Origin of the sequence: Pseudomonas sp. UBA6323 (assembly GCF_002439135.1) — a bacterium.
Classification (GTDB): Bacteria; Pseudomonadota; Gammaproteobacteria; order Pseudomonadales; family Pseudomonadaceae; genus Aquipseudomonas.
On sequence record NZ_DJSX01000011.1, the window covers coordinates 58045 to 114942 of the forward strand.

The 56898-nt window shown below is 63.6% G+C and carries 51 protein-coding genes and 1 tRNA gene (2 of these 52 cut by a window edge); 25 read left to right on the forward strand and 27 right to left on the reverse strand.

Features of this window, described 5'->3' with window-relative positions; translation table 11 throughout:
* The 4 genes from B3P22_RS03420 to B3P22_RS03435 form a co-directional block, all read right to left on the reverse strand.
* On the reverse strand, positions 1 to 56 hold the start of the coding sequence (locus tag B3P22_RS03420; protein ID WP_296269873.1) for a serine/threonine protein kinase. Its footprint begins 919 nt before the window's first position; only the first 56 of its 975 coding nucleotides appear in the window; it begins with the start codon at positions 54 to 56; its stop codon lies off the left edge, out of view.
* 186 nt (positions 57 to 242) lie between these two features.
* Positions 243 to 1007, reverse strand: coding sequence for a TOBE domain-containing protein (locus B3P22_RS03425; RefSeq protein WP_296269874.1), 765 nt, complete (start codon positions 1005 to 1007; stop codon positions 243 to 245).
* Between the two features lie 58 nt (positions 1008 to 1065).
* A complete protein-coding gene (locus B3P22_RS03430; RefSeq protein WP_296269875.1) occupies positions 1066 to 1806 on the reverse strand; it encodes a ComF family protein in 741 nt (246 codons plus the stop codon).
* A 43-nt stretch (positions 1807 to 1849) separates the two neighbouring features.
* On the reverse strand, positions 1850 to 2143 hold the full coding sequence (locus B3P22_RS03435; protein WP_296269876.1) for a hypothetical protein: 294 nt from the start codon (positions 2141 to 2143) through the stop codon (positions 1850 to 1852).
* A gap of 197 nt (positions 2144 to 2340) precedes the next feature.
* On the opposite strand from B3P22_RS03435, the gene bioB reads away from it, so the two are divergent.
* The 11 genes from bioB (at position 2341) to ppk2 (ending at position 14838) form a co-directional block, all read left to right on the forward strand.
* On the forward strand, positions 2341 to 3399 hold the full coding sequence (gene bioB / locus B3P22_RS03440; RefSeq protein ID WP_296269877.1) for a biotin synthase BioB: 1059 nt from the start codon (positions 2341 to 2343) through the stop codon (positions 3397 to 3399).
* 88 nt (positions 3400 to 3487) lie between these two features.
* The gene (gene bioF, locus B3P22_RS03445; protein ID WP_296269878.1) at positions 3488 to 4657 is read left to right on the forward strand and encodes an 8-amino-7-oxononanoate synthase; all 1170 of its coding nucleotides are present in this window, start codon (positions 3488 to 3490) and stop codon (positions 4655 to 4657) included.
* Complete coding sequence (locus B3P22_RS03450; protein WP_296269880.1) at positions 4650 to 5372, forward strand: alpha/beta fold hydrolase; 723 nt, start codon at positions 4650 to 4652, stop codon at positions 5370 to 5372. The genes bioF and B3P22_RS03450 overlap by 8 nt, the downstream gene beginning before the upstream one ends.
* Complete coding sequence (gene bioC, locus B3P22_RS03455; RefSeq protein ID WP_296269881.1) at positions 5365 to 6204, forward strand: malonyl-ACP O-methyltransferase BioC; 840 nt, start codon at positions 5365 to 5367, stop codon at positions 6202 to 6204. Before B3P22_RS03450 ends, bioC begins: the two co-directional genes overlap by 8 nt.
* Before the next feature lie 71 nt (positions 6205 to 6275).
* A complete protein-coding gene (gene bioD / locus B3P22_RS03460) occupies positions 6276 to 6962 on the forward strand; it encodes a dethiobiotin synthase (RefSeq protein ID WP_296269883.1) in 687 nt (228 codons plus the stop codon).
* 99 nt (positions 6963 to 7061) lie between these two features.
* Positions 7062 to 7361: a hypothetical protein gene (locus B3P22_RS03465; RefSeq protein WP_296269884.1), complete on the forward strand. Its 300-nt coding sequence runs from the start codon at positions 7062 to 7064 to the stop codon at positions 7359 to 7361.
* A gap of 52 nt (positions 7362 to 7413) precedes the next feature.
* Entirely contained in the window at positions 7414 to 8148 is a 735-nt protein-coding gene (locus B3P22_RS03470; RefSeq protein WP_296269885.1) for a putative metalloprotease CJM1_0395 family protein, read from the forward strand.
* Between the two features lie 169 nt (positions 8149 to 8317).
* Entirely contained in the window at positions 8318 to 10123 is a 1806-nt protein-coding gene (locus tag B3P22_RS03475) for a phenylacyl-CoA dehydrogenase (RefSeq protein WP_296269886.1), read from the forward strand.
* A gap of 113 nt (positions 10124 to 10236) precedes the next feature.
* Positions 10237 to 11556 (forward strand): GGDEF domain-containing protein, encoded by a 1320-nt coding sequence (locus tag B3P22_RS03480; protein WP_419096407.1) that lies wholly within the window; start codon positions 10237 to 10239, stop codon positions 11554 to 11556.
* 172 nt (positions 11557 to 11728) lie between these two features.
* Positions 11729 to 13507, forward strand: a complete 1779-nt coding sequence (locus B3P22_RS03485) for an acyl-CoA dehydrogenase C-terminal domain-containing protein (RefSeq protein ID WP_296269888.1) — start codon at positions 11729 to 11731, stop codon at positions 13505 to 13507.
* Positions 13508 to 13908: 401 nt separating this feature from the next.
* Positions 13909 to 14838 (forward strand): polyphosphate kinase 2, encoded by a 930-nt coding sequence (gene ppk2, locus B3P22_RS03490; protein ID WP_296269890.1) that lies wholly within the window; start codon positions 13909 to 13911, stop codon positions 14836 to 14838.
* Positions 14839 to 14914: 76 nt separating this feature from the next.
* Here the strand turns inward: ppk2 and B3P22_RS03495 are convergent, their stop codons facing one another.
* From B3P22_RS03495 to B3P22_RS03510, 4 genes are all read right to left on the reverse strand, one after another.
* Positions 14915 to 15859: a PstS family phosphate ABC transporter substrate-binding protein gene (locus B3P22_RS03495; RefSeq protein ID WP_296269892.1), complete on the reverse strand. Its 945-nt coding sequence runs from the start codon at positions 15857 to 15859 to the stop codon at positions 14915 to 14917.
* 4 nt (positions 15860 to 15863) lie between these two features.
* Positions 15864 to 16091: a hypothetical protein gene (locus B3P22_RS03500; RefSeq protein ID WP_296269893.1), complete on the reverse strand. Its 228-nt coding sequence runs from the start codon at positions 16089 to 16091 to the stop codon at positions 15864 to 15866.
* A gap of 19 nt (positions 16092 to 16110) precedes the next feature.
* Positions 16111 to 17271 (reverse strand): Na/Pi symporter, encoded by a 1161-nt coding sequence (locus B3P22_RS03505; RefSeq protein ID WP_296269895.1) that lies wholly within the window; start codon positions 17269 to 17271, stop codon positions 16111 to 16113.
* Positions 17272 to 17340: 69 nt separating this feature from the next.
* On the reverse strand, positions 17341 to 17943 hold the full coding sequence (locus tag B3P22_RS03510) for a HutD family protein (protein ID WP_296269897.1): 603 nt from the start codon (positions 17941 to 17943) through the stop codon (positions 17341 to 17343).
* 226 nt (positions 17944 to 18169) lie between these two features.
* On the opposite strand from B3P22_RS03510, the gene hutI reads away from it, so the two are divergent.
* From hutI to hutC, 6 genes are all read left to right on the forward strand, one after another.
* Positions 18170 to 19387 (forward strand): imidazolonepropionase, encoded by a 1218-nt coding sequence (gene hutI / locus B3P22_RS03515; protein ID WP_296269899.1) that lies wholly within the window; start codon positions 18170 to 18172, stop codon positions 19385 to 19387.
* A complete protein-coding gene (gene hutG / locus B3P22_RS03520; protein WP_296269900.1) occupies positions 19377 to 20312 on the forward strand; it encodes a formimidoylglutamase in 936 nt (311 codons plus the stop codon). Before hutI ends, hutG begins: the two co-directional genes overlap by 11 nt.
* A gap of 87 nt (positions 20313 to 20399) precedes the next feature.
* Positions 20400 to 21725: a YjiH family protein gene (locus B3P22_RS03525; protein WP_296269902.1), complete on the forward strand. Its 1326-nt coding sequence runs from the start codon at positions 20400 to 20402 to the stop codon at positions 21723 to 21725.
* A 38-nt stretch (positions 21726 to 21763) separates the two neighbouring features.
* A complete protein-coding gene (gene hutU, locus B3P22_RS03530) occupies positions 21764 to 23425 on the forward strand; it encodes a urocanate hydratase (protein WP_296269903.1) in 1662 nt (553 codons plus the stop codon).
* A gap of 117 nt (positions 23426 to 23542) precedes the next feature.
* Positions 23543 to 25078, forward strand: a complete 1536-nt coding sequence (gene hutH / locus B3P22_RS03535; protein ID WP_296269904.1) for a histidine ammonia-lyase — start codon at positions 23543 to 23545, stop codon at positions 25076 to 25078.
* Positions 25079 to 25357: 279 nt separating this feature from the next.
* Positions 25358 to 26071, forward strand: coding sequence for a histidine utilization repressor (hutC, locus tag B3P22_RS03540; protein WP_296269906.1), 714 nt, complete (start codon positions 25358 to 25360; stop codon positions 26069 to 26071).
* Between the two features lie 84 nt (positions 26072 to 26155).
* On the opposite strand, the gene B3P22_RS03545 is transcribed toward hutC, so the two are convergent.
* The 8 genes from B3P22_RS03545 to B3P22_RS03580 form a co-directional block, all read right to left on the reverse strand.
* Positions 26156 to 26815: an endonuclease gene (locus tag B3P22_RS03545; protein ID WP_296269908.1), complete on the reverse strand. Its 660-nt coding sequence runs from the start codon at positions 26813 to 26815 to the stop codon at positions 26156 to 26158.
* A gap of 386 nt (positions 26816 to 27201) precedes the next feature.
* The gene (locus B3P22_RS03550; RefSeq protein WP_296269910.1) at positions 27202 to 28080 is read right to left on the reverse strand and encodes an alpha/beta fold hydrolase; all 879 of its coding nucleotides are present in this window, start codon (positions 28078 to 28080) and stop codon (positions 27202 to 27204) included.
* Entirely contained in the window at positions 28077 to 28658 is a 582-nt protein-coding gene (locus tag B3P22_RS03555) for a TetR/AcrR family transcriptional regulator (protein WP_296269911.1), read from the reverse strand. The genes B3P22_RS03550 and B3P22_RS03555 overlap by 4 nt, the downstream gene beginning before the upstream one ends.
* A 241-nt stretch (positions 28659 to 28899) precedes the next feature.
* Positions 28900 to 29457: an NADPH-dependent FMN reductase gene (locus tag B3P22_RS03560; RefSeq protein ID WP_296269913.1), complete on the reverse strand. Its 558-nt coding sequence runs from the start codon at positions 29455 to 29457 to the stop codon at positions 28900 to 28902.
* 73 nt (positions 29458 to 29530) lie between these two features.
* Positions 29531 to 31846: an FdhF/YdeP family oxidoreductase gene (locus B3P22_RS03565; RefSeq protein ID WP_296269914.1), complete on the reverse strand. Its 2316-nt coding sequence runs from the start codon at positions 31844 to 31846 to the stop codon at positions 29531 to 29533.
* 141 nt (positions 31847 to 31987) lie between these two features.
* Positions 31988 to 33547: an acyl CoA:acetate/3-ketoacid CoA transferase gene (locus B3P22_RS03570; protein WP_296269916.1), complete on the reverse strand. Its 1560-nt coding sequence runs from the start codon at positions 33545 to 33547 to the stop codon at positions 31988 to 31990.
* 97 nt (positions 33548 to 33644) lie between these two features.
* Entirely contained in the window at positions 33645 to 35030 is a 1386-nt protein-coding gene (locus tag B3P22_RS03575; RefSeq protein ID WP_296269918.1) for a GntP family permease, read from the reverse strand.
* A 527-nt stretch (positions 35031 to 35557) separates the two neighbouring features.
* Positions 35558 to 37018 carry a sigma-54 interaction domain-containing protein gene (locus tag B3P22_RS03580; RefSeq protein WP_296269919.1) on the reverse strand — a complete coding sequence of 487 codons (1461 nt, stop codon included), beginning with the start codon at positions 37016 to 37018 and terminating at the stop codon, positions 35558 to 35560.
* Between the two features lie 297 nt (positions 37019 to 37315).
* Between B3P22_RS03580 and B3P22_RS03585 the strand changes: the two genes are divergently transcribed.
* The 5 genes from B3P22_RS03585 to B3P22_RS03605 all read left to right on the forward strand — a co-directional run bounded on the left by B3P22_RS03585 (position 37316) and on the right by B3P22_RS03605 (position 41692).
* Positions 37316 to 38317, forward strand: a complete 1002-nt coding sequence (locus B3P22_RS03585) for a DctP family TRAP transporter solute-binding subunit (RefSeq protein WP_296269921.1) — start codon at positions 37316 to 37318, stop codon at positions 38315 to 38317.
* Positions 38318 to 38475: 158 nt separating this feature from the next.
* Positions 38476 to 38952 (forward strand): TRAP transporter small permease, encoded by a 477-nt coding sequence (locus tag B3P22_RS03590; RefSeq protein ID WP_296269923.1) that lies wholly within the window; start codon positions 38476 to 38478, stop codon positions 38950 to 38952.
* Complete coding sequence (locus B3P22_RS03595) at positions 38942 to 40237, forward strand: TRAP transporter large permease (RefSeq protein ID WP_197856893.1); 1296 nt, start codon at positions 38942 to 38944, stop codon at positions 40235 to 40237. The genes B3P22_RS03590 and B3P22_RS03595 overlap by 11 nt, the downstream gene beginning before the upstream one ends.
* Before the next feature lie 81 nt (positions 40238 to 40318).
* Complete coding sequence (locus tag B3P22_RS03600) at positions 40319 to 41419, forward strand: GGDEF domain-containing protein (protein ID WP_296269957.1); 1101 nt, start codon at positions 40319 to 40321, stop codon at positions 41417 to 41419.
* 114 nt (positions 41420 to 41533) lie between these two features.
* Complete coding sequence (locus B3P22_RS03605) at positions 41534 to 41692, forward strand: YqaE/Pmp3 family membrane protein (RefSeq protein ID WP_003084988.1); 159 nt, start codon at positions 41534 to 41536, stop codon at positions 41690 to 41692.
* A gap of 598 nt (positions 41693 to 42290) precedes the next feature.
* Here the strand turns inward: B3P22_RS03605 and egtD are convergent.
* Entirely contained in the window at positions 42291 to 43253 is a 963-nt protein-coding gene (gene egtD / locus B3P22_RS03610; RefSeq protein ID WP_296269926.1) for an L-histidine N(alpha)-methyltransferase, read from the reverse strand.
* Positions 43254 to 43255: 2 nt separating this feature from the next.
* Positions 43256 to 44539 (reverse strand): ergothioneine biosynthesis protein EgtB, encoded by a 1284-nt coding sequence (gene egtB / locus B3P22_RS03615; RefSeq protein ID WP_296269927.1) that lies wholly within the window; start codon positions 44537 to 44539, stop codon positions 43256 to 43258.
* A 291-nt stretch (positions 44540 to 44830) separates the two neighbouring features.
* Between egtB and B3P22_RS03620 the strand changes: the two genes are divergently transcribed.
* Both B3P22_RS03620 and B3P22_RS03625 read left to right on the forward strand, forming a co-directional pair.
* Entirely contained in the window at positions 44831 to 45082 is a 252-nt protein-coding gene (locus tag B3P22_RS03620; RefSeq protein WP_296269928.1) for a helix-turn-helix domain-containing protein, read from the forward strand.
* A complete protein-coding gene (locus B3P22_RS03625) occupies positions 45082 to 46278 on the forward strand; it encodes a type II toxin-antitoxin system HipA family toxin (RefSeq protein ID WP_296269929.1) in 1197 nt (398 codons plus the stop codon). Before B3P22_RS03620 ends, B3P22_RS03625 begins: the two co-directional genes overlap by 1 nt.
* A gap of 215 nt (positions 46279 to 46493) precedes the next feature.
* On the opposite strand, the gene B3P22_RS03630 is transcribed toward B3P22_RS03625, so the two are convergent.
* The 8 genes from B3P22_RS03630 to rpsU all read right to left on the reverse strand — a co-directional run bounded on the left by B3P22_RS03630 (position 46494) and on the right by rpsU (position 55553).
* Positions 46494 to 47135 (reverse strand): GIY-YIG nuclease family protein, encoded by a 642-nt coding sequence (locus B3P22_RS03630; protein ID WP_278325558.1) that lies wholly within the window; start codon positions 47133 to 47135, stop codon positions 46494 to 46496.
* A 143-nt stretch (positions 47136 to 47278) separates the two neighbouring features.
* The gene (locus B3P22_RS03635) at positions 47279 to 48814 is read right to left on the reverse strand and encodes a hypothetical protein (protein ID WP_296269930.1); all 1536 of its coding nucleotides are present in this window, start codon (positions 48812 to 48814) and stop codon (positions 47279 to 47281) included.
* Positions 48772 to 49542 carry a nuclease-related domain-containing protein gene (locus tag B3P22_RS03640; RefSeq protein ID WP_296269931.1) on the reverse strand — a complete coding sequence of 257 codons (771 nt, stop codon included), beginning with the start codon at positions 49540 to 49542 and terminating at the stop codon, positions 48772 to 48774. The genes B3P22_RS03635 and B3P22_RS03640 overlap by 43 nt, the downstream gene beginning before the upstream one ends.
* Positions 49543 to 49713: 171 nt before the next feature.
* On the reverse strand, positions 49714 to 50835 hold the full coding sequence (locus B3P22_RS03645) for a Fic family protein (protein ID WP_296269932.1): 1122 nt from the start codon (positions 50833 to 50835) through the stop codon (positions 49714 to 49716).
* A gap of 218 nt (positions 50836 to 51053) precedes the next feature.
* A tRNA-Ile gene (locus tag B3P22_RS03650) sits at positions 51054 to 51130 on the reverse strand.
* Positions 51131 to 51273: 143 nt separating this feature from the next.
* Positions 51274 to 53121: an RNA polymerase sigma factor RpoD gene (gene rpoD / locus B3P22_RS03655; RefSeq protein ID WP_197856904.1), complete on the reverse strand. Its 1848-nt coding sequence runs from the start codon at positions 53119 to 53121 to the stop codon at positions 51274 to 51276.
* A gap of 67 nt (positions 53122 to 53188) precedes the next feature.
* The gene (gene dnaG / locus B3P22_RS03660) at positions 53189 to 55192 is read right to left on the reverse strand and encodes a DNA primase (protein ID WP_296269933.1); all 2004 of its coding nucleotides are present in this window, start codon (positions 55190 to 55192) and stop codon (positions 53189 to 53191) included.
* A 145-nt stretch (positions 55193 to 55337) separates the two neighbouring features.
* On the reverse strand, positions 55338 to 55553 hold the full coding sequence (gene rpsU, locus B3P22_RS03665) for a 30S ribosomal protein S21 (protein ID WP_003290642.1): 216 nt from the start codon (positions 55551 to 55553) through the stop codon (positions 55338 to 55340).
* A 203-nt stretch (positions 55554 to 55756) separates the two neighbouring features.
* Here rpsU and tsaD point away from each other — a divergent pair, with 203 nt between their 5' ends.
* Entirely contained in the window at positions 55757 to 56782 is a 1026-nt protein-coding gene (gene tsaD, locus B3P22_RS03670) for a tRNA (adenosine(37)-N6)-threonylcarbamoyltransferase complex transferase subunit TsaD (protein WP_296269934.1), read from the forward strand.
* Between the two features lie 66 nt (positions 56783 to 56848).
* Here the strand turns inward: tsaD and plsY are convergent, their stop codons facing one another.
* Positions 56849 to 56898 carry the end of a glycerol-3-phosphate 1-O-acyltransferase PlsY gene (gene plsY, locus B3P22_RS03675; protein ID WP_296269935.1) on the reverse strand. The gene runs 520 nt beyond the window's last position, so only the last 50 of its 570 coding nucleotides appear in the window; its start codon lies beyond the right edge, outside the window — the gene reads right to left on this strand; it ends in the stop codon at positions 56849 to 56851.

Sequence of the window (56898 nt, forward strand, 5' to 3'; positions counted from 1 at the left end):
CTCTCCACGGCATCGAGCACCAGATCCGGGGTGAGGGTGGAAAAGGGATGGCTCATGTGCGGCTCCGCAAAGGTGGATGCACAGTGTACCTGGCGGATGGTCTTGCCGTAGGGCGGGTGCAACCCGCCGCCAACATCGCTGGCGGTTGCACTCGCTCTACCTCCTTGTAGCCCGGATGAAATCCGGGGCAAGCCTTTGCGAAATTTCCTGGAGGGCTACGGTTCTGGCGGCTCGCACCCGCCCTACAGTTGCGTACCCAGCAAAACCTGGCTGGCAGCGAATTGTGCGCGCACCGGGTCGCCGGCGGCGACGCCCAGCCTGGCCAGTTGTTCCGGCTCGACCGAGGCGCAGAGCGTCTGGCCGTTGGCCAGGCTCACGCGCACTTCGCTCGGGCCATCGCTGCCCGGCAGAATGCGCTCGATATGGCCTTCGAGCGCATTGCGATTGGGATCTACCGGCTGGCTCAGCGGTTGTAGCTCCAGCCAGCCGGCCTTGATCAGGGCGACCACGCTGCTGCCTTCGCTCAGTTGCAGGTTTTCCGTGCTGTCATGGGTGATCAGCGCCTGCAGGTAGCTGCCACCGGGCAGCTCGATATCGATCAGGTCGTTATGTCCGTGCGCATGAATCGCCTGCACGCGGCCGGTCAACTGATTACGTGCGCTGGTGCGCAGCATCAGGCGGCCAAGCAGCTCCAGGTCGGCATCATCACCGGCTGCCTGCAGCAATTGCGCCTGCAGCGCCTGCAGACGTCGCTGCAGGGCCAGCAGACGTTCGCCAGCAGGCGTCAGGCGCGCGCCGCCGCCGCCCTTGCCGCCAACGCTGCGGCTGACAAGAGGCTGTTCGGACAAATTGTTCAACTCGTCGATGGCATCCCAGGCAGCCTTGTAGCTCAGCCCCGCAGCCTTGGCTGCGCGAGTGATGGAGCCTTGTTCGGCGATCTGTTCGAGCAGCGCCAGGCGTTTCGGTCGGCGGCTGAGCAGTTGGGCGAGGGGATCGAGCTGAGACATGGTTGGGTGTGGCCAGAGAGATGCCGGCACGGTGCGCGACTGTGCCGGGCGCGTCAAGTCAGCCATCGCCCGGCCGCGGCGTGCGAGCCAGGCAATAGACGTCGACGCGCAGGGCGCCGGCGCGGCGCAGCAGGTGGGCGAGCATGCCTGCGGTGGCGCCGGTGGTGAGCACGTCGTCGACCAGCGCCAGATGAGTACCGGCAACCTGCGCATGAGGGCCGATGCTGAATGCCTGACGCAGATTGCGCTTGCGCGTCGCAGCGTCCAGACCCTGCTGGGAGGGCGTATCGATACGGCGCTGCAGCCAGTCATTGTGTACCGGCAGCTTCAGGCAGGCGCCAAGCCAGTCAGCAAGCATCTGCGCCTGGTTGAAGCCGCGCTGCCGTTGTCGTCTGCGCGCCAGAGGCACCGGCAGCAGCGCCTGCGGCCTCGGCAGGCCTTCGTCATAGGCATGAATCAGGTGCTCGGCCAGCAGTTCAGCGAGCAGGCGGCCGTGAGGCCATTGCTTCTGATGCTTGAAGCGGGTGATCAGGTTGTCGACCGGGAAGGCATAGCGCCAGGGCGCCTCCACTCGGCTGAAATATGGCGGCTTTTTCTGGCAGGCGCCGCAGATCATGTCATGGGCTGGCAACGGCACCGCGCAGATCCGGCAGTGCGCGCCGAGCCAGGGCAGCTCGGCTTCGCAGGCGGTGCAGATGCTGTGCGTGAGGTGATCGGTTGCTTCATCGCAAAGCTGGCAATGGCGGCGTGATTGCAGCCAGGGCAGGCGTTGCAGAAAAGTGAGATCGAGCGGTGGCATGGCGGCTCGTCCGTGAGCGGTGGTGCCGGAAGTTTAGCCAGCGTCAGCGGATCAGCCAGCCCATGACGATCAGGCCGAGAAACACCCAGATCACCCCGCCGATGATCGAGCCGCGCAGGAACGAGCGCACGCCGCTGAAGAGAAACAGCAGACCGATGATCAGCAGAATGACGCTGAAGATCGACACGTCCATGCCAATGGCCCTGGCCAGGCCATGGAGGAAATCGTCGATGGCATCGGCCATGGCGCCCAGCACGCCGGACAGCATGTCGACGATAAAACGGATGGCGCGACCCAGCGCTTCGCCGAGTCCTTCAAAAAAACCTTCAACCTGCATGCAGAACATCCTGTGTGAGAGGTAAGCATTTGGCCTTGTGCCATAACATAAGTTCTATTGATCGATAAATGATCAGATGTAAACCTGTGTCTTTATCGTGGTTGACAGCATCCAATCGCTACTTATGATGGCCAAAGCCTGAATGCCCCGCTGTGGGCCCGACAACAGATGCCGCCAAGCGTCGAAGGACTTCTCTGATGAGCGCAACCGCTGAAACTTCCACCCGTCACGACTGGAGCCTCGCCGAGGTTCGCGCCCTGTTCGAGCAGCCTTTCAACGACCTGCTGTTCCAGGCGCAGAGCGTGCACCGCCAGCACTTCGACCCCAACCGCGTGCAGGTCTCGACGCTGCTGTCGATCAAGACCGGCGCCTGCCCGGAAGACTGCAAGTACTGCCCGCAGTCCGGCCACTACAACACCGGCCTGGATAAGGAAAAGCTGATGGAAGTGCAGAAGGTGCTGGAGGCCGCCGCCGAGGCCAAGGCGATCGGCTCCACCCGTTTCTGCATGGGCGCGGCGTGGAAGCATCCGTCGGCCAAGGACATGCCCTACGTGCTGGAAATGGTCAAAGGCGTGAAGAAGCTCGGTCTGGAAACCTGCATGACCCTCGGCCGGCTCGACCAGGAGCAGACCCAGGCATTGGCCGAAGCCGGGCTGGATTACTACAACCACAACCTCGATACCTCGCCGGAGTTCTACGGCAACATCATCACCACCCGTACCTACGGCGAGCGCCTGCAAACCCTGGCCTACGTGCGCGAGGCGGGGATGAAGATCTGCTCCGGCGGCATCCTCGGCATGGGCGAGTCGGTGGACGATCGCGCGGGGCTGTTGATCCAGCTGGCCAACCTGCCGGAGCATCCGGAGAGCGTGCCGATCAACATGCTAGTCAAGGTCAAGGGCACGCCATTGGCCGAGGAAAAGGACGTCGACCCCTTCGACTTCATCCGCACCCTGGCCGTGGCGCGCATCATGATGCCGAAATCCCATGTACGCCTGTCCGCCGGCCGCGAGCAGATGAATGAGCAGATGCAGGCCCTGGCCTTCATGGCTGGCGCCAACTCGATCTTCTACGGCGAGAAGCTGCTGACCACCGCTAACCCGCAGGCGGACAAGGACATGGCGCTGTTCAAGCGCCTCGGTATCAAGCCGGAGGAGCGTGAAGAGCACGCCGACGAGGTGCATCAGGCCGCCATCGAGCAGGCGCTGGTCGAGCAGCGTGATTCCAGACTGTTCTACAACGCCGCTTCGGCCTGATTCCTTTTATGTAGGAGCGAGCTCTGCTCGCGAATGACACCCTGTCCTGGCTTTTCGCTCGCGACGCTCGCTCCTACGGGAAACGTGCATGAGTTTCGATCTTGCTAAGCGCCTGGCCGAGCGCCAGGCCGCCGATCTGTTCCGCCAGCGCCCGTTGCTGCAGAGCCCGCAAGGGCCGCAGGTAGAGGTGGACGGCGAGCAACTGCTGGCCTTCTGCTCCAACGATTACCTCGGCCTGGCCAATCATCCCGAGATCATTCGCGCACTGCAGCAGGGCGCGGAAAAATGGGGCGTTGGCGGCGGCGCTTCGCATCTGGTGATTGGCCACAGCACGCCGCACCACGAACTGGAAGAGGCGCTGGCCGCGTTCACCGGCCGGCCCCGGGCACTGCTGTTCTCCACTGGTTACATGGCCAATCTGGCTGTGGTCACCGCGCTGGTGGGGCAGGGCGATAGCGTGCTGGAAGATCGCCTCAATCATGCCTCGCTGCTCGATGCCGGTCTGCTCTCGGGCGCGCGATTCTCGCGCTACCTGCACAACGATGCAGCAAGCCTGGCCGGTCGTCTGCACAAGGCCAGCGGCAATCGCCTAGTGGTCACTGACGGTGTGTTCAGCATGGACGGCGATCTGGCCGATCTGCCTGCACTGTGCGCCGAGGCGCGTGCGGCCCGGGCATGGGTGATGGTCGATGATGCCCATGGCTTCGGCCCGCTGGGCGCGACGGGTGGCGGCATCGTCGAGCACTTCGGCCTGGGCCAGGATGATGTGCAGGTGTTGGTCGGCACCCTGGGCAAGGCCTTCGGTACCGCCGGTGCCTTCGTTGCCGGCAGCGAGGAGCTGATCGAGACCCTGATCCAGTTCGCCCGTCCCTACATCTACACCACCAGCCAGCCGCCGGCGGTGGCCTGTGCCACGCTGAAAAGCCTGGAGCTGCTGCGCAGTGAGCACTGGCGCCGCGAGCATTTGCAGCGCTTGATCGGGCGTTTTCGTCAGGGCGCCGCCGAGATCGGCCTGAGCCTGATGGACAGCCCGACGCCGATCCAGCCGATCCTGGTCGGCGACAGTGCCCGCGCGCTCAAGCTGTCAGCGTTGCTCAGGGATCGCGGCCTGTTGGTTGGCGCTATTCGCCCTCCGACCGTACCAGCTGGCAGCGCGCGCTTGCGCGTGACCCTGTCCGCCGCGCACAGCGAGGCGCAGCTCGATCGGCTGCTTGAAGCGCTAGCCGAATGTTGGCCACAGGTGCAAAGCAATGCGTGAGACGCTGATTCTGTTGCCGGGTTGGGGCCTGGATAGCGCTGTATTGCAACCACTGGCGGACGCGCTTGGATATGACCTGAACGTGCAGCTGCCGGCCCTGCCGCGGTTAGCCAGTGCAGCCGCCGCCGACTGGCTCGACGAACTGGATACGCGCCTACCGCATGATTGCTGGCTGGCCGGCTGGTCGCTTGGCGGCATGCTCGCCACGGCCCTGGCGGCACGGCGCGGCGAGCGCTGCCGTGGGCTGATCACTCTGGCCAGTAATGCCTGTTTCGTCGCCGGCGATACCTGGCGCGCAGCGATGCCGGTGCCAACCTACGCCGCCTTCTATCAGGGTTGTCAGGATGACGCCGGCGTTACCCTCAAGCGTTTCGCCATGCTCTGCGCTCAGGGGGGCGCCGATGCTCGACGGCTTTCACGCCAATTGCAAGGCCGTCTGGCGACCAGCGACCAGTCCGCTCTGCTGGCCGGGCTGCGCCTGCTGGCCAGTCTGGACAACCGTGCGGCGCTGGCCGGGTTCGCCGGCCCGCAACTGCATCTGCTGGCCGAGCAGGACGCCCTGGTGCCCGCCGCCGCTGCCGATGACCTGCTGGCGCTTTTGCCTGGCGGCGAGGTGGATGTGCTGGAAGACTGCGGCCATGCCTTCGTGCTCGAACAGGCGGATGCGCTGGCGGCCTTGATGCTCGATTTCATCCGCGAGGCCTGCGATGTCTGAACATTGCGCGCATGCACTGCGCGTGTCTCCCGGCGCGCACAGCGCGACTTGCGCTCTGCCGGACAAGCGTCAGGTGGCTGCATCCTTTTCCCGGGCGGCAGAAAGCTACGACTCGGTGGCCGAGTTGCAGCGTACGGTCGGCACGCAGCTGCTGGCGCAACTACCGGCAGCGTTGCAACCGCGTCGCTGGCTCGACCTGGGCTGCGGCACGGGTCACTTCACTCGCGCCCTGGCCGAGCGTTATGCGCAGGGCGAAGGCCTGGCTTTGGACATCGCCGAAGGCATGTTGCGTCATGCCAGGCCACAGGGTGGCGCTGCGTATTTCGTTGCCGGCGATGCCGAGGCGCTGCCGCTGCAGGACGCCAGTGTCGATCTGCTGTTCTCCAGTCTGGCGCTGCAATGGTGCGGCGATTTCCCGCGGGTGCTGAGCGAGGCGCAGCGCGTGTTGCGCCCTGGTGGTGTGCTGGCTTTTTCCAGCCTGTGCGTGGGTACCCTCCAGGAGCTGCGCGACAGCTGGCTGGCGGTCGATGGCTTCGTCCACGTCAATCGCTTTCGGCGTTTCGAGGATTACCAGCAGATGTGCGCCGCCAGTGGTTTGCAGTCGCTGACCCTGCAACGCCAGGCCGAGGTGCTGCATTTCCCCGATCTGCGCAGCCTGACCGGCTCGCTCAGGGATCTCGGCGCGCACAATCTCAATCCGGGGCGGCCGGGTGGCTTGACCGGGCGTTCGCGCATTCGCGCGCTGATCGAGGCCTACGAGCGCTTTCGCCAGCCGCATGGGCTGCCGACGACCTATCAGGTCGTATACGGCGTGCTGCGGAAGCCTTCATAGACGCGAACCTCGCGTGACAACCAGGTAACAGACAAGCTTCGCGAGCAGGGCTCGCTGCTACGGGGGATCAGATGGCCCAGGCTTATTTCGTCACCGGCACCGATACGGAGGTCGGCAAGACCACCATCGCCGCTGGTCTGCTGCATGCGGCGCGTCTGCATGGTCTGAGCACGGCGGCGGCCAAGCCGGTGGCTTCCGGTTGCGTGAGCACGGCGCAGGGGCTGCGCAATGACGACGCGCTGGCGTTGCTGGCGCAGTGCTCGCTGCCGCTGCGCTATGAAGAGGTCAACCCGCTGGCCTTCGAGCCGGCCATCGCACCGCACCTGGCGGCACGCGAAGTTGGCGTCGAACTGGATGTCGCCAGCCTCTATCAGCCCGTACGCGACATTCTGGACAAGGGCGCCGATTTTTCCCTGGTCGAGGGGGCGGGGGGCTGGCGCGTGCCGCTGTCCGGCGCGCAGACGCTCTCGGATCTGGCCATCGCGCTGGGGCTGCCGGTGATTCTGGTAGTCGGCGTGCGTCTTGGCTGTATCAACCACGCCGTGCTGAGCGCTGAAGCCATTGGCCGCGATGGTCTGCAACTGGCGGGCTGGGTGGCCAATATCGTCGAGCCGCGAACATCGCGGCTGGAGGACAATCTGGCGACCCTCGCCGAGCGCTTGTCTGTCCCATGCCTGGGGCATGTGCCACGGCTTGAGAACGCCAGTGCCGATGCGGTTTCGGCGTACCTCGATCTGCAGCGGCTACCTGGCTGGTAATAAACAGCAACGCGATCATAGCTTTTTGTCTGTACGTTTTTTAGCCGATTTCTGCTTCAATACTGGCCATTAGGTTCTACATCCCCAGAGGGGTTGCCGATGCAAATCTCCGCCAACGCATTCAATTCGGGTTTGAACGGTATCCAGGCCGGGCAACGCCGCGTCGAGCAGGCTGCCGGTGATATCGCCAGCAACACCGTCAACCCGCCGCAGCAAACTACACAAACGCCGCCGCAGAATCAGGTCAACCCCAGTACGCAGGCCTCCGAGCGAAGCCGTCCCGACCTGACCGAAAGTCTCGTCGCGTTGCGCGTCGGTGAAAACGAAGTGCGTGCCAACGCACGCGTCGTTGACACCGCCGACGAAGTGCTGGGTACCTTGATCGACACCCGCGCATAGTTAGTTTCACCCCGGCTGCGGATGCGGCCGGTAGCGCGGCAGGAGGGCGCTCATGCAGATCGGCAACAGCCTGCCAGCTTTTACCCCAGCGCCCTCCGTCAGTTCGGCCAGGCCGCTGACTTCCGATGTATCTGCCGATATCGCTCGTGCCGATCAGGCGCCAGTGGCTGCGCCACAGGAGCAGCAGGCCGACTCCGCTGCCTCGGAGCGGGAAGAGGCTGATCGCGACCCCGCTGCATCGCCTGCCGGCAAGCCCGAATTAAGTCCCGAGGAACAACGCCAGCAGCAGCTGGAAGTCACCGAGCTGGTGCAGCGCGACCGTGAGGTTCGCACTCACGAGCAGGCGCATGCAGCCGTTGGCGGACAGTACGCCGGAGCGCCCACCTACAGCTTCAAGCGCGGCCCTGACGGACAGCGCTATGCCGTGTCCGGCGAAGTCAGCATCGACACCGCCCCCGTTCCCAACGATCCCGAAGCGACGCTGCGCAAGATGGAAATCGTCCTGCGCGCAGCGCTCGCGCCCATCGAACCTTCTCCGCAGGACCTGCGCGTCGCCGCGCTGGCCCAGGCGCAGGCGGCGCAGGCACGCGTCGAACTCGCCGAGCTGCGGGGCGAAGAGGCTAACGACGCCGTCGAGCAGCGCAAGTCGCGCGGCGAGTCTGACTCCGCCGAGGAGCAGTCTGCCGAGCAATCGCAGCAGGCTCTGCCGCCAGCGCCTAATCTTGATCTCTATCGGCGTCTGGGTGAATTGCCCGCGCCGGAGCCCCGCATCGATCTGGTCGCGTAGCGGCCGATTGGCAGCGCTTGACAAGGGGATGGCGTAAACGTATGTTTCAAACGCCTGTTTGATTGCCTTGGCCGCAGCCTCAGTGGCCAGGCAGCCGGGACTGATCCCGAGAGCGACCGCCAAGACGGTCACCCCAACTACTAGGAATCCACCGCAGAGGTTTACCGTTATGCCTGACTACAAGGCCCCCTTGCGTGACATTCGTTTCGTTCGTGACGAGCTGCTGGGCTATGAAGCTCACTACCAGAGCCTGCCAGGTTGTCAGGACGCCACTCCGGACATGGTCGACGCCATCCTCGAAGAAGGCGCCAAGTTCTGCGAGCAGGTTCTGGCACCGCTGAACCGTGTGGGTGATACCGAGGGCTGCACCTGGAGCGAATCCGGCGTGAAGACTCCGACCGGCTTCAAAGAGGCTTATCAGCAGTTCGTCGAAGGCGGCTGGCCGAGCCTGGCCCATGACGTCGAGCACGGCGGCCAGGGTCTGCCGGAATCCCTCGGCCTGGCCGTCAGCGAAATGGTCGGTTCGGCCAACTGGTCCTGGGGCATGTACCCCGGCCTCTCCCACGGCGCGATGAACACCATCGGCGCTCACGGCACCGACGAGCAGAAACACACCTACCTGACCAAGCTGGTTTCCGGCGAGTGGACCGGCACCATGTGCCTGACCGAGCCGCATTGCGGCACCGACCTGGGCATGCTGCGCACCAAGGCCGAACCGCAGGCCGACGGCAGCTACAAGGTCACCGGCACCAAGATCTTCATTTCCGCTGGTGAGCACGACATGGCCGACAACATCGTCCATATCGTTCTGGCCCGCCTGCCCGATGCCCCGGCCGGTACCAAGGGTATCTCGCTGTTCATCGTGCCGAAGTTCCTGCCCAACGTCGAAGGCGGCGTAGGCGAGCGTAACGCCGTTTCCTGTGGCTCCATCGAGCACAAGATGGGTATCCACGGTAACGCCACCTGCGTGATGAACTTCGACGGCGCTACCGGTTTCCTGATCGGCCCGGCCAACAAGGGCCTGAACTGCATGTTCACCTTCATGAACACCGCTCGCCTGGGTACCGCGCTGCAAGGCCTGGCCCACGCCGAAGTCGGTTTCCAGGGTGGCATCAAGTACGCTCGCGAGCGTCTGCAGATGCGTTCGCTGACTGGCCCGAAAGCGCCGGAAAAAGCCGCTGACCCGATCATCGTGCACCCGGACGTTCGCCGCATGCTGCTGACCATGAAGGCGTTCGCCGAAGGCAATCGCGCCATGGTCTACTTCACCGCCAAGCAGGTGGATATCGTTCAGCACAGCCAGGACGAAGAAGAGAAGAAAGCCGCCGATGAGCTGCTGGCTTTCCTGACTCCGATCGCCAAGGCCTTCATGACCGAAGTGGGCTTCGAAGCCGCTTCCCATGGCATGCAGATCTACGGTGGCCACGGCTTCATCAGCGAGTGGGGCATGGAGCAGAACCTGCGCGACTGCCGCATCTCCATGATGTACGAAGGCACCACCGGCGTTCAGGCGCTGGACCTGCTGGGCCGCAAGGTGCTGATGACTCAGGGCGGTGCCCTGAAGAACTTCACCAAGATCGTGCACAAGTTCTGCCAGGCCAACGAAGGCAACGATTCCGTCAAGGAATTCGTCGAGCCGCTGGCCAAGCTGAACAAGGAGTGGGGCGACGTCACCATGAAGATCGGCATGGCGGCGATGAAAGATCGCGAGGAAGTCGGTGCCGCTTCGGTGGACTACCTGATGTACTCCGGCTATGCCTGCCTGGCCTACTTCTGGGCCGACATGGCGCGCCTGGCTGCCGAGAAGCTGGCTGCCGGCACCGGCGACGAGGCTTTCTACAAGGCCAAGCTGCAGACCGCGCGCTTCTACTTCGCACGCATCCTGCCGCGTACCCGCGCGCACGTCGAAGCCATGCTGTCCGGCGCCAACAATCTGATGGAGATGGAAGAAGAGCATTTCGCGCTCGGCTTCTGATTCCTTCACGGTTGAACACGAACGCCGCCCTCAGGGGCGGCGTTTGTGTTTTTGCGCCGTATTAAAGCGAATGTCGCATCCTGTCGCTGTTTTCAGGAGTCGAAGCAGGCAAAATGCCTTCATCTCTCGCCAAGGATGTCAGTGTGATCCGCCTGGCCAATCTGCGCCTCAGTCACTTCTTCTCCTCGCTGCCCTTGCTGGTCGGTGCGTTGGTGGCTGCACGCTTGCCGGTGTTGAGCGAGTTCTTCATCTCGCTGTTCAACGTGCTGCCGACCTTGCTGTTGCTGCTCGGTGGCGCCTTCTGCCTGGTCTATGGCCGTCAGCGCGAGGTGTTCTTGCTGCTGGCGCTGTATGTCGGTTATTTCCTGCTCGATACCCAGATCGATCACTTCCGTGACAACGGCCAGGTGCGTGACGATGCGGCCTTGGTCTTTCATCTGATCTGCCTTCTGTTGCCCCTTCTTTACGCCCTCTACGGCTGTTGGGAGGAGCGTTCGCACTTGGTTCAGGACATGTTCGCCCGCGCCCTCGTGTTGCTGGCAGTCAGCGCGGTGGCCGTCGGGCTGGCGCGCCGTTATCCGCAGGGCATCGCCGACTGGCTGGCGCAGATTCACTGGCCTTCGCTGCATGGCGCCTGGATGAATCTGGCCCAGCTGTCCTACCTGGCCTTCCTGCTGGCGTTCATCGCATTGCTGACGCAGTACCTGCGCCGCCCACGTCCGCTGCATGCAGCGCAGCTGGTGGGGCTGTTCGGCCTGCTGTGGATGCTGCCGCAGGTATTCATCCTGGCCAACGCGCTGCAGGTGATGATCAGTCTGGTGATGCTCATGCTGGTGGCTGCCGTTGCCCACGAGGCCTACCAGATGGCCTTCCGTGACGAGCTGACCGGGCTGCCGGGACGGCGTGCGCTCAATGAGCGCCTGCAGCGCCTGGGACGCGATTATGTGATCGCCATGGTCGACGTCGACCACTTCAAGAAATTCAACGACACCCACGGTCACGACGTCGGCGACCAGGTGTTGCGCCTGGTCGCCAGCCAGTTGCGCAAGGTCGGTGGTGGCGGCAAGGCCTATCGCTACGGTGGCGAGGAATTCACCCTGCTGTTTCCCGGCAAGAGCGTGGAGCAATGTCTGCCGCACATGGAGGCGGTGCGCCTGATCATCGAGCAGTACCGCATGCAGTTGCGCGACAAGCAAAGCCGGCCGCGCGATGACCGCGAGGGCAAGCAGCGCCGCGCCGGCAAGGCGGCTGGCGAGGTATCGGTGACCGTGAGCATGGGCGTAGCCGAGCGTCAGAGCGAGCAGCGCAATCCGCAGGAAGTAATCAAGGAAGCGGACAAGGCCCTGTACAGCGCCAAGGCGGCCGGGCGCAATTGCATCCGCAGCGCCGGGCAGCGGCGCGGCGCCGTGAAGCTCGCACCGGGGCGCGAGTAGGCCTCGGCAGACCAGCGGTCACGGCCATTTTCGGGCGTCCGGCAGGGCGGCTTTCCAATCAGCTAGTTGCTGACTTTTCGTGAATTAATGGTCACAACACGACCCTATGTGTCTATAAAGTTGTTCAAGTAAACTCGGCCCTCTCACGTAAGTCCGTTTTCGAGGATGTGTCATGGCCGATTACAAAGCCCCCCTGCGCGACATGCGCTTCGTGCTCAATGAAGTATTCGAAGTCTCCAAGCTCTGGGCCGAGCTGCCGGCCCTGGCCGAACTGGTGGACGAAGACACCGCCAACGCCATTCTCGAAGAAGCCGGCAAGGTCACCGCAGGTAGCATCGCGCCGCTGAACCGCAGCGGTGACGAAGAAGGCTGCTCCTGGGACAACGGCGCGGTGAAAACCCCGGCCGGTTTCCCCGAGGCCTACCAGACCTACGCCGAGGGTGGCTGGGTCGGCGTAGGCGGTTCGCCGGAGTTCGGCGGTATGGGCATGCCCAAGGTGATCGGTGCCCAGGTCGAGGAAATGGTCAACTCGGCCAATCTGTCCTTCGGCCTGTACCCGATGCTGACCGCTGGCGCCTGCCTGTCGATCCTCAACCACGCCAGCGAAGAACTGAAGGCGCAGTATCTGCCGAACATGTATGCCGGCGTCTGGGCCGGCTCCATGTGCCTGACCGAGCCGCACGCCGGCACCGATCTGGGCATCATCCGCACCAAGGCCGAGCCACAGGCCGACGGCAGCTACAAGATCAGCGGCACCAAGATCTTCATCACCGGCGGCGAGCACGACCTGACCGAGAACATCATTCACCTGGTGCTGGCCAAGCTGCCGGACGCACCGGCCGGGCCAAAGGGCATCTCGCTGTTCATCGTGCCTAAAGTCATGGTCAATGCCGACGGCTCGCTGGGCGAGAAGAACGCCCTGGGCTGCGGCTCGATCGAGCACAAGATGGGTATCAAGGCCTCAGCCACCTGCGTGATGAACTTCGATGGCGCCACCGGCTATCTGGTCGGTGAAGTGAACAAGGGTCTCAACGCCATGTTCACCATGATGAACTACGAGCGCCTGGGCGTCGGCATCCAGGGCCTGTCGCTGGGCGAGCGCAGCTACCAGAGCGCCATCGAGTACGCCCGCGAGCGTATCCAGAGCCGCGCACCGACCGGCCCGGTCGCCAAGGACAAGGCTGCCGACCCGATCATCGTGCACCCGGACGTGCGCCGTATGCTGCTGACCATGAAGGCGCTGAATGAGGGCGGTCGCGCCTTCTCCAGCTACGTCGCCATGCAGCTCGATACCGCCAAGTACAGCGAGGACAAGGACACTGCCAAGCGCGCTGATGAGCTTGTCGCCCTGCTGACGCCGGTGGCCAAGGCCTTCCTCACCGACATGGCGCTGGAAACCACCGTGCATGGCCAGCAGATCTTCGGCGGCCACGGCTTCATTCGCGAGTGGGGCCAGGAGCAGCTGGTGCGCGACTGCCGCATCACCCAGATCTACGAAGGCACCAACGGCATCCAGTCGCTGGACCTGGTCGGGCGCAAGATCGTCGGCAGCGGCGGTAGCTACTACAAGCACTTCGCCGACGAGATCAAGGGTTTCGTCGCCTCCGCTGATGCCAGCCTCGCCGGGTTCACCCAGCCGCTCGCAGCCGCCGTGCACAACCTTGACGAGTTGACTGCCTGGGTACTGGATCGGTCGCAGAGCAACCCCAATGAGATCGGCGCCGCTTCGGTCGAGTACCTGCAGGCCTTTGGCTACACCGCCTATGCCTATATGTGGGCCCTGATGGCACGCGCCGCGCTGGGCAAGGAAACGCAGGACGAGTTCTACGCCAGCAAGCTGGGCACCGCGCGCTTCTACTTCGCTCGTCTGCTGCCGCGTATCCACTCGTTGAGTGCGTCGGTCAAGGCCGGTAGCGAGTCGTTGTATCTGCTCGACGCCGCGCAGTTCTAAGCGCGTTTGGCTGTACCCGAAAGCCCCGGCCCAGTGCCGGGGCTTTTGCATTTGGGCCTCCGGTGCGTGCAGCGGAGCCGCGTGGTCGACGCTTGTAGCCCGGATGCAATCCGGGGAGTAAGGCCGGGATCGGCCCCGGATTTCATCCGGGCTACGGTACTGTCCACTCAATGCTCACGCGCTTGGCTCCCCTCTCCCATTTATGGGAGAGGCGTTGGGAGAGGGCTGAAGAAACCGCAAACCTGCCAGCTTCCCCTGTCCGGATGCGGCCCGTCCTAACTTTCTTCCCAAAGGGGTTACGGTACTGCGGTCGAAGGAGTACAGGCTCGCCGGTCATTTCGCTGTCATTGCCGCCCGCTAGCCTTGCACAACCAGAGGCAATCTACTCAGCAGGAGCCGTCATGACCGACCAGATGCACAGCTCGTTACAGGCCTACGAGCAACTTCTACAGGCCGAATTTCAGGACAGCCTCGACGAAGAGCTGGAGATGGAGCTGGACGATGCGCGCATGGATGATCTCGTCGCGCGGGCCGATCACGGCGGGCCGATGACCAGCGATCTGTCGCGTCGCGAGTATTTCTCGGAGCTGCTGCGCCTGCAGGGCGAACTGGTCAAGCTGCAGGACTGGGTCGTCCACAACCAGCTCAAGGTCGTGGTGCTGTTCGAAGGGCGCGACGCCGCCGGCAAGGGCGGGGTGATCAAGCGCGTGACCCAGCGTCTGAACCCACGTGTATGCCGGGTTGCGGCGTTGCCCGCACCGAACGATCGCGAGCGTACCCAGTGGTATTTCCAGCGCTACGTGTCGCACCTGCCGGCCGCCGGCGAAATGGTGCTGTTCGACCGCAGCTGGTACAACCGCGCCGGCGTGGAGAAGGTCATGGGCTTTTGCACCGATGCCGAGTACGAGGAGTTCTTCCGCTCGGTGCCCGAGTTCGAACGCATGCTGGTGCGCTCGGGCATTCTGCTGATCAAGTACTGGTTCTCAATCACCGACAACGAGCAGAACCGCCGTTTCCTGGCGCGTATTCACGACCCGCTCAAACAGTGGAAGCTGAGCCCAATGGACCTGGAGTCGCGGCGCCGCTGGGAGGCCTACACCCAGGCCAAGGAAGTGATGCTCGAGCGCACGCATATCGAAGAGGCGCCCTGGTGGGTCGTGGAAGCGGACGACAAGAAGCGCGCGCGCCTCAACTGCATCGCCCACCTGCTCAGCCAGATCCCCTACCAGACGGTGCCGCGCACCCAGGTGGAGCTGCCGACGCGAGTTTACAACCCGGACTATCTGCGCATGCCGGTGCCGGACAGCATGCTGGTGCCATCGCTCTACTGAGACTGCGATGCTGCGCCCCTAGGGCGTAGCATGGGATTGCCGGGGTGCTGCGTTGGCAGCCCCCGGTGGAGGAGAGTCAGGGTGCCTTGCTCAGGGCTTCCATGCTGTTGCGGTAATTGTCGCGCGCCAGCGGCATATAGCCGGTGAAATGAATCCAGCCAGGCAGGCCTTCGAGGTAGTGGGCCAGAAAGCGCCCCAGCAGCGGTTTATCCGCCAGGCTGCGTTGGCTGACATAGAGGAATAGCGGGCGTGTCAGCGGCTGGTACTGGTTCTGCGCGACCGTCTCCAGGGTCGGGAAGACCGCGCCGTTGCCGGCGTCCACCGCGACCAGTTTCAACGTGTCCCAGTGCCGGTGGTAGGCGCCGATGCCGAAGAAACCGAGGGCGTTCGGCTCGGCGGCGATGGCGTTGGCGAGAAACTCTTCGTCCTCGCTGGCCTTATAGTCCTGGCGACTGCTGTGGGTGGTGCCGACGATGGCCTGGGTAAAAACATCGTAGGTACCGGAATCCTGGCCGCGGCCGAACAGCACGATCGGCCTATCCGGCCACTCTGGGCGAAGGTCGCGCCAGCTGTTGAGCTTGTTCTCGGCCGACGGCGACCAGAGCTTTTTCAGCTCATCGACGCTGAGGTCACCGACCCAGGTGTTGGCAGGGTTGACCACCACGGCGATCGAGTCCATCGCCAGCGGCACGACACGAAAGTCGACGCCGTTGGCCTTGCACTGGGCGAGTTCCTCGGCGTTGATTTCCCGCGAGGCGTTGCTGATATCGGTCTCGCCCGCGCAGAAGCGGCGAAAGCCTGCCGCCGTGCCGGAGAACTTCACTTCGATCTGAGCGGCCTGCGCGCTGCGCTCGAAGCGCCGAACGGCCTCGCGGGTTAGCGGAAAGACCGTGCTGGAGCCGTCGACGCGCAGCTCGGTTGCGTCTGAACTCGCCGAGAGCGCCTGCCCACAGGCGGCCAGCAGGGAGGCAACAGCGATGCCGGTAGCCAGGCCCTTGCCGAGGGAAAGTTGGAACGTCACGGAATCACCCCTTGGGCTTGCGCCATTCCTGTTTCAGCGAGATCCAGAACAGCTGCAGACTGCTGAGCTTGGTGTCGACGGCGTCGATATAGTGGTCGAGTTGCTCGATCTGCTCGTGCTGAGCCTTTTCCTCCACTTCCATCCCGGCCAATTGGGCTTCGAGGTCGTTGAGGGTCTCACGCAGTTCATGGATGCGCTGCTGAGTTTCCTGGCGATTGCGTTGATGTTTCATGGCGACTCCTTGGCAGGGCTCAGAGCTGGGTGATACCGATCAGCAGGAGGGGTAGGGCGAAAAACAGGCCGGCGATGTAGGCGACCACGTAGAGTTTGCTGCGCTGCGCCAGCGTGGCTAGGCCCTCGGCGATCATCGGCGGCACGCCGCGCAGGAAGGGCAGGGCGTAGATGATCAAAATGCCCATCAAGTTGAACAGCAGGTGCACCAGGGCGATCTGCATGGCGACTTCCGCCGTCGGACCGGTGATCGCGGTGGCCGCCAGCAGAGCGGTTACGCACGTGCCGATGTTGGTCCCGAGGGTGAAGGGGTAGACCTGCTTGAGGCTGAACACACCGCTGCCGGCCAGCGGCACGATCAACGCCGTGGTGGTCGAGGATGACTGCACCAGCACGGTGATCACGGTGCCCGAGGCGATCCCGGAGAGCGGGCCGCGACCGACGCTGGCGTGCATGATGTCCTTGGCGCGGCCGACCATCACTTTGCGCAGCACCTTGCCGATGGCCGTGACCACGAACAGGATCATCGCCACGCCGATCAGGATCAGCGCGACGCCGCTCCACATCGCGCCGGGCAACCAGCTGACGCTGGCGCCCAGCACATCCGAGGCGGGCGAGAGCAGGGTCTTCATGAAATTGACGCTCTTCATGTCCAGGCTGGCGTCGCTGACCAGCAGGCCGGCGAGCGATTCGGACATGCGCTGCAGCGGCTGAAAGAGCAGCTCCAGCGGTAGCAGGATGGTCACCGCGGTGATGTTGAAGGCGTCGTGCACGGTGGCAGCGGAGAAAGCGCGACGAAACTCTTCGCCACTGCGGATGTGGCCGAGGCTGATGATGGTACTGGTCAGCGAGGTGCCGATATTGGCGCCCATGATCAGCGGGATGGCGATGGGGATCGGCAGGCCGCCGGCGACCATGCCGACGATAATCGAGGTCACTGTGCTCGAACTCTGGATCAGTGCGGTGGCCACCAGGCCAATCATCAGGCCGACCAGCGGGTTGGTGGCGAAGGCGAACAATTCGCGGGCGTTATTGCCAGTGGCGGCCTTGAAGCCGTCGCCAATGGCCCCGACACCGGCCAGCAGCAGGTAGATAAGCGCTACTACCAGCAACCATGAAAGCCACTGGCGCGTGGCCGGTAGCGAGGGCTGTACTGGCAGTGCATCAGCATTGGTGGTCATGAGCCTTATCTCCCTGTGGGCAGCGAATGGCACGATGCTGGCGACGCAGGGTTAAGATTTGATGACCGCTCAGCTACCACCGGTCTCGTGTTGCAGCCAGCCCAGGTACAGTAGCGCCGGTTGCGCGGCCTGCAGCACCAGCGCTCCGGGCATGCGCTCCAGCAGCAAGCCCTGGCCGCCTTTCAGCACGTGCCTTTCGCCGTCCGGTAGTAGGCAGTCGATGCCCGCGCTGTTCTGGCACCAGAGCAGCATCAGCTCGGCATCGTTTTCCACCTCCTGCCGCCCATGCAGGCTCAGCGGGGCGAGGCGATGGCGCCAGGCGCCGCGTCGGGTCATCAGGTTGAGATCGGTGACTGGGCCGTCGCTCAGTGTCGCGCTTATCGCCTCCTCTCCGGCGAACCGCGCCACCGCAGCGCCGGCGTGCAGGTTCTCGATGCGCCCGTCACCGCGCTGCAGGCGCAGCCCCGCGCCACTCAGCAGGGCCAGGCTGCGATCGATGCCAACGAAGGCGGAAAACGGACCCGCCATAGCGACCCGCGCACTGCTGATACGCCACTGAAAATCCTCCAGCCCGGCACCCGGTGGCGCGATGGCCAATTCCAGGGTTTCACCGCCGCCGTTCTTCCAGGGCATGGCGCGGGCGGTGGCGAGATCGAGTCGAACACAGGGCATGGGCGCTCCAAATGTATATACATAAACGTTGGGCGACGAATGGCAAGCCATCGCCAGCTTCTCCGCATGGTCCCCATTTCATGGGATGCCTGCCTGCAATAGAACGCCTGAACCAGCAAACAGGCTCCTAGACGTCGTTAATCGCCTAGATCCGCGAAATGCTTCATGGCTTGACGGCCAGTCGACTCGCTCATATTGTATATACAAAACAAGCAAGGGGAACCCCATGCCGACGCAATCAACTTCGAAACAGCTCTGGCGCGATGTGCAGGTCTTCGATGGCCTGACGCAGCTGGACGAGGCGATGAACGTGCTGGTCGAAGGCGGGCGTATCGCCGGGCTATGGCCGGCGCGCGATTTCGATGAAGCAAAGGCTGAGGGCGCGGTTTGCGCCGGTCGCGGCGGGGTGCTGACGCCCGGTCTGGTCGACTGCCACACCCACCTGGTCTATGCCGGCAACCGCGCCGGCGAGTTCGAGCAGCGTCTGGAAGGGGCGAGCTACGAAGAGATCGCCCGCGCCGGTGGCGGCATTCTCAGCAGCGTGCGCGCCACCCGCGCGGCCAGCGAGGACGAACTGATCGCCACCAGCCTGCCGCGCCTCGATGCGCTGCTGGCCGATGGCGTGACCACGCTGGAGATCAAGTCCGGTTACGGGCTGACCGTCAAAGACGAACTGAAGATGCTGCGTGTTGCCCGTCGCCTCGGCGAACTGCGCCCGGTGCGGGTGCTCACCACGCTACTCGGCGCCCATGCTCTGCCGCCGGAATATGCCGGGCGCGCCGATGATTACGTGAGCCTGGTCTGCGACGAGATGATCCCGGCCGCTGCCCGTGAACGGCTGGCCGATGCGGTGGACGTGTTCTGCGAGGGCATCGGCTTTTCCCCGGCGCAGTGCGAACGCATCTATCAGGCGGCTCAGGCTTACGGCCTGGCGATCAAGGCCCATGCCGAGCAACTCTCCAACCTCGGTGGCAGTGCCCTGGCCGCACGTTATGGCGCGCTGTCGGCCGACCATATCGAATACCTCGATGAAGCCGGCGTGCGCGCCATGGCCGAAGCCGGCACCGTTGCCGTGCTGCTGCCCGGCGCCTTCCACGTGCTGCGCGAAACCCAGCTGCCGCCCATCGAACTGCTGCGCCAGTACGGCGTGCCGATGGCCGTGGCCAGCGACGCCAACCCCGGCACCTCGCCGATCTGCATGCCGACGCTGATGGCCAACCTGGCCTGCACCCTGTTTCGCCTCACCCCGCGCGAAGCCCTGGCCGGCATGACCGCCCACGGCGCCTGTGCCCTTGGCCTGCCCGACTTGGGCCGTATCGCCGTCGGCGCGCCGGCGGATCTGTGCCTGTGGGATATCCAGCAACCGGCCGAACTGGCCTACGCGGTGCAGGCCGGGCGTCTGCGCCAGCGCGTGTTCAATGGAGCCATAGTTCATGCTCGCTGATCGTCACTCGATGGCCGCCTGGAGCGGTCGTACCGACCCGGAAACCGATAGCGCGCGCTGGCACCAACGCATCCGCTCCCTTTCCGCCGGTAGCGAGCCAGGCCTGGCCCTGCTCGGTTTCGCCTGCGACGAAGGCGTACGCCGCAACCATGGCCGCGTCGGTGCCGCCGCTGCGCCGCAAAGCGTGCGCAAGGCACTGGCCAACCTGGCCTGGCATCGTCAGGCGCCGGCCTATGATGCGGGTGACGTCACCTGTGAGGATGGCGACCTGGAAGCCGCGCAGGCGCGCCTTGGCCATAACGTCTGCGCGCTACTGGACGCCGGCCATCTGCCGCTGGTGATCGGCGGCGGCCATGAAGTGGCCTTCGGCAGTTGGTCTGGCCTTGCCGAGCACCTTTTCGGCCAAAGTGCTCCACGAATCGGCATCGTCAATTTCGACGCCCACTTCGACCTGCGCGACCCGGCCCATGTGCATTCCTCGGGCACACCCTTTGCGCAGATCGCCGAGCAATGCGCCGCACGCGGCTGGCCGTTCCGCTACGCCTGCCTGGGCGTGAGCCGCGCCAGCAACACCCGCGCGCTGTTCGCCCGCGCCGCCGAGATGAACGTGTTGGTGCGCGAGGATCACCAGATTCGCGATTCGACCCTCGACGTCATCGGCGCCGAGCTGGACGCCTTCGCCGCCGAGTGCGACACGCTCTACCTGACCATCGATATCGACGTACTGCCGGCCTGCGAAGCGCCAGGCGTCAGTGCGCCGGCAGCCCGTGGCGTGCGCCTGGAGCTGCTGGAGCCGCTGCTCGAGCGGCTCAAGGCCAGCGGCAAGCTGCGCCTGGCCGATCTGGCCGAGATCAACCCGGAATACGACATCGACAACCGCACCGCCAAGGTGGCGGCGCGACTGATTCATCTGCTCAGTCTCTGAGCCGAACGCCCGACGCTTTCCCGCACAAAAACAACTACGAGGAAAACCCGATGTTCATTACCGCCCGCGGCGGCCAGGAGCCGCGTCATGTCTGAGTCCCTGCCTTTGAGCGCTGGCGTGTCGCGCGCGCGCGCGCTGGCGCGCCTGCTGGGTTACAGCCTGATCGGCCTGCTGCTGTTCTTCGTGCCGTTCGAGATCGCCGGGCGTTCGACCATCCTTCTCGACCACGCGGCCAGCGCCCTGCAATTGCATGCGCGGCCGCTGGTGATCGGCGTGGCGCTGCTGTTCATGCTCTATGGCGCCGTTGCCCCCTGGATCGACGGCAGTTGGCGCAGGAGCCTGACCCATACGGTATTCAGCGTGCTCAAGGTGTTCGGCCTGCTGATCGGCGTTGCCTACCTGCTGCAGCTCGGCCCGCAGGCGCTGTACCAGCCGGGCATGCTGCCGTTTCTATTCGACAAGCTGGTGCTCAGCCTGGCGCTGATCGTGCCGCTGGGCTCGCTGGCCCTGGTGTTTTTGATCGGCTTCGGCCTGCTGGAGCTGATCGGCGTGCTGATGCAGCCGGTGATGCGGCCGATCTGGCGCACGCCGGGCAAGTCGGCCATCGATGCCGTGGCGTCCTTCGTCGGCAGTTACTCGGTGGGCCTGCTGATCACCGATCGCATGTACCGCCAGGGCCACTACAGCCTGCGCGAGGCGGCGATCATCGCCACCGGTTTCTCCACCGTGTCGGCGCCGTTCATGGTGATCATCGCCAAGACCCTGGGCCTGATGGGGCAGTGGAACCTGTATTTCTGGAGCGCCATGGCGGTGACCTTCACCGTTACCGCGATCAGCGCGCGTATCTATCCGCTGTCGCGGCTGCCGTCCGAGTCCAAGCCCGAGGCGCAGCTTCAACCCGGTGAAAGCCGCCTGGGCAGTGCCTGGCGCGCCGGCATGCAGCAGGCCAGCATGGCGCCGTCGCTGGGCTCGGCGCTGCGCGAAACCTTCTTCGATGGCCTGCGCATGACCGCCGCCATCCTGCCGAGCATCCTCGCCGTCGGCCTGCTCGGGCTGCTCGCCGCCAAGTACACGCCGCTATTCGATGCCCTCGGCATACTGCTCTATCCACTGACCTGGCTGTTCGGCCTGGACGAACCCATGCAGGTGGCGCGCGCCATGTCCGCCGGCCTGGCCGAGATGTTCCTGCCGGCGATGCTGCTCAAGGACGCCGACGTGCTGGTGAAGTTCGTCACCGCCATCGTTTCGGTCAGCAGCGTGCTGTTTCTCTCCGCCTCGATTCCCTGCGTGCTGGCCACGCGAATTCCCCTGAGCCTGGGCCACCTGCTGCTGATCTGGCTGCAGCGCACCCTGCTCAGCTTGCTGCTGGCCATCCCGCTGGCCTACCTCGCCCAATTTCTGGGTTGGCTCTGACCGCCCACCACTGACCCGTTCCCACAGGAGCCCGCAACATGACCAAGTTCCGCGATACCGAAATCCGCGCCCCGCGCGGCACCACGCTCACCGCCAAGAGCTGGCTGACCGAAGCGCCGCTGCGCATGCTGATGAACAACCTCGACCCGGACGTGGCCGAGAACCCCAAGGAGCTGGTGGTGTATGGCGGTATCGGCCGCGCCGCGCGCAACTGGGAGTGCTACGACAAGATCGTCGAGAGCCTGACCAACCTGAACGAGGACGAGACCCTGCTGGTGCAGTCCGGCAAGCCGGTCGGCGTGTTCAAGACCCACGCCAACGCACCGCGCGTGCTGATCGCCAACTCCAACCTGGTGCCGCACTGGGCGAGCTGGGAGCACTTCAACGAGCTCGACGCCAAGGGCCTGGCCATGTACGGCCAGATGACCGCCGGTTCGTGGATCTACATCGGCAGCCAGGGCATCGTCCAGGGCACCTACGAAACCTTCGTCGAAGCCGGTCGCCAGCACTACGCCGGCAACCTCAAGGGCCGCTGGGTGCTCACCGCAGGCCTGGGTGGCATGGGCGGTGCCCAGCCGCTGGCCGCCACCCTGGCTGGCGCCTGCTCGCTGAACATCGAATGCCAGCAGAGCAGCATCGACTTCCGCCTGCGCAGCCGTTACGTCGACGAGCAGGCCACCGATCTGGACGACGCCCTGGCGCGCATCGCCAAGTACTGCGCAGAAGGCAAGGCCATCTCCGTCGCCCTGCTGGGCAACGCTGCCGAGATCCTGCCGGAATTGGTCAAGCGCGGGGTTCGCCCGGATATGGTCACCGACCAGACCAGCGCCCACGACCCGCTCAACGGCTACCTGCCGATCGGCTGGACCTGGGCCGAATACAAGGATCGCGCAGCCACCGATCCGGCTGGTGTGGTCAAGGCCGCCAAGCAGTCCATGGCCGTACATGTGCAGGCCATGCTCGACTTCCAGAAGATGGGCGTGCCGACCTTCGACTACGGCAACAACATCCGTCAGATGGCCAAGGAAGAAGGCGTGAGCAACGCCTTCGACTTCCCCGGCTTCGTGCCGGCCTATATCCGCCCGCTGTTCTGCCGCGGCATCGGCCCGTTCCGCTGGGCAGCGCTGTCCGGCAACCCCGAGGACATCTACAAGACCGACGCCAAGGTCAAGGAACTGATCCCCGACGACGCCCACCTGCACCGCTGGCTGGACATGGCCCGCGAGCGCATCGCGTTCCAGGGCCTGCCGGCGCGCATCTGCTGGGTCGGCCTGGGCCAGCGCGCCAAGCTCGGCCTGGCCTTCAACGAGATGGTGCGCTCCGGTGAGCTGAGCGCGCCGGTGGTGATTGGCCGCGACCATCTGGACAGCGGCTCGGTGTCCAGCCCCAACCGCGAGACCGAGGCCATGCAGGACGGCTCCGACGCCGTGTCCGACTGGCCGCTGCTCAACGCCCTGCTCAATACCGCCAGCGGCGCGACCTGGGTGTCGCTGCACCATGGCGGCGGCGTAGGCATGGGTTTCTCCCAGCATTCGGGTATGGTCATCGTCTGCGATGGCACCGACGAAGCCGCCGCGCGCATCGCCCGCGTGCTGACCAACGACCCGGGCACCGGGGTGATGCGTCACGCCGATGCCGGTTACCAGATCGCCATCGATTGCGCCAGGGAGCAGGGGCTGAACCTGCCGATGATCGGTTAAGACACGTTCGCCGCCGGCCCGATGGGCCGGCGCATCAATCACTGCACGTACCGCGACTTCAGCCATTATTAGGCTCTGATTCGCCAGGCGCGAACTCACCCCGTGGAAGAACAGAACATGACCACCCTGAACCTGAAACCCGGCCAACTGACCCTGGCCGAGCTGCGCGCCGCCTACCAGGCCCCCGTGCACCTGACCCTGGACGCCAGCGCCCATCAGGCCATCGACGCCAGTGTCGCCTGCGTCAACCAGATCATCGCCGAGGGCCGCACCGCCTACGGCATCAACACCGGTTTCGGCCTGCTGGCCTCGACCCGCATCGCCAATGCCGATCTGGAAAAGCTGCAGCGTTCGCTGGTGCTGTCCCATGCCGCCGGCATCGGCGAGCCGCTGAGCGATGCCATGGTCCGGCTGATCATGCTGCTCAAGATCAACAGCCTGGCGCGCGGCTTCTCCGGCATCCGCCGCAAGGTGATCGACGCGCTGATCGCCCTGGTCAACGCCGAGGTCTACCCGCATATCCCGCTCAAAGGTTCGGTCGGCGCCTCCGGCGACCTGGCGCCGCTGGCCCATATGTCCCTGGTGCTGCTCGGTGAAAGCCAGGCGCGCTACAAGGGTGAATGGCTGCCGGCCACCGAGGCGCTGGCCGTTGCCGGTCTGGAGCCGATGACCCTGGCCGCCAAGGAGGGCCTGGCCCTGCTCAACGGCACTCAGGTGTCCACCGCCTACGCCCTGCGCGGGCTGTTCGAGGCTGAAGACCTGTACGCCGCGGCCAGCGTCTGCGGCGCGCTCAGCGTCGAGGCGCTGCTCGGTTCGCGTTCGCCCTTCGATGCGCGCATCCATGCCGCCCGGGGCCAGCGTGGGCAGATCGACGCGGCGGCGGCCTTCCGTCACCTGCTGGGTGACAGCAGCGAGATCGGCCGCTCCCACGCGGCCTGCGACAAGGTGCAGGACCCGTATTCCCTGCGCTGCCAGCCCCAGGTCATGGGCGCCTGCCTGACCCAGTTGCGCCAGGCCGCCGAGGTGCTGGCAGTGGAGGCCAACGCGGTATCCGACAACCCGCTGGTGTTCGCCGCCGAAGGCGAGGTGATTTCCGGTGGCAACTTCCACGCCGAACCCGTGGCCATGGCCGCTGACAATATCGCCCTGGCCATCGCCGAGATCGGCGCGCTGTCCGAACGACGCATCTCGCTGATGATGGACAAGCACATGTCGCAACTGCCGCCATTCCTGGTGGCCAATGGCGGGGTGAACTCCGGCTTTATGATCGCCCAGGTCACTGCTGCGGCATTGGCCAGCGAGAACAAGGCACTGGCCCATCCGCACAGCGTCGACAGCCTGCCCACTTCGGCCAACCAGGAAGACCACGTATCCATGGCCCCGGCTGCCGGCAAGCGCCTGTGGGACATGGCTGCCAACACCCGCGGCGTGCTGGCCGTGGAGTGGCTGGGCGCCTGCCAGGGCCTGGACTTCCGCGAAGGCCTGAAGAGTACCCCTGCGTTGGAACAGGCTCGTCAGGCGTTGCGCGCCAAGGTGCCGTACTACGTCGAGGATCGCTTCTTCGCCCCGGATATCGCCGCCGCCGATGCACTGCTGGCCGAGCGCGTGCTGACGCCGCTGCTGCCGGCCGGCATGTTGCCGTCGGTAAACTGAGCCGGGCTACGTCTTTGTAGGAGCCGCGCCCCGCGGCGAATCGTGGTCACAACGCTGCAATCGCGACAAGGCCGCAATCGCTTCGCGCCGGGGCGGCGCTCCTACGCGAATGGTGAGTTGCATATGATCGCGTGGGGGCCGCGTCCCGCGGCGAATAGTGGTCACAATGCAAGTTTTCCTGAGCGATCACGACCGCTTTCGCCCCGAGGCGGGGCTCCTACGAGATCAGTCGTATGGCTGATGTATCATCCGCGCACCGGGCATTTCCAAGGAGCCGACGTGACCAGTCCCACCCCGCGCTACAAGGCCATCGAGGATTTTCTCCTCGAGCGCATTCACGGCGGCGCCTATCCGATCAATCACCAGATCCCGCCCGAGGAGCAACTGGCGCGGGACTTTTCGGTCAGCCGCATGACCGCCAACAAGGCGATCCAGAACCTTGTGCAAAAGGGTTATCTGGTGCGTCAGGCCGGGCTCGGCACCTTCGTCACCGACCGCAAGGCCGAGTCGCCGCTGCACGAGGTGATGAATATCGCCAGCGAAGTGCGCGGTCGCGGTCACGAATACAGCAATGCGGTAGTGCGTTGCGAAGCCATCGCCGCCGATGACGAGGTGGCCCTGCGCCTGGGGCTGCGTCTGGGCGGCGAGGTTTTCCATAGCATTCTCGTGCACCTGCAGGACGGCCTGCCGATCCAGCTCGAGGATCGCTTCGTCAACCCGCGCTGGGTGCCGCATTACCTGCAGAGCGACTTCACCCAGGTCACGCCCAACGAGGTGCTGGTCGCCAGTTGCCCTATCTCGGATGTCGAGCATGTGGTCGAAGCGGTGCTGGTGGATGCGCGCACCGCCGAGCTGCTGCAGATCGACCCGGCCATGCCTTGTCTGAGCGTGATTCGTCGTACCTGGTCGGACGATCATCTGATCAGCTACGCGCGGCTGATTCATCCAGGCGACCGCTACAAGCTGCGCTCGCTGCACAAGCGCAGAGGGTAGGACTTCCACAAACCGTAGGAGCCGGCTTGCCGGCGATCCACGGTGTTTTCGTCGCGGCTAAAGCCCCTCCCTCAGTGACTGAAATCAGTCGCTGATCAGCTGATCCACCAATGACGGATCGTCGATGAAACGGTTACGCGTGCCCTGCAGCGCTTCGATTTTGTCGTTGCGTGCCTTCTCGTCCGCATCGGGCGGGTCCATGCGGTGCCAGGCCTTGTACATCGGTATCAGACCGACGATGGGCAGGTCATACTCGACGTGCATGTGGAAGATCGCCCGGGCGATATTGCCCTTGGCTTCGTCACGCGGTTCCACCAACTGATAGCTGGCCTTCATGTCGCAGCCGATATCGGCGAATTTGCTCGGCACATCGTCGGCCAGGTCGGCGAATTGGGCGTTGCGCCGGACCAGCTCCACGCGGGTCAGCGCCGGGTAGTAGTTGTGCAGGTCGGCGACGATATACGGGTAGCGCGGGTTCATGATGGTGCACTGGCGATCAGTGACGCAGCGCATTGCACTCTTGAGCTGCTTGCCGCTGTAGATCGGGCTGGCCGTCAGCGTGCCGCTTTCGCGGGCGAAGGTCTGGCCGCAGTACAAGGTGCTGCCGCCATTGCCATAGAGGTTCTGCCAGAACGCCTGTGCGATGGCCTGTTTGACGTCGCCCAGTTGGGTCTGGCCGCTGGCCAGGGAGAAGGAGCTCATGCAGGTTGCCAGGCAACCGAGAAACAGCGTGACGGTGCGCATACTCAAGCCCCCGACTGACGGCATCTTTTGTTGTTTTTTGTAGGACAAAACGAAGTCTAGCAAGACGTACGTCGCAAAAAACATCGACAGCGTTTTCACCCAAATTGGGATGGCTTCAGGCAAACGCGAGGCGGCATCGATGGCTGGCGGATTTGTAAGCCATGGCTTACGAGATGTGGCGATAATCGCCACTGTCGAGTCATCAGGTACGAGCGTACTCTGCCGCACATGGATTCAGCGCAGGAAGCGCCCAGACAAACAAGGACACGCTGGACAGCCGCCAGGATGGTGAGCAGATCAAGGATGTCAGGACAACAGTCTGCAAAACCCCGCAATCGCGGGGTTTTCTTTTTTCTGCCTGGCAGTTTCCCACCGTATTCTGGCTTTCAAGCCGCTCGTTGTTCGCTGCGCAGCCGTTCGAACCAGTCCAGCGTCTCGTCCCACAGGCGCTGCGCCGCAGGGCGGAAATACCCCATATGACCGATATCGCCCTGGCCTTCGGCTTGTGAGTCGAGCGTGCGCGCCTGGAAGGGCGCGTTGGTGTAGGCGGCCATGAAGGCATCGCGCGAGGCGGGCGGTGCCCACAGGTCGTCCAGCGTGTTGAGCGCCACGATGGGCGTGCGTACCTGGGCGAAGCGCTCGGCCAGCCCCGGCATCTGCGGGTCGTCGAAGAAGTAGCGCGGGAAGCGGCACCAGCGCTTCCATTGGCGATAGACGCCCAGTGGCAGATCTTCGCCCATGCCCAGCGTGCTCCACGCCAGATAACCCTTGTAGCGCGTGATCAGCGGGCCGACCACCCGCCACATGGCCAACACACGCAGTTGTTCGCCCTTCGGCATCCAGCCATGCCAGCCAGCGCCAGTGCCGAAGGTATAGAAGCCGGCGACCTGGTCGTGGTTTGGCAGCAGGCCGAAGGCGTGGCCGCCGAAGGAATGGCCTACCACGAACAGCGGGCGCTCGGCGTGCCGGTGCTGATCCACCGCCGCGGCCAGGTCGAGATTGGCCCAGTCCAGATATTCCATCTCGAAGCCGCGCAGGCTGTCCGGTCTGGATTGGCCGATGCCGCGATAGTCCAGGGTCAGGGTGTTGAAGCCCCGGCTGGCGGCGTGTTCGGCGAAGCGTCGGTAGAAACCTTGCGGCACGCCGGTCGCGCCGGCGATCAACAGCTGCGCATGGGGGCGCTCGGCGTAATAGCGCGTGGCGGCCAACGGGTAATCATCGAGGGCCAGCAGGGGCTGGGTTTCGCGGCGAATGGACGTGGTCATGGCGACAGGGACTCCGTGCGGTGCTGGCGGGTCAGATGGAGCAGGGTGGTCACTGCCTGCTTCAGCGGTTCGCTGCTGCCGGCGACGCGCGCCTGCAGCAGGCCGCCTTCGTAGAGTGCGACGAACAGGGCAGCGAGGCCTTGCGACTGTGGATAACCATGGCGTTGCAATTGCTGCTGCAGCGCGTGGCGAATGACCATGAAGGCGTTGGCCAGGGCCGCACGAATCTCCTGATCGTCCGGGCCGCTTTCCAGGGCGACGGCAGCCAGCGGACAGCCGCGTTCGAACGCGCTGTTCTGCAACTGGCCAAGTGCGCTCTGTAGCCAGGCGCTCAGCGCATCGAGCGGGTCGGGCTGACGCTCGAAGAGCGCGGCGAAAGCCTGTTCGGCGCGCTGGCCGACGCGTTCGATCGCTGCTACCGCAAGCTCGGTCTTGCCGCCCGGGAAGTGATGGTAAAGGCTGCCCTTGGGCGCACCGGCGGCCGCCAGCAGTTCGCTCAGGCCGACGCCGTGCAAGCCCTTGCGCTGCAGGGCATCGATCATGGCGTCGATCAGATTGTCGCGAGTGGTCTTGGTCATGCCCTGGATTATCTAGACCGACCGGTCTAGTGGCCAGTGTCATTCAGGCCGTGGATCAGGGCATATCTGCAGTCAGCTCCTGTGCGCGGCGCCGGTTGGGTCGAGCAGCGTCAGAAGGTCTGCGGGAGGGACTTAAAAGGATTTCGTGCGAGATGAATAAGCCAGGATGCGTTTGCGCTTCCTGGCCGCGATGCCGCTCGGGGTCAAGTCTCCCTGGCGGCCCGAGCGGTCATTTATTGGTTCAACCGACCTGCTTGGCTACCCAGGCAGCGTAGGCGTCGATGAATTTCTGCAGGAAAGGCTTGATGCCGTCGCTGAGCGCGCCGTTTTCATCGAAGAAATTGCCGGCACCGCCCAGATAAGCCTCCGGCTGCTGCAGCACATGCACGTCGAGGAACACCAGGCACTGGCGCAGGTGGTGGTTGGCGCCGAAGCCGCCGATAGCACCGGGCGAGGCGCTGAGTACGGCACCGGGCTTGCCGCTGAAGCCGCTCTGGCCGTACGGGCGCGAGCCGACGTCGATGGCGTTCTTCATCGCGCCGGGAATCGAGCGGTTGTACTCGGGGGTGACGAACAGCACGGCGTCGGCCGCATTGAGCTTGCTGCGGAACGGCGCATAGGACGCCGGAGCGGTATCGCCGTCGGCGTCTTCGTTGTACAGCGGCAGGTCGCCGATCTCGAGGATTTCCAGGTTCAGCGAGGCGGGCGCCAGGTCGGCCAGCGCCAACGCCAGCTTGCGGTTGATGGAGGCCTTGCGCAGGCTGCCGACCAGTACTGCGACGTTGTAGGTCTTGCTCATGGTTGTTCCTCTGGCGAATGAATAAACAGGCAGCAACTATAGACCGGTCAGAGGAATCGGGTTCCGTCTTGTCTCACTCCAATGCTCGTGCCGTGGCGATGAAGGGCCGCAAGGTGATCGGAATCGACTTGGCTGCCGGCACCTTGGCCTTCTTCTCATGGTGCCAGAGCGGCACCAGCACGTTGCACTCGGGGTAGTAGGCAGCGCAGCAGCCTTCGGGAATGTCGTGCGGGGTGACGCGCAGCGGCCCGACCGAGCGCTGCACGCCATCGTCCACGGCGGTGCTTGCCTGCACCTGATCGCCTTCGCTGAGCCCCAGTCTTGCCATGTCGTTGCGATGCATGAACAGCACCGAGCGAGTGCCGTGCACGCCGCGGAAACGGTCATCGTAGCCGTACACCGTGGTGTTGAACTGATCGTTACTGCGGATCGTCATCAGGTTGAGCACGTCACGACGTTCCGGGTTCTGCTCCACGTCGTCGTTGAGCGCCAGGGTGTCCGGCCGGGTGAAGTTGGCCTTGCCGCTGTCGGTGTTCCATTCGCGCCAGGTAGCCGGCAGTGGGCGATGGAAGCCACCCGGTTCGAGCATGCGCGTGTTGAAGTCATGGAAAATGTCCGGATAGCTGGTGGCGATGGCCTCGCGGATCAGCCCGTAGTCGGCCACCCAGGCATCCCAGTCCATGCGCGGGTTGGCCGGCAGCGTTGCCTTGGCCAGGGCGGCGATGATCGCCGGTTCCGAACGCAACTGCTCACCGGCCGGCTTGACCACGCCCTGCCAGGCACGGATGCAGGCGGTGCTGTCCTCGGTAGTGTGATACTGCGCGCCGCTGGCCTGAATATCCATCTCGGTACGCCCCAGGCAGGGCAGGATGTAGGCCTTCTCGCCGTGCACCAGGGCGCTGCGGTTGAGCTTGGTGACGATCTGCACGGTCAGGCGCAGCTTGCTCCAGGCCGGCTCCAGGCGCTGGCTGTCCGGCGTGGCGCGGACGAAATTGCCGCCGAGGGAGAGAAATGCCTTGATCCTGCCGTTGAGCACACCTTCGCAGGCGTCCACCGTGGTGGTGCCGTCATGCTCCGGCACGTTGAAGCCGAACTGTTCGTACAGGCGGTCGACCGGCACCTGCGCGACCTTCTCGGTGATGCCGACGGTGCGCTGACCCTGCACGTTGGAGTGGCCGCGCACCGGGCAGATGCCCGCCCCTTCCTTGCCCAGGTTGCCGCGCATAAGCAGCAGGTTGACCAGTATCTGGATGCTGGTCACGCCATGGCGATGCTGGGTCAGGCCCATGCCGTAGATGGCGATGACCCGCTGGCAACCGGCATAGACCTTGGCGGCGCCTTCCATCGCGCCACGGGTCAGGCCGCTGCGGCGCTCCAGCATCTCCCAGGCATAGCCGCGGATGGTCCGCTCGAAAGCCTCGAAGCCCTGGGTGTGCTGCTCGATGAAGGCGATGTCGAGCACACGATCCTGGCCGTTCTCGCGCGCCGCGTCGTCCATCGTCAGCAGCGCCTTGCAGATGCCGGCGATGGCCGCAGCATCGCCGCCAATGATGAGCTGGTGATAGTGGGTGGTGACCACCTCCGACTCACCGGTGAGCATTTGCCGCGGCGATTGTGGATTGGTGAAGCGCTCCAGGCCGCGTTCGCGCAGTGGATTGAAGGTGAGGATGGGCGCGCCGCGCTGTCGGGCGGCGTCCAGGTCATGCAGCATGCGCGGGCTGTTGCTGCTGGTGTTGTGGCCGAAGATCATCAGGCCGTCGGTCTTGCCGAAATCCTCCAGGGTGACGGTGCCGACCGGCACGCCGATGCTTTCCGGCAAGGCCACTGAGGTGCTCTCGTGACACATGTTGGAACTGTCCGGCAGGTTGTTGGTGCCGAAGCGGCGCGCCAGCAACTGCCACATGTACGAGGCTTCCAGCGAGGCACGGCCGGAGGCGTAGAACACGGCCTGATCGGGGTCTTCCAGTGCCTTGAGCTCGGCGCCGATCTCGGCGATGGCCTCGTCCCAGCTCACCGGAAGGTAGCGATCAGTCGTCGCATCCCAGCGCATCGGCTCGGTCAGGCGACCCTGTTGCTCCAGCTGGTAATCGCTCCAGTTGCGCAGCTCGCTCAGGCTGTGGCCGGCGAAGAATTCGGGCGTGCAGCGCAGGCTGGTGGTTTCCCAGGCCGTGGCTTTGGCGCCGTTCTCGCAAAAGGCCAGGGGTTTGGACGGGTGGGGCTTGGCCCAGGCGCAACTGACGCAGGCGAAGCCGTCGATCGGGCGGTTCTGCTTGAGTAGCGCCGCAGCGCCGGTCAGTGGCGCCCGTTCGCGCAGCAGGATGGTGCCCACGGCATTGGCCGAACCCCAGCCACCGGAAGGTCCACGATAGGGTTTGAATCGGGGTTTCATGCTCCGTCTCCCTGGCTCGTCGTCTTGCAGTTACGACGGAGGGGGCGGGAGATGGTTCAGGTTGTTTGCCCGTGCATGGCGCAAGCGGGGCGCATCGTGCCGGTTAAAAAAACGGGCCCGTTCAGGCCCGCAAGTTCACGCTCAAAGGTTTGCCAGGCACTGCGCCAGGCCTATCGGTTCGGGGCGCAACAGCCGATCGTCCATCAGTTTCGGCTGGCGCACGATGGGCGCAAAGTCCATGCGCGCGAGAATGTCGCGCTCGATGTCCACGCCCGGCGCCACTTCGATCAGTTCCAGGCCTTCGCCAGTCAGCCGGAACACGCAGCGCTCGGTGACGTAGAGCACCGGCTGGCCGCGTTCGGCGGCCAGGCCGCCAGCGAAGGTGCGGTGCTCTACCTCGGCGACGAACTTGCGCAGCTCGCCGTCCTCAATGATGCGCAACTGGCCGCCTTCGATGCGGATGTCCTGTTTGCCCGCACTGAAGGTGCCGACGAACACCACCTGCTTGGCGTTCTGGCTGATGTTGATGAAACCGCCCGCGCCGGCCAGGCGCGAGCCGAATTTCGACACGTTGAGGTTGCCCGCCGCATCGGCCTGGGCCAGGCCGAGAAAGGCGATATCCAGGCCACCGCCATCGTAGAAGTCGAACTGATAGGGCTGATCGAGCAGGGCGCTGTGGTTGCTCGCCGCGCCGAAGTCCAGGCCCGAGGCCGGCACGCCGCCGATCACGCCGGGCTCGGCGGTCAGCGTCAGGCGCTCGATCACGCCCTCTTCGGCGGCCACCGCCGCCACGCCCTCGGGCATGCCTATACCAAGGTTGACCACCGCGCCAGCTTTCAGCTCCAGCGCCGCGCGGCGGGCAATCAGCTTGCGCACATCCAGCGGCATGGGCGTCAGGCTGTCTACCGGCACGCGGGTTTCGGCGGCGAAGGCCGGGTTGTAGGCGGTGGCGAAGGTCTGCTGGTGATTGGTCGGCTCGGCCTGCACCACGCAGTCCACCAGAATGCCGGGGATCTTCACCTGGCGAGGGTTGAGCGAGCCGCGCTCGACGATGCGCTCGACCTGGGCGATCACCAGCCCGCCGGAATTGCGCGCGGCCATGGCGATGGCCAGGCTCTCGATGGTCAGCGCCTCGCGCTCGAAGCTGAGGTTGCCGTCAGGGTCTGCGCTGGTGGCGCGGACGATGCCGACGTTGATCGGGAAGGTCGGGTAGAACAGATAGTCCTCGCCATCGATGGGCATCAGCCGCACCAGGTCGGCGGTGGTGAGCGCATTGAGCTTGCCGCCGCCATGACGGGGGTCGACGTAAGTGCCCAGGCCGACACGCGAGAGCTGCCCCGGTTTGCCGGCGGCGATATCGCGAAACAGCTGGGAGATCACCCCCTGCGGCAGGTTGTAGGCCTCGATGCGGTTGTCCACGGCCAGCTTCTGCAGCCCCGGCACCAAGCCCCAGTGACCGCCGATCACCCGGCGCACCAGGCCTTCATGGGCCAGATGGTTGAGGCCGCGGCCCTTGCCGTCGCCCTGGCCGGCTGCGTACACCAAAGTCAGGCCCTGCGGCGCCTGTTCGGCGACGAATCGCTGCTCCAGGGCGATGGCGATCTGCTCGGCGAAACCGATGCCGACGAAGCCGCCGGTGGCCAGGTTGGCGTTGTCCGGAATGCGCGCCACGGCTGCGGCGGCGGTCATGATCTTGCTCATTGCGGGTACTCGTGAGTTGCAGAGGGCTGTAGGTGTGGCGGGCGGCTTTGCGCTTCAGCCGCGAAGATCGCGGCTAAAGCCGCTCCTACAGAGAACGTCAGAAGCTTCCAAGTAGCGTGCCCAGGGTAATCACCACCGCCAGCGCCACCATCGGGAAGGCCACGGTGTTGACGAAGATGAACTTGTACGACTCGCGGTGGGTGAGCTTGCAGATTGCCAGCAGCGAGATCACCGCGCCGTTGTGCGGCAGGGTGTCCATGCAGCCCGAGGCCATGGCGGCGACGCGGTGCAGCAGCTCGGGGCTGATGCCGGCGGCGGTGGCCATGGTCAGGTACTGCTCGCCCAGGGTCTTCAGTGCGATGGACATGCCGCCGGAAGCCGAGCCAGTGATACCGGCGAGGATGTTCACCGCCACCGCTTCGGAAATCAGCGGGTTGCTGGAGACGCCCAGCACCAGGTCGCGGATGATGACGAAGCCGGCCAGGGAGGCGATCACCGTGCCGTAACCTACTTCGGCGGCGGTGTTGAGGATCGGCAGCATGGAGCCGAAGGCGCCGTCGTTGACGCTCTTCTTCAGGTCCATCCAGCGTTTCCAGTGCAGGGCGATCAGCAGCACGATGGCGGCGCTGAGGGCGACGATGATCGACCAGATACCGATCAGCGACTTGGCATCCTGCAGACCGCCGTATTCCGGCTTGGCCAGGTAACTGGTGTCCACCGATGGCAGGATCTGCTTGGCCATCAGGAAGTTCAGCGCGATCACCACGAAGATCGGCAGCAGCGCCAGCCAGAAGCCGGGAATGTCGCGGCGCTCTTCGCTGACCGGATCATCGCGATGCTCGCCGTAGCCTTCGCCGGCAGCCATCAGCTTGCGCGACTGCGCGGTGAGCCACCAGGTGCCGAGGCCGAACATGATCAGCCCGGCGATCACCCCCAGGCCCGGCGCGGCGAAGGCGTCGGTGCCGAAGAAGGGGTTGGGAATGGCGTTCTGAATCGCCGGGGTGCCGGGCAGGGCGGTCATGGTGAAGGTGAACGAGCCGAGGGCGATGGCGCCGGGGATCAGGCGCTTGGGGATGCCCGCCTCGCGAAACAGCGCGGCGCCGATCGGGTACACGGCGAAGGCCACCACGAACAGCGACACGCCGCCATAGGTGAGGATGCCGCAGGCCAGCACGATGGCCAGGATGGCGCGCTCGCTGCCGACCTTGGCAACGATGCCATGAGCGATGGCGCGCGCCGATCCCGAGTCGTCCATCAGCTTGCCGAACAGTGCACCCAGCAGGAACAGCGGGAAGAACTGGATCACGTAGCCGCCCATGGCCTTCATGAACACCTGGGTGTAGGTGGGCAGCAGCAGGGCGATGTCGCCGGCGAACAGCAACGCCAGCAGAGCCAGCAGCGGAGCGAGGATCAGGACGTTGATACCGCGGTAGGCGAGGTACATCAACAATGCGAGGGAAATCAGAATACCGAGGGTACCCATGGGTGGTTCCTTTTGTTGTTGTTCTAGCGGCTGAAGCCGTTTATCGGCAAGGCGCGGATGCGGCAGCGCGCCTTTGCCGGGTATAGAGCCAGAGTCGTGCCAGGCCGGGATGAGACTTTGGTCGATGTGGCGAAAAGGCTGATGGGCCGGGGATTTCAGGCGTCAACGCCGAGTGCGGGGCAGGTAGGCCGAATATAGGTGGATGTCCAATTTTCTGGATTTTTCCAATTTCATGGATTGCCTATTCGCTTTGTGTCCAGGATTCTGGATGCTGGCAATCCTCGGATTTCCTCCACCCGATACATCCGGCGGGTTTCACCCGCCCTACAACACAAGTCACCCGTAGGGCGGGTGAAACCCGCCAACTGCCGTGGCGTCGTGCCCGGCTCCGGATTTCATCCGGGCTACGCAATTGCGGCCAGCAACGTTATCTGAAGGAGCGGCTTCAGCCGCGAAGCGATTTCGGTCCGGTGACGATCGCGGCTGAAGCCGCTCCNNACCAGCCACCAGCCACCAGCCGCCGGCGCTTAACCCCTTCGCCCCAGCCCGTGCTGCGCCAGCTTGGCGTAGAACCCGGCACGGGAAATACCCAGGCGTTCGGCAGCCAATTGGCGATTGCCATCGGTAGCGGCCAGCGCCGCCAACAGCGCCTGGCGCTCGGCCTGCGCCAACTGTTCGGCCAGCGTCTGCGCTGTACTCGCCATCACTGGCACAACGGGTGTCGGCGCACTCGGCGCAACCGGGTCGACCAGCAATCCACGCAGAACTTCGCCATCCAGCCGCCCATCGACCGCCAACTGCGCCCGCTCCAGCAGGTTGCGCAGCTCGCGCACGTTGCCCTTCCACGGCTGCGCGCAGAGCAGGGCGAGGGCATCGTCCGTCAGCTCCATGGGCGCCAGGCCGGAGCGGTTGGCCAGGTCATCGAGCAAATGCTCGATCAGCGCGGGAATGTCGCCGGCACGTTCGCGCAGCGGCGGTACGCGCAGGGCCAGCACGTTGAGGCGGTAGTAGAGGTCATCGCGGAACTGCCCGGCTGCCACCTTGGCCTCCAGATCGATATGGGTGGCGGCGATCACCCGCACGTTGAGCGGCTTGACCTGGTTGGAGCCGAGCGGCTCCACCTCCTGCTCCTGCAGCACGCGCAACAGCTTGGCCTGCAACGGCAGCGGCAGGTCGCCGATCTCGTCGAGAAACAGCGTGCCGCCGTTGGCTACCTCGAACTTGCCGATGCGCCCCTTACGCTCGGCGCCGGTAAAGGCGCCCGGCGCGGTGCCGAACAGCTCGGCCTCCACCAGGGTTTCCGGGATCGCCGCGACATTGACCGCGACGAAGGGCCCGTTGGCCCGTGGCGACAGGTTGTGGATGCCCTGGGCCAGCAGCTCCTTGCCGGTGCCGGTCTCGCCGCGGATCAGCACGGTGGAGTCGAGCTGCGCAGCGCGGCGCGCCTGGCGCTTCACCTCGCTGGCCGCCGCGCTGGCGCCGATGAAGCCGGCGATGGTGTAGCGCGCTCGTCTCGCCTTGGCCAACTCATGCTGGGTGGCAAGCAACTGCGTCTGCAGGTTGTTGTACTTGGCCATCAGCGGCTTGAGATGGCGGGCGCGGTCGAACAGGACGAAGCCCAGCGCGCCGACCAGGGTGCCGTCCTCGTCACGCAGCGGAATGCGGGTGACCACGAAATGCTCGCTGCCGAAGGCCATCAGGTCGAGCATGCTCGGCTGGCCGCTCTCCACCACCTCGCGCAGGCGGCTGGCCGGCAGCACTTCTTCGATCTCCTTGCCCAGCGCCGTGCGCGCGTCGGCGATGCCAACCTTCTGCGCGTACTTATCGTTGATCCAGACGATGCGTGCCCGGCGATTGACCGCGATGGTGCCTTCGCACTGCGCATCGAGGTGATCGAACAGCAGCGGCATGGCCACCGCGCGAAAGCGCTCGGGCGACACGCCGATGATCAGGCCATGCTGGTCGAGGTCTTCGTGGGAGATAGCCATGGGCGAATGTCCGAAGTCAGAAGCCGCTGATTATGGTTGGCGCCGATCCGCGCGGGCAATGTCAACAGTCATCGGACAATGGCATTCGACGCGCGCTTCTGGAATAGTTGAGCGGCTGCGCGTAACCCGCCGGCACCTGCCGATCGCCCACAAGGCCTGCCCGGCAGCCGAGACACCTGCCGTGTCCCTTTCGCGCGCTGACCAAGCGCGCTAGGCGAGCCATCCGCCCGCCGCTGGATCCGCACCGCTTTGCCGGTGCCACAACGATAACGCCAAGATCCACTCAAGGACGCCCCGATGAAACTCAAGCGACTCTTCTCCGCGCTCGCCGCCGGCGCTGCGCTGACCGCCCTGTGCGCCACCGCGCAGGCGCGTGAATACTCCGTCTCCACCGTACTTTCCGACGCCTTCCCCTGGGGCCAGGCCGCGCAGAAGTGGGCCGATCTGGTCAACGAACGCTCCGAAGGGCGCATCACCCTGCGCGTCTACCCCAATGCGCAACTGGTCGCCGGCGACCAGACCAAGGAATTCTCCGCCATGCGCTCCGGCCTGATCGACATGGCCGTGGGCTCGACCATCAACTGGTCGCCGCAGGTGCCGGAGCTCAACCTGTTCTCCCTGCCGTTCCTGATGAAGAACGACGCCGACCTCGACGCCATCACCCAGGGTGAAGCCGGCAAGCTGGCCTTCGCCGCCATCGAGCAGCGCGGCATCGTGCCGCTGGCCTGGGGCGAGAACGGCTTCCGGCAGATCTCCAACTCGGCCAAACCGGTGCGCAGCCCTGCCGACCTGGCGGGCCTGAAGATCCGCGTGGTCGGTTCGCCGCTGTTCCAGGACTCCTTCACCGCCCTCGGCGCCAACCCCACGCAAATGAGCTGGGCCGATGCCAAGCCAGCACTGACCACCGGCGCGGTGGATGGCCAGGAAAACCCGCTGTCGGTATTCGACGTGGCGCGCGTCGACCAGGTCGGCCAGAAGTACCTGACCCTGTGGGACTACATGGCCGACCCGCTGGTGTTCGCCGTCAACCAGCGCGTATGGAAAGGCCTGCCCGAGGAAGATCGCGAACTGCTGCGCCAGGCCGCCATCGACGCCGGTAAGTGGGAGATCGAGCTGTCGCGTGGCGCTCAGGCCCAACGCCTGGCCGACGTACGTGAACGCGGCGTGGAAGTGATCGAGCTGACCGACGCCGAGCGCGCCGCCTTCGTCGAAGCCACTGCCAGCGTGCAGGAGAAATGGGCACCGCGCATCGGCGACGCGCTGATGGAAGCCGCGCGCAAGGCCGTGGCCCAGCCCTGATTCGTTCCATCTGACCGGAAGCCCGCGCACTGCGGCGCGCAGCGGTGGCTGCCCTTTAGCCTGCTCTGCTCCCCTCTCCCGCTTGCGGGAGAGGGGCCGGGGGAGAGGGCAGGGGGCGGCACCGCTGGCGCGCGTTGCTCCGGTCATTCGAGGTTCTTATGAGCAAGCAAGTCGACGCGCCGCTGGAGCGCGTGCTCGCCACCCTGGCCCTGGTGATCATCAGCCTGATCAGCCTGGCCAACGTCGTGGTGCGTTATTTCACCGATGCATCCTTTGCCTTCACCGAGGAAATCTCGGTGTTCCTGCTGGTCATCCTCACCTTCGCCGGTGCCTCGGTGGCCATGCGCAGCAACCGACATATTCGTATCGGTCTGCTCGAACGCCTGTTCCCGCGCCTGCGCACGCCGCTGATCCTGTTGCAGTGGCTGGCCGGTGTGCTGGTACTGGGGCTGGTGTGCTGGTACGGCGGTCAGTTCGCCTGGGAGGAATTCCAGTGGGATTCCGAATCGCCCGGCCTTGGCCTGCCCAACTGGTGGTACGTAATCTGGCTGCCGATCCTGGCGCTGCTGGTGTTTGTGCGCCTGACCCAGATGACCGTCGATCGCCTGCGCGGGAGGATCAGCGATGAGCCCTGATCTTTGGCTGATCCTCAGTTTCGTCGTACTGCTGGCGCTCGGCGTACCGGTGGCCTTCGCCCTCGGCCTGTCCGGGGCCATCGGCATCATTGCCGGCCTGTCGCCGGACATGCTCGCCACCCTCGGCACCAACACCTACAACGGCGTGGCCAAGTACCCGTTGATTGCCATCCCGCTGTTCATCCTCACCGGCCTGGTGTTCGAGAAAGCCGGCGTAGCACTCAGATTGGTGCGCTTCGCCCAGGCGCTGATCGGCCCGCGTCATGGCGGCCTGGCGCTGGTCGCGGTGCTGGTGTGCCTGATCATGGGCGGCATGAGTGGCTCAGGCCCGGCCGATGCTGCTGCCGTGGCCATGGTGATGCTGCCGAGCATGACCAAGGCGGGGTATCCCAAGCCGTTCTCGGCCACATTGATCGCTGCCTCGGCCTCGACCGCCATCCTGATTCCGCCGTCCATCGCGCTGATTCTCTATTCCATCGTGGTGCCGGGTGTCGATTTGCGTGCGCTGTTCGCCGCCGGCCTGTTCCCCGGCATCCTGGCCGGTCTGGTGCTGCTGCTACCGGCCTGGCTGCTGTCGCGCCATTACGGCTGGGAATCCCCGGAGGAGGGCGAGCGTCCGCCGCTGGGCGAGAGCTTCAAGCAGGCGCTGCCGGCGTTGTTCGCCCCGGTACTGATCCTCGGTGGCCTGCGCAGCGGCCTGTTCACACCCACCGAAGCGGCTGTGGTCGGCGTGACCTACGGCGTGCTGGTCGGCCTGTTCCTCACCCGCGAACTGAACTGGCGCAGCCTCTGGCGCCTATGCGGCGAGGCCGGGGTGATCTCCGGCGTAGTCATGCTGATCATCGCCCTGGCTGGCATCTTCGCCTGGGCCGGCACCATGCTCGGCACCTTCCGCCACCTGGCCGAATGGCTGATCTCACTGTCGGACAACGGCTGGGTGCTGCTGGCGCTGGTGATGCTCGCCGTGCTGCTGGCCGGCATGCTGCTCGACGCGATTTCCATCTACCTGATCCTGATGCCTATCCTGATTCCGGTCATGCAGCATTTCGGCTGGAACCCGGTGTGGTTCGGCATCCTGCTGGCGATGAACATCGCCATCGGCCAGTTCACCCCACCGGTGGCGATCAACCTGATGGTCACGGCGGAAGTCGCCAAGATACGTCTGGAGCAGACCGTCGGCTGGGCGGCGCTGTTCGTCGTGGTGATGTCCAGCGCCCTGCTGCTGGTGGCGATCTTCCCCGAAATCGCCCTGTGGCTGCCGCGCGTAATGGGTTACGCGGTGTAAAACAGGCAAGGCCGTCTATAGTTGCCTGGAGGTGTGCAGCGCGGGGGCTGCGCACCGTCGCAGGTCGTGCTGGGCAATAAAATGGGCGATGGCAACTATAACGATCACAGGGATGTAGGCGCAGGGCACAGCGACGGCCTTCTGGAGGCTGGCAAGCGCGCACTGGTGCGTACCATCCTGCTCGCCACCGGCCTGACCCTCGGTGGCTTTTCGATCCTGCAGGCGCTGGCCGGCAACTATCCGTTCGCCATCGTTGAAGTGCTGTTCACGGCCTTGCTGCTGTTCGGTGCCTGGCGCATCGAGGGCGCCAGGCATCTGTACTTGTGGATCTACCTGTACCTGATCCCGACCTTCTGCTTCATCCTCTACATCATCGTCATGCCGGATGCGTCCTCAGCGGCGTTCGTCTGGCTGTACATGATTCCGCTGCTGGCCTACCTGCTGCTGGGCAAGCGCCGTGCCTTCCTGCTCACCGCGCCGTTCATGCTCGCCGGCCTGCTGCTGTACTTTGCCGACAACCACCTGAACCTGGACACTCATGGCCTGATCGACGTCGGCAACGCTGCCCTGTGCGGCGTGTTGATCCTGGTCTTCGTGCATATCTACGACGGCCTGCGCATGCAGGCCTACGAGGAGCTGGAGCGCCTGGCGCAGACCGACTCGCTGACTGGCGTGGCCAGCCGCGGCAGCTTCCAGCATGCCCTGCAGCGCAGCATCCAGGAGGCCGATCGCAGCAGCGGGCACCTGGTGCTGGTGCTGCTCGACGTCGACCACTTCAAGCAGGTCAATGATCAGTGGGGGCACGACGCCGGCGACATGGCCCTGCAGCACATCTGCCAGCTACTGCAGCAGCGTCTGCGCGTCACCGACTTTCTCGGGCGCCTGGGCGGGGAGGAATTCGGCCTGTTGCTGCGCCACACCGACAGCGCGGGCGCCGAACCGCTGGTGGAAAAGCTGCGCAAGCAGATCGCCGATCAACCGCTGGAGTACGACGGTGCTCAGATTGCACTGTCCGCCACCTTCGGTTTGGCCGCCTGGCCGAGGGATGGCCGCAGCGCTGCCGAGCTGTACCGCACCGCCGATCGCCGCCTGTACAGCGGCAAGCAGCGTGGGCGTAATCAACTGGTCAGCGCCGACCTGCCGCCTGAGCTACTGCTGGACAAGCTCGACGTAAGGCTGTGATTGATCGACCGCTGAATATCGCTGTCGGCTTGGGCGCAGGTGACTCGATCTGAACTGCTGGGCGCATGGCCGGGTCTGTTTCAGTACACCTTGTGGAATGCAAAGGAGTATTGCATGGACCTTATCCGTATCCTCATCGCCATCCTGCTGCCGCCGCTGGGCGTTTTTCTGCAAGTGGGTTTCGGCGGCGCGTTCTGGCTGAACATCCTGCTCACCCTGCTGGGCTACATCCCCGGCATCGTCCACGCGGTGTACATCATCGCCAAGCGCTAAGACCTGCAAACAATGAGAAGCCGCGGCTCAGCCAAGGCCTCCTCTCTGTAGGAGCGAATTCATTCGCGATAGGCCCGACTCGGTGCCCAAACTGGATCGCGAATAAATTCGCTCCTACACGCTCATCATTCCCGCCGCAAAAATGCACACTGAACAACTGCGCCAGGTCGCGCCACATGGCGACCGAGGCGAAGCCGCATTCCTGCTTGGCTGCATTCCCGGTATCGTCCTCACCGCCAAACGCTGAGGCCCACAAGCAACGAAGCCAAGGCACCCACTCTCTGTAGGAGCGAATTCATTCGCGATAGGGCCGACTCGGTGCCCAAACTCGATCGCGAATAAATTCGCTCCTACACGGCCATCACTCCCGCCGCAAAAAATGCACGCTGACAGCTGCGCCGGGTCGCGCCACATGGCGACCGAGGCGAGGCCACGTTCACCGCTTGGCTGCATCCCCGGCATCGCCCTCACCGCCAAACGCTGAGACTCCAAAAGCAACGAAGCCAAGTCACCCTCTTCTGTAGGAGCGAATTCATTCGCGATAGGCCCGACTCGGTGCCCAAACTTGATCGCGAATAAATTCGCTCCTACACGGCCATCATTCCCGCCGCAAAAAATGTACGCTGAACAACTGCGCCGGGTCGCGCCACATGGCGACCGAGGCGAAGCCGCATTCACCCGCCAACCCACAAAAGCCGCTCGGCGTGTATTTATAGGAATTCTCCGTATGCAGGGTTTCGCCTGCCGCGAAGTCGAACACGCGATCCTCGATGCGTACCTGTTGCGCTTGTTTGCTGACCAGGTGCATTTCGATACGCGACTCGGCCTCGTTGAAAAAGGCCCGATGCTCGAAGCGCCGCGGGTCGATATCACTGTCCAGCTCGTTGCGGATGCGCTCGAGCAGGTTGAGGTTGAACAGCGCAGTCACCCCGGTCGCATCGTTGTAGGCGCGCTCCAGCACCTGCCGGTCCTTCACCAGGTCCACGCCGATCAGCAAGCCGCTGCCGGCCGGCAGCGCCCGATGCAAATTACGCAAAAAGGCACGGGCTTCATCCGGGTCAAAATTGCCGATGCTGGAGCCGGGGAAGAACGCCAGCGGCCGTTGCCCCAGCGCCTCGGCGGGCAATTTCAGCGGCTGGCTAAAGTCGGCGCACAGGGCGTGCACGTCGAGCCAGCGATAGTCGGCGGCCAGGCGACGGGTGCAGATATCCAGAAACTCGCGGGAGATATCGATGCCCAGATAACGCGTCGGGCGCAGGGCTTCGAGCAGCAGGCGAATCTTGCGGCTGGCGCCGCTGCCCAGCTCCACCAGGCTGGCGTTGCGCCCGGCCAGCTCGGCGATATCGTGCGCTGCCAGGTGCAGAATGGTTTCCTCGGTGCGCGTCGGGTAGTACTCCGGCTGCTGGCAGATCAGCTCAAACAGCTGGGAGCCGCGGTGATCGTAGAAGAACTTCGGTGACATCGCTTTCGGGCTGGCTGCGAAGCCGCGCAGCGCTTCTTCGCGCAGGCTTTCCTGTTCCGGGCTGCTGGACTGTTCGTGGGTGCGGATTGCCAATGCCATGCTCAGAGCTCCTTGGCCAGGCGCAGGCCGGAGAACTGCCAGCGCATCGTGGGGTAGAAGAAGTTGCGATAGGTGGGGCGAACGTGATCCTCGGGTGTGGCGCAGCTGCCGCCGCGCAATACCATCTGCCCGGACATGAACTTGCCGTTGTACTCACCCAGGCTGCCGCCCAGCGGACGAAAGCCGGGATATGGCCGGTAGGCGCTGGCGGTCCATTCCCACACATCGCCATAGAGCTGCTGCAGGCCATCGCCGGCGCCCGCGGCTACCGGCTGCAGATGATCGTTCTCGACGAAGTTGCCCCACAGCGGTTCGTCCTGTGCGGCAACCTCCCATTCCTCCTCTCGCGGCAGGCGCGCCTGCGCCCAAGTGGCGAAGGCCTCGGCCTCGAAGTAGCTCAGATGGCAGACCGGTGCATTCAGATCCAGCTCGCGCGGGCCGCCCAGGGTCAGCTCCAGCCAGTCGTCGCCCTCGCATTGCCAGTACAGCGGCGCCTGCCAGCCGGCGCGCTGGATATGGTCCCAGCCATCCGCCAGCCACAGCGCTGTGCTGCGATAACCGCCATCGCGGATGAACTCCAGGTACTCGCCATTGCTCACCGGCCGGTTGGCGAGCTGAAAGGCCTCGACGAACACGCGGTGCCGCGGCCGCTCGCAGTCGAAGGCGAACTCCTCGCCGGCATGGCCGATATGGCGCAAGCCGGCGGGGAAGTTGATCCAGCGCAGCTTGCTCGCCTCGGCGCCACCCGGTTTGAGGTCGTTGCGATAGACCGGGCGCAACGGGTTCTGCGCCAGGATGTGCTTGATATCCATCAGCAGCAGTTCCTGATGCTGCTGCTCGTGCTCCAGCCCCAGCTCGACCCGCTGCAGTACCTCGTCATTGAGGTCGGCACCCATGCTGTTGAGCAACTGCTCCATGGCCAGATCGACATGGCTGCGATAGGCGTACACCTCACTTACCGTCGGCCGCGACAGCAACCCCCGCCGCGCTCGCTCGAAGGGTGTGCCGTGGGTCTTGTAGTAGGAGTTGAACAGATGGTCGTAGCGCTCATCCAGCGGGCGATAACCCGGCAGGAATGGCTGCAGCACGAAGGCCTCGAAGAACCAGGTCACATGCGCCAGATGCCATTTCGGCGGGCTGACGTCCGGCATGCTCTGGATTACGTAATCCTCGCGCTCCAGCGGCTCGCAGAGCCGTTCCGTGGCAGCGCGTACCCGCTGATAACGCTGCCATAGCTGTTCGAGTTGCAATTGTGAAACGTCGATCCTGCTGGCGCGGTTCGGCATATCGCGCATCCTTTGCTGGCGTCGCAAAGCGCGACGGTTCTTTAAGCCGACTGGGCAAGAAGGGCAAAGGTTCAGGGAAAAATGTGGCGGTTGTATGCCAGGGGTGCAAACGGGGGCAGTTAACCATTGGGGGCGTTGGGCCTCCAAAAAACTGGGCGAGGCTGCGATCTGTATGGCATCGACTGCCTCGCCTAGGGTTTCAGTGGCCTATATGAGCAACCTGATTCGCTTTGCTTTCTCGAATAGTTCGGTATACGTTACATTTAATATTAATTGTTACGTATAAAGAACATGGACTATGCCCTCATCACGCTACGACTTGGCGAGCAGCTTCGGCTGCGCCGTCTCAATCGCGGGCTGACACAGGCCGCGCTCGCTTCCCTTGCGGACATCACTCGGCAAAAGGTCATCGCCATCGAGAAGGGCGATCTCACCGTGGGGATGATGGCCTATGCGCGCGTGCTGGCAGCCCTCGACGCTGAACTCGAGGTGGTTCCAGCAGCCATGCCCACGCTGGACGAAATACAGGGAGTGTTCGATTGATGACAGCCGTGCTGCAGGTTGCAACGCCTGAGGGCGATAGCGGCAAGGTGCTTGCCAGTGGCACTGACTATCTGTTCCGCTACCACGAGAATGCCAAGGCGCAGGCAGCGATCAGCTTGCTCATGCCGGTACGCCTGGACGAATACCGCCATCGGGAACTGCACCCCATTTTCCAGATGAACCTGCCGGAAGGCTACGTCCTTGAACAGCTACGCAACCGCCTGGCCAAGGTGGCCAACCTTGACCCGATGTTGCTGTTGGCGCTGTCTGGCAGCAGTTCGCCTATCGGGCGGGTGACGGTCAGTTCGCCTGACGTGGATGCGTTGCTGCGCAGACAGCAATTCCCCGGCGAAAAACTGGAAGAAATCCTCGCCTGGGATGGAGCAGAAGATATTTTTGCCAGCCTGGTGGATCGCTACATCCTGCGCGCCGGGATTTCGGGCGTTCAGCCCAAGGTGCTGGTGCCGGAGCACCAGGGCGCGATGCCGCAACGCTTTACCTCGAAAACCTCCGAGCTGATCATCAAGAGCGGTCGAGACGAGTTTCCAGGGCTGGCGATCAACGAGTTCCTTTGCATGTCCATCGCCAAAGAGGCGGGCATCGCGGTGCCGGAATTCTACCTTTCCGACAACGCCAAGTTGTTCGTCATGCGCCGTTTCGACCGGGATAAACAACTCAACCCCATCGGCTTCGAGGACATGGCGGCCTTGATGGGGCTGGCTGCGCAGCAAAAGTACAGCAAGAGCTATTCAGCCATCGCCAAGGCCATCCGCTTGTTCTGTGCGCCCGAGCAGGTGCAAGGCTCGCTGGCACAGCTATTCGCCATCGTCACCCTGAGCTGCATCGTCGGTAATGGCGACGCCCATCTGAAGAACTTCGGCCTGCTGTATTCCAACCCGACCCAGCGCGATGCGCGGTTGGCACCGGCCTACGATATCGTCAACACCACTGCCTATATCCCAGAGGACGTTTTGGCGCTGGATCTCGTAGGCAATAAGTCGCTCTTCGCGTCGCGCCAAGGGCTGCTGGATTTTGCTCAAGTCTGTGATGTGGCGCGGCCAGAAGAAGTGATCCGCGAGCAGTTACAAGCACTGGAACGAGTGCTGGCGCGCTTAACCGAGCTGCGTGAGCAGGCACCGCATGTGGTCGCCGCAATCAGGCAGTGTGCTGGGCCTTTTATGCAGAGCTTTGGTTAGTGGAGGCAGATTTGGGGTCGCAGTGCAGGGAGGAACGATGGACAGACCAAGCTTTTCAGCGGTAAATCGTGGTCTGTCCCTGATTGTTTGAGGAGGAGTTGGCTGGCAATAGTGTTGATGACAATGGGTAAGAACTAAGGCGACGGGTGGTGGTGCACCCAGAGCGCGGTGCACCACTGTATAGGAAAATAAATCTGTCCCCGATTTCCCGCCTCTTACGCATCCTCGATCTTCCGGTGGATGGCTATTAGATCTGGAAGAAACTGCAGGCAATGAGCTGTGAAGAACTCTCGGGACTTATTGATCCGGTACTTGTCGAACAGACAGTGCAGGGCTTGCTCAAGCTTTGAATAGTTTGTGGTTTCAAGCTGACTTAATACCGTGAAGCGAAATGGTACACCTGTCGTATAAAGCTGGCTGATGCGCTTGTCGACGGGCCCTGTGGTAATCCCGATCTTAACTATCTCGACCTGCTCAGCGGTGTAGAGACCGGTGGAAAGCACGTACAGCGTGCCGATGTCGGCCTCCAACTTGGCTAGATCCTCCCCCTCGATGAAGTCATCGGCCTGGGTTTCGCCTGAGGCAGCATCCGCCAAGAGTGTCATCAGGTGCGGTTTACGGCTTTTGTCCGCAGTGATGTCTGATGCGCCTCTGCAGGCCAGATAGATGCGGGCCAGAACTGCATGGTCTACGTCCTTGTAGTTGCCGGCCGCGACGTTTTTTAGATGGCTTGGGGTTCCGACGTGCTGGGGGTATTCGACTTTCACGATTTCTCGGATCTGCTGGGATGTTAGTCCTTCAGGATGCTGGCGAAGAATCTCGCGGACTACATCGGTGAAGCTGAGGTCGTTCGGCATCTTCAATCCTAAGAAATCGTGCTCTTTTGATGGTATCAGCGGGGCTAGGAATGAAACATAAACTACCCGCATTGCAGCGCGGCTCGTACCTGCCCAAAACGGTCTTTAGCCGTTGGCCAAACAGCGCGTCCTAGCTGCCTTTTCTAGTCATCTTCGATGGGGCGGTCAGGCTGGAAGTCGTCAAGATTAAATTGACGTCTGAACTCGTCAGCTTGCGATTCCTTGAACCTAAACATCTGGGTCACCGAGCTAAGGATGTAATTCGGGGGTAGATACTCTATTAGGCGGTCTCTATCCCTAAAACAGTGGATTACCCGATGGAACAGTTCGGGCTGAAGGGGGATGGCTGCGTTTGGGTTATGGAACATGTAGATGCCATCGTGCCAGGCTTCGTAATAGTCGCCGTCGTCGACGATAGATTTAAACGGATAAGGGTTGCCTTCCGCATCCGTTCGAGCGCCGTAGACCACTGCCATCGATGTACTACTCCTAACCCCCGCGAGACGCCCCATACGGTTGAACTTTGGAATTGTTGCGCCAGTGGCCAGCATGACGGCGGAGACATGCCGGTTCCCAGGCTGAGCGAAGAAGTTTGAAGAGATTGTTCGTCCCTCATACTCATGGCGCTCCACCGGCACCATTTTCCCGTCGATCAGCTCCAGGCCATAGAGAAATTTTTGCAGGGAGCCTTGTGAAGTCGCCATCGACATCGCCATCGAGTAATCATGGACGGCAATTACGAAGGGGTGCCCCTTAGTATGAGGCAACTCCCAGTAGGGCAGCCCTAGAGGTTCAGGCCGGTGGCGTACCTTCTTGGCTAGTGTTCTCTGGAATTTGAAGGGCATAGCCTTCTCAACGTGTTCCAGCAGGGCCGCTATTGTTTCCTCCTTGATAGGCTGATCACCGATTTCTTCGTCTTCAAGCTCCGCGACCGTGGCGGCCTCTACTGCAACAGTCATGCCTCCTTTGGATAGCAGGTAATCTGGTTGAGGGTGAGAGTGATCTATGTTGAAGTCGAGCTCATAGAAAACTGCCTGAAGGTAAAGCTCGAACAGGCGAGAGTTGAATTCGTTACCCTGCAAGCCCCGTATGAATATGCCGTCTGGGTCTTCGAACCAATGAGCCAGCTCCTCCATGGCAACCCTTGCCGGATAGTAGGTCGGGTCATTCAAGAGCATTTTCAGGTACTGGTTTTGCTTATGCTCGGGCACTTTCGAGGCGAAAATGCCGAACGGACTTTCCGCCTCATCGCTCTGGCTAACCATTCCGTCGACAGCTTTTGCAACGATCCTCGGAATCCTTTTGGCAGCTTCCTGAATCGCCTCATCTGCGGTGGGAAGTGAGACCACCGTTTCTACAGCACGGAAACGCTTTGCCAGGTCGCGGGCCAAGACAATTGCGTTGTAGTCATCGTCGATGTGACAGCGCAATACCACTGCCAGCAGTGTGACCCCCTCTACCTCGCAGGCATACCAATTCACCTCCGTTGTGAAATCCTTTACGTGCGGCGAGCGGCCGTAAAAGTAGGCCTCGAACCTGCGCTTGCTGATGGGTATAAACATTGTGAAAGTTGCTCTTGAGGTGGGGGCGACATTCAGATTTGTAATATGGGGAGACGTCGTCCTGGCTCTATCTCTCAAAGACTTTGCATCATCCGGCACTTCGGAAACCCCGAACATCCCCAAAACTGCTGCCCGGCCTTCGCCCCTGTCTTCACCGTACGAATCAGCAGTGCGCTGCCGCATTTCGGGCATTGTCGCTTGGCAGTCGGATCACTACGGCGCTTGAGGTTTTGCACATGCTCGCGGTGGGTGGCGAGGGTCGGTGCGCGGCGGCCGGTTTGCAGGGCGTGCAGCATGGCGTCGACTTCAGTCTCGCTGAATACCGGCTGCTGGAATGACTGGATATAGCGGATAAAGCCAATGCCCTGGGTCACATTGGCCGGGACTTCGGTTTTAAAAGTGCTACCGCCGACAAAAGTGATGACCGAGTGCAGATGCTCGGGGCTGACGCCAAGGGTGGCTTCCAGGGCTTTGAGGTGTTTGTAGTTCTGCCGCAGTGGGTTCTGGAATTTGAAGGAGCGTTTGTAGAGCTTCTGCGTCCACTGCGCCTGCTTCTCGCTGCCGAAGATCCAGCCGCTCATGTTCTTCGTTTCCAGCACGAAGATACCGTAGGGCGAGAGGAATACGTGGTCGATCTGGGTGGTACCGTCCGGCGTATTCAGGGTGACGTTGTGCAGGCGGCGGTAGGTTTGCTTGTCCAGCTGCCAGTGGGCGAACAGACGCACCAGCAGTTCACCGATCTGCCCCTTGGCCCAGGGCGATTTGAGCAGGCCGATCAGCAGGGCCGCTGGGATGCACCAGGTCAGCATGCCCCAGACCTGGGCGACTATCGGGCTGTAATCCATTTTCTTCCTTGAGCAGCTGCTTGGTGGGCGCCCGCGTAGCGGGCGAGCAGGGGTGCCGAAATCCAGATGCCTGGCACTGAGCCGATAATGGCCAATTGCTTTCGAGTGCTCAAGGGGATCGCGACCATTGTCCTATGGCGCGATGACGCACCGAGGTCTGAACAACTCGGTTCAGCGTGCTATCTGGTAGCGGGTGCTGCGCCCGCCGCCGGGCAGCCGCTCGATGCAGCCTTTTTCCAGCAGGTCGCCCAAGTGACGGGTCGCGGTGGCTTTGGATATCTTGGCCACGGCTTGGTACTGGGCTGCGCTGATACCGTTTTCGAAGCCCCGTTCGCCGCCATCAAGCAGTCGGTTAAGCACTTTGACTTGCTCCGCCGATAGGGTTTGGCTGCGGTGTGCCTGCCAGAAGCGCGCCTTGACCAGCACGCGGTCGATACGAGCAAGGGCCTGCTCCAGGCTGTTGAGTAAGGTGGAGAGAAACCACTGCAGCCAGGGGGTGATATCCAGCTCGCCTTTCTGGCTGGCTTCGAGGATATGGTAGTAACCGGCGCGGTCGTCGAGGATGCTTGCCGACATGGCGTAGAAGCGGATGGCTTGTTGCTCGCCCTGAGCCAATGCCAGATCGGTGATGGCGCGCGTAAGGCGGCCGTTGCCGTCATCGAAGGGGTGCAGGGTCACGAACCAGAAATGGGCGATGCCAGCGCGCAGGAAGGGGTCAAGGCTGGCATCGTTGCGGCTGCTCTCGAACCAGACGAGAAAGTCCGTCAGTTGCGCTTCCAATCCTGCGCGAGGAGGGGCCTCGAAATGGACTGTCGGGCGGTCGATGCGTCCGGAAACGACCTGCATCGGCTCTTCGCCGCGCAATTTGCCGATGTGTAGCGGTCGAGCCAGCAGTTGGTCATCGGTGGGGAATAACCAGCGGTGCCAGGTGAACAGTCGCTGTTCGTCCAGCGGTTGTTGATGCGCATGGGTGGCATCGAGCAGCAGGTTTGCCAGGCCTTCGGAGCGGGACGTTGTGCGGTCTTCTTCGCTCAGCCCCAAGCGCCGCGCCAGTGATGAGCGCACCGAACCGACATTCAACTGCTCACCCTCAATGGCAGAAGAGGTGACGATGTTTTGAAGCATGGCATCCAGGCTGCTCTGCACTTCGGTGTCACTGCCCACCGCGCCGAGCATTCCCAACAAACGCCCCTGAGCCTGACTGCAAGCGCGCAGCAGCGGTGCCAGCGCTTCGGCTTGCCAGCTGAACTGTGGCCAGTCGGGCTGCTGCCAGATCCAGAGTGGGTCGTTCATAAGGGAGATTCGTCTATGAGCTGAATCGAGAGCCTATTCGGCTCATTTGGTGAGCCGATAATGCCGGCTATTCGGCTCAGTGTCCAACCAGTGCGAGTCAAGTACCAGCGAGACGACTCGCGATTCTGCTGCTGAGTGTGGACGAAATGTGGCTTTTTACCGGGGAAGGTGGCTTGTAGCCAGATACACAAAAACCGCGCAGTGCGCGGCTTTGAAGATGGTGGGCCCAGCAGGACTTGAACCTGCGACCAATCGATTATGAGTCGAGTGCTCTAACCAACTGAGCTATAGGCCCCCAGAAGGCCGGCGGATTATACCGGTGCGTTATCGCCAGCGCCAACCGCTTGACCAGGCGGGAGAAATTTCCGCATCACGGTGCCATGCCGGGGTGTCGAGACCAGAAAGCAAAACCCCCGGCCTGGGCCGGGGGTTCTAGTATCACTCGTCGAGGAAGGAGCGCAGGTGCTCGCTTCGCGTCGGGTGACGCAGCTTGCGCAGCGCCTTGGCTTCGATCTGGCGGATACGCTCACGGGTGACGTCGAACTGCTTGCCCACTTCCTCGAGGGTGTGGTCGGTGTTCATGTCGATACCGAAGCGCATGCGCAGGACCTTGGCTTCACGGGCAGTGAGGCCGGCCAGCACTTCGCGAGTGGCTTCCTTGAGGCTTTCGACCGTGGCCACGTCGATCGGGGACTGCATGGTGCTGTCCTCGATGAAGTCGCCCAGGTGCGAATCTTCGTCGTCGCCGATCGGGGTTTCCATGGAGATCGGCTCTTTGGCGATCTTCAATACCTTGCGGATCTTGTCCTCGGGCATTTCCATGCGCTCACCCAGCTCTTCCGGAGTGGGCTCGCGACCCATTTCCTGCAGCATCTGACGGGAGATGCGGTTGAGCTTGTTGATCGTCTCGATCATGTGCACCGGAATACGGATGGTGCGCGCCTGGTCGGCGATCGAGCGGGTGATCGCCTGGCGGATCCACCAGGTGGCGTAGGTCGAGAACTTGTAGCCGCGACGGTATTCGAACTTGTCCACCGCCTTCATCAGGCCGATGTTGCCTTCCTGGATCAGGTCGAGGAACTGCAGGCCGCGGTTGGTGTACTTCTTGGCGATGGAGATGACCAGACGCAGGTTGGCCTCGACCATTTCCTTCTTGGCGCGGCGAGCTTTCGCTTCACCGATGGACATGCGACGGTTGATGTCCTTGATCTCGGCCAGGCTCAGGCTGCACTCGGCCTCCAGATCGGCCAGCTTCTGCTGGCAGCGCTGGATGTCGCCCTGCAGGTTGCCCAGAGCTTCGGCGTACTTGGCCTTGCCTTTGGCCAGGTCGCCAGCCCAATCCATGTCGATTTCGTTGCCCGGGAACAGGCGCAGGAAGTCGGCACGCGGCATGCGCGCATCACGTACGCACAGCTGCATGATGGCGCGCTCTTGCGCACGCAGGCGGTCCAGGGCATCGCGCACCTGGGTGACCAGGGCTTCGTACTGTTTGGGCACCAGCTTGATCGGCATGAACAGCTCGGCCAGGGCGGCCAGCTCTTCGATGGCCTGCTTGCTGCCACGACCATGCTTCTTCAGGGCCTTCTGGACTTTGTCCTGCTGCTCGGCCACGGCGGTGAAACGGCGAGCCGCTTCTTCCGGGTCCGGGCCGCCATCGCCTTCTTCTTCCTCGTCGTCGCCGTTCTCGTCTTCTTCTTCGTCGTCGCTTTCTTCAGCGGCGGCGCCTTCCTTGACGGGAACAGGAGCGGCAGCTTCGTCAGGCACGCTGCCGTCATCCGGGTCGATGTAGCCACTGAGGACTTCGGCCAGGCGGCCGCCTTCGGTGGTGACGCGGTTGTATTCGGCGAGGATGCCGTCGACAGTGCCGGGGAAGTGAGCGATGGCGCTCATGACTTCGCGGATGCCTTCCTCGATGCGCTTGGCGATTTCGATCTCGCCTTCGCGGGTCAGCAGTTCCACGGTACCCATTTCGCGCATGTACATGCGCACCGGGTCGGTGGTGCGGCCAATATCGGTCTCAACGGCGGCGAGGGCGGCAGCGGCTTCTTCTGCTGCAGCCTCGTCGGTGTCGGCTTCGGCCAACAACAGGGCGTCCGCATCCGGAGCACTCTCGAATACGTTGATCCCCATGTCGTTGATCATGCGGATGATGTCTTCCACCTGTTCCGGATCGGAAATATCTTCCGGTAGGTGGTCATTGACCTCCGCGTACGTCAGGTAACCCTGCTCGCGACCACGGCTGATCAATTCTTTCAAACGAGATTGCTGTTGCGCTTTTACGGACATAACACCCTATCCACTGAAGGTCTTGGCGGGCTGAAAACAAGCCGAGGATTATACCTCGGTTTTGGCTCTAGGCGCCAGTTGGGGACTTGCTGCTCGGTGAGGAAGTGAGGCTGTAGTGCTCTCTGAGCAATGTCTTTTCCTCGTCTGTGAGCTCGCTGGGGCTTTTATGAATGATGCTGCGGAGCGCCTTTTCACGCCGCCTCTGCGATTGACTATTTGCAAGTGTAGTAATGGTGTCGAAAAACTGCTGTTCAAGGTTGTCGCCCTGAATCAGCCATTCCTTTTCTGCCAGTGCCCTTAGCAGGCGACCTTGCTCGGTGCCGTGCCAGCGGGCGATTAGTTGCAGCGAGCGCAAGTTGGGCGCCTTCTGCAGAGCGCCGACCAGCGCTACGAGAAGTTGCGCGTAGGTGTCCTCTTCGTCGGCGAAGTGGCTGACATCCTGGACCTTTTGCGCCAGCTGCGGATGGTGCAGCAGGGTGCGCAGGGCGATCAGATGTGGTGATTCGACGCTCACCGCAGTACGCGGGGCACGTGGCGCGAAATCGCCCTTGCCCTTCTTGCTCCATTTGCCGCCGCCGTCTTTCTTCCAGCTGCCTTTGCCGCCTTCGTTATTGCGCTCGTAATGTTGCTGCTGGGGCGGGGCGGGCTGCTCGTAGCCGCCGACGTCCGGCAGATTGTCGTAGTAGCCGCTATCGGGAATGTCGCCGTAATCCGGGTAGTCGCTGCTGGGCGCATGGTTGGGTGTGCTTGGCGCATGGCTGCGTGGGGCGCTGGCGACCTGGCTCATGGCTTCGCCGGAAAGACCGGTGATCTCGCTCAGACGCTGGCGCATCAGGGCGCGTAGGTTGTTGCCGGGAATCTTGTCGATCAACGGCGCGGCCAGGGTCACCAGATGCGCCTTGCCTTCCAGCGAGCGCGGGTCGGCTTCTTCGCACAGTTGCTGGAAGAAGTAGTCGGCCAGTGGCTGGGCATGCTGGTTGATGCGCGCGCGGAAAGCATCGGTGCCTTCGGCGCGTACCAGGGTGTCCGGGTCTTCGCCGTCGGGCAGGAACAGAAAGCGTGCGCGGCGGCCATCTTGCAGGCTCGACAGTGTCGACTCCAGGGCGCGCCAGGCGGCGTTGCGCCCGGCGGCGTCGCCGTCGAAGCAGAACAGCACGCTGGGCACGATGCGGAACAGGCGCTTGAGGTGCTCTTCGCTGGTGGCCGTACCCAGGGTCGCCACGGCATTGCGCAGGCCCTGCTGGGCGAGGGCGATGACGTCCATGTAGCCTTCGACCACCATGATCTCGTCGAGATCGCGGTTGTGCTTGCGCGCCTCGAACAGGCCGTAGAGCTCCTGACCCTTGTGAAATACCGGAGTCTCAGGCGAGTTCAGGTACTTGGGCTTGTCGTCGCCCAGTACGCGGCCGCCGAAGGCGATCACCCGGCCACGGCTGTCGCGGATGGGGAACATGATGCGGTCGCGGAAACGATCGTAGCGCCTGCCGTTCTCGGCGTTCTCGATCAGCAGGCCGGCGTCGATCATGACTTTCTGCTGTAGGGCGTCGGCGCCCAGATGCTTGAGCAGGTTGTCCCAGCCGGGCGGGGCGAAACCGATGCCGAAGTCGCGGGCGATCTCGCCGGTCAGGCCGCGGCCCTTGAGATAGTCCACGGCGTACTTGCGCTGTGGATGGCTTTTCAGGGCCTGGCGATAGTGCTCGGCGGCGGCATTGAGCAGCGGATAGAGCGGCGAGTCGACCGGCTGCCTGGGTTTGTGTCCGCGGCCGCTTTCCTCGCGCGGCACGTCCATGCCGGCGCGCTTGGCCAGTTCCTCGATCGCCTGGGGGAACTCCAGTTGATCGTGGTCCATGACGAAGCCGAGGGCATTGCCGCCGGCGCCGCAGCCGAAGCAGTAGTAGAACTGCTTGTCCGGGCTGACGGTGAAGGAGGGCGTCTTTTCCTTGTGGAAAGGACAGCAGGCGCTGTAGTTCTTGCCGGTCTTCTTCAGCTGGATGCGCGAACTCACCACATCGACGATGTCGGTGCGGTTGAGCAGGTCATCGATGAAGGATTGCGGGATCAGGCCGGCCATAGGCGCTCAGCATACTGCCCGGCGCAGGCGCTGGACAACGGATGGGTAGAAAAGCAAAAACTCCGCTCACTCGCTAAGCGCGAGGCGGAGTTTTCAAATGCAATGCCCGGCATAAGCCGGGCATTCGAGCGTGGCGTGTACGTTATTAGTACAGGCGAACGCTGCGGCGCTGCTCGCGCTGCACTTTCTTGGCGTGACGCTTAACAGCGGCAGCTGCTTTGCGCTTACGCTCAGCGGTCGGCTTTTCGTAGAATTCGCGGCTGCGAACTTCAGCCAGTACACCGGCTTTTTCGCAGGAGCGCTTGAAACGACGCAGGGCTACGTCGAAGGGTTCGTTCTCTTTAACTTTGACGGCTGGCATCCAGGTCGTACCTATCTTTAATTACCGGTTTCAACGCGTGCCCGGCAGATGGCTCGGGATGCGTCGGTTTTCAAGGGTTGCGGATGTTACCGCCTCGTCGCGCGGAATGCAAAGCCCTTAGGTCGAAAAGCGCTGGTCGCTCCGCCGGGCGGCGCTTATCATGCGCGCCTTTGTTCCACGCGGCAAACCAAGGTTCAAGCTCTATGCTCGTACTGGGATTGGAAACTTCCTGCGATGAAACCGGCGTCGCGCTCTATGACAGCGAGCGCGGCCTGCTGGCTGACGCCCTGTTCAGCCAGATCGACCTGCACCGTGTGTATGGCGGCGTGGTGCCCGAGTTGGCCTCGCGTGATCACGTCAAACGCATGCTGCCGCTGATCCGCCAGGTGCTGGATGAAGCGGGCAAGCAGGCCAGCGATATCGATGCACTGGCCTACACGGCGGGCCCCGGCCTGGTCGGGGCGCTGCTGGTGGGCGCTTCCTGCGCGCAGGCGCTGGCCTTTGCCTGGGGCATTCCGGCCGTCGGCGTGCACCATATGGAAGGTCACCTGCTGGCACCGATGCTGGAAGAACAGCCGCCGGCCTTTCCGTTCGTCGCCTTGCTGGTGTCCGGCGGCCACACCCAGCTGGTGCGGGTCGATGGCATCGGTCAGTACCAATTGCTCGGCGAGTCGCTGGACGATGCCGCCGGTGAGGCCTTCGACAAGACTGCCAAGCTGATGGGGCTGAATTACCCCGGCGGGCCGGAGATCGCCAAACTGGCGGAGCAGGGCACGCCGGGGCGCTTCGTCTTCCCGCGGCCGATGACCGATCGCCCGGGCCTGGATTTCAGTTTCAGCGGCCTGAAGACCTTCGCCCTGAATACCTGGCAGCAATGCCGTGCTGGCGACGACGACCTCGACCAAGCCCGTCGCGACATCGCGCTGGCCTTCCAGCAGGCAGTGGTTGAGACTCTCACCATCAAGTGCAAGCGCGCACTCAAGCAGAGCGGGCTGAAGAGCCTGGTCATCGCGGGTGGCGTGAGCGCCAACAAGGCGCTGCGTGAGCATCTGGAACGTATGCTGGGTGAAATGAAGGGCAAGGTGTTTTACGCGCGTCCGCGATTCTGCACCGACAACGGTGCGATGATTGCCTATGCCGGTTGCCAGCGTCTGCTGGCCGGGCAGCATGAAGACCTGGCGATCAAGGTGCAGGCGCGTTGGCCGATGGAGTCGCTGCCAGCGATTTGATAAAGGATGTCTGTAGGAGCGGCTTCAGCCGCGATTTTAGCGGCTGAAGCCGCTCCTACAGATTGATCAAAAACGCCGTTCGCGACCAGCGAACAGATCGCGCAGATTGCTGCGGT

Bases quoted from the DNA above. Each gene is read 5' to 3' on its own strand.
- B3P22_RS03425 (WP_296269874.1), bottom strand. From the start codon at position 1,007: ATGTCTCAGCTCGATCCCCTCGCCCAACTGCTCAGCCGCCGACCGAAA.
- B3P22_RS03430 (WP_296269875.1), bottom strand. From the start codon at position 1,806: ATGCCACCGCTCGATCTCACTTTTCTGCAACGCCTGCCCTGGCTGCAA.
- B3P22_RS03435 (WP_296269876.1), bottom strand. From the start codon at position 2,143: ATGCAGGTTGAAGGTTTTTTTGAAGGACTCGGCGAAGCGCTGGGTCGC.
- bioB (WP_296269877.1), top strand. From the start codon at position 2,341: ATGAGCGCAACCGCTGAAACTTCCACCCGTCACGACTGGAGCCTCGCC.
- bioF (WP_296269878.1), top strand. From the start codon at position 3,488: ATGAGTTTCGATCTTGCTAAGCGCCTGGCCGAGCGCCAGGCCGCCGAT.
- B3P22_RS03450 (WP_296269880.1), top strand. From the start codon at position 4,650: ATGCGTGAGACGCTGATTCTGTTGCCGGGTTGGGGCCTGGATAGCGCT.
- bioC (WP_296269881.1), top strand. From the start codon at position 5,365: ATGTCTGAACATTGCGCGCATGCACTGCGCGTGTCTCCCGGCGCGCAC.
- bioD (WP_296269883.1), top strand. From the start codon at position 6,276: ATGGCCCAGGCTTATTTCGTCACCGGCACCGATACGGAGGTCGGCAAG.
- B3P22_RS03465 (WP_296269884.1), top strand. From the start codon at position 7,062: ATGCAAATCTCCGCCAACGCATTCAATTCGGGTTTGAACGGTATCCAG.
- B3P22_RS03470 (WP_296269885.1), top strand. From the start codon at position 7,414: ATGCAGATCGGCAACAGCCTGCCAGCTTTTACCCCAGCGCCCTCCGTC.
- B3P22_RS03475 (WP_296269886.1), top strand. From the start codon at position 8,318: ATGCCTGACTACAAGGCCCCCTTGCGTGACATTCGTTTCGTTCGTGAC.
- B3P22_RS03480 (WP_419096407.1), top strand. From the start codon at position 10,237: ATGCCTTCATCTCTCGCCAAGGATGTCAGTGTGATCCGCCTGGCCAAT.
- B3P22_RS03485 (WP_296269888.1), top strand. From the start codon at position 11,729: ATGGCCGATTACAAAGCCCCCCTGCGCGACATGCGCTTCGTGCTCAAT.
- ppk2 (WP_296269890.1), top strand. From the start codon at position 13,909: ATGACCGACCAGATGCACAGCTCGTTACAGGCCTACGAGCAACTTCTA.
- B3P22_RS03500 (WP_296269893.1), bottom strand. From the start codon at position 16,091: ATGAAACATCAACGCAATCGCCAGGAAACTCAGCAGCGCATCCATGAA.
- B3P22_RS03505 (WP_296269895.1), bottom strand. From the start codon at position 17,271: ATGACCACCAATGCTGATGCACTGCCAGTACAGCCCTCGCTACCGGCC.
- B3P22_RS03510 (WP_296269897.1), bottom strand. From the start codon at position 17,943: ATGCCCTGTGTTCGACTCGATCTCGCCACCGCCCGCGCCATGCCCTGG.
- hutI (WP_296269899.1), top strand. From the start codon at position 18,170: ATGCCGACGCAATCAACTTCGAAACAGCTCTGGCGCGATGTGCAGGTC.
- hutG (WP_296269900.1), top strand. From the start codon at position 19,377: ATGCTCGCTGATCGTCACTCGATGGCCGCCTGGAGCGGTCGTACCGAC.
- B3P22_RS03525 (WP_296269902.1), top strand. From the start codon at position 20,400: ATGTCTGAGTCCCTGCCTTTGAGCGCTGGCGTGTCGCGCGCGCGCGCG.
- hutU (WP_296269903.1), top strand. From the start codon at position 21,764: ATGACCAAGTTCCGCGATACCGAAATCCGCGCCCCGCGCGGCACCACG.
- hutH (WP_296269904.1), top strand. From the start codon at position 23,543: ATGACCACCCTGAACCTGAAACCCGGCCAACTGACCCTGGCCGAGCTG.
- B3P22_RS03545 (WP_296269908.1), bottom strand. From the start codon at position 26,815: ATGCGCACCGTCACGCTGTTTCTCGGTTGCCTGGCAACCTGCATGAGC.
- B3P22_RS03550 (WP_296269910.1), bottom strand. From the start codon at position 28,080: ATGACCACGTCCATTCGCCGCGAAACCCAGCCCCTGCTGGCCCTCGAT.
- B3P22_RS03555 (WP_296269911.1), bottom strand. From the start codon at position 28,658: ATGACCAAGACCACTCGCGACAATCTGATCGACGCCATGATCGATGCC.
- B3P22_RS03560 (WP_296269913.1), bottom strand. From the start codon at position 29,457: ATGAGCAAGACCTACAACGTCGCAGTACTGGTCGGCAGCCTGCGCAAG.
- B3P22_RS03565 (WP_296269914.1), bottom strand. From the start codon at position 31,846: ATGAAACCCCGATTCAAACCCTATCGTGGACCTTCCGGTGGCTGGGGT.
- B3P22_RS03570 (WP_296269916.1), bottom strand. From the start codon at position 33,547: ATGAGCAAGATCATGACCGCCGCCGCAGCCGTGGCGCGCATTCCGGAC.
- B3P22_RS03575 (WP_296269918.1), bottom strand. From the start codon at position 35,030: ATGGGTACCCTCGGTATTCTGATTTCCCTCGCATTGTTGATGTACCTC.
- B3P22_RS03580 (WP_296269919.1), bottom strand. From the start codon at position 37,018: ATGGCTATCTCCCACGAAGACCTCGACCAGCATGGCCTGATCATCGGC.
- B3P22_RS03585 (WP_296269921.1), top strand. From the start codon at position 37,316: ATGAAACTCAAGCGACTCTTCTCCGCGCTCGCCGCCGGCGCTGCGCTG.
- B3P22_RS03590 (WP_296269923.1), top strand. From the start codon at position 38,476: ATGAGCAAGCAAGTCGACGCGCCGCTGGAGCGCGTGCTCGCCACCCTG.
- B3P22_RS03595 (WP_197856893.1), top strand. From the start codon at position 38,942: ATGAGCCCTGATCTTTGGCTGATCCTCAGTTTCGTCGTACTGCTGGCG.
- B3P22_RS03600 (WP_296269957.1), top strand. From the start codon at position 40,319: ATGGGCGATGGCAACTATAACGATCACAGGGATGTAGGCGCAGGGCAC.
- B3P22_RS03605 (WP_003084988.1), top strand. From the start codon at position 41,534: ATGGACCTTATCCGTATCCTCATCGCCATCCTGCTGCCGCCGCTGGGC.
- egtD (WP_296269926.1), bottom strand. From the start codon at position 43,253: ATGGCATTGGCAATCCGCACCCACGAACAGTCCAGCAGCCCGGAACAG.
- egtB (WP_296269927.1), bottom strand. From the start codon at position 44,539: ATGCCGAACCGCGCCAGCAGGATCGACGTTTCACAATTGCAACTCGAA.
- B3P22_RS03620 (WP_296269928.1), top strand. From the start codon at position 44,831: ATGGACTATGCCCTCATCACGCTACGACTTGGCGAGCAGCTTCGGCTG.
- B3P22_RS03625 (WP_296269929.1), top strand. From the start codon at position 45,082: ATGACAGCCGTGCTGCAGGTTGCAACGCCTGAGGGCGATAGCGGCAAG.
- B3P22_RS03630 (WP_278325558.1), bottom strand. From the start codon at position 47,135: ATGCCGAACGACCTCAGCTTCACCGATGTAGTCCGCGAGATTCTTCGC.
- B3P22_RS03635 (WP_296269930.1), bottom strand. From the start codon at position 48,814: ATGTTCGGGGTTTCCGAAGTGCCGGATGATGCAAAGTCTTTGAGAGAT.
- B3P22_RS03640 (WP_296269931.1), bottom strand. From the start codon at position 49,542: ATGGATTACAGCCCGATAGTCGCCCAGGTCTGGGGCATGCTGACCTGG.
- B3P22_RS03645 (WP_296269932.1), bottom strand. From the start codon at position 50,835: ATGAACGACCCACTCTGGATCTGGCAGCAGCCCGACTGGCCACAGTTC.
- rpoD (WP_197856904.1), bottom strand. From the start codon at position 53,121: ATGTCCGTAAAAGCGCAACAGCAATCTCGTTTGAAAGAATTGATCAGC.
- dnaG (WP_296269933.1), bottom strand. From the start codon at position 55,192: ATGGCCGGCCTGATCCCGCAATCCTTCATCGATGACCTGCTCAACCGC.
- rpsU (WP_003290642.1), bottom strand. From the start codon at position 55,553: ATGCCAGCCGTCAAAGTTAAAGAGAACGAACCCTTCGACGTAGCCCTG.
- tsaD (WP_296269934.1), top strand. From the start codon at position 55,757: ATGCTCGTACTGGGATTGGAAACTTCCTGCGATGAAACCGGCGTCGCG.